This is a genomic window from Amedibacillus sp. YH-ame6 (genome assembly GCF_053848845.1).
The window spans coordinates 57,672-115,342 of the sequence record NZ_JBSPEZ010000007.1 but is presented as its reverse complement, the minus strand read 5'-3'; the positions used below and the strand labels follow the sequence as shown (position 1 = coordinate 115,342).

The following is a 57,671-nucleotide window of genomic DNA, read 5'->3' as shown; positions in this document are numbered from 1 at the left end:
TCTTGCAAGTTCCTTTGTCTTAAATAACATTGGTATGGTATCATCCATAATCAAGTGATGTGAACTTCCTTCCCCAAAACGTGTATCGATTCCAGAAAACCATCGGTTGGTTTTGGTACTTCGAATAGCGTACATGATCATTCCTCCTATGTTCATGATTGCCATTCTTTTCCATCTTATGCATTAGAATTGAATTTTTGAGTGTAACACCTTACCAATAATCTGTATACGATTGGCTTGCATATCTTCTTCACTAAAAACTTTAGGTTCATACACAGGATTGGTCGCCATAAGGATTAAGGAATGTTCTTTCTTAATCACTTTCTTAATCGTGACTTCACTTTGATCTAATAAAACCACCGCAATATCCCCATTATCCACATCTTGACAAGTCTTCACATATACCAAGTCCCCATCATTGATACGAGATCCATTCATAGAATCACCTTGTACTTTTAAATAATAGTCCCCTTGTGAAGCCTCTTTCTTTGTGACTTCTTCATATCCTAACAAATTCTCATTGGCAAATAAATCATACCCAGCTTTCACATATCCTAAAATAGGTTTCACTTGTCCATTAAGAAAAGTAAACACATCAATTCCAAATAACTCCGATAGCTTTTCTAATTTAGAATCTGGTATATTTTTCGATTCTCCGGATTCCCATCGTTTTACTGTAGACTTCGCGACACCTACGACATCTCCAATGGCTTCTAAACTCATTCCATTTATTTTGCGATAATAGGTAATTAGTTCACTAAGGTTCATAACATATCCTCCAGTACTATATGGTTAGTTTATCACAGATATGAATGTTGTCAATAATGGAACGATCATTTTTTACAAAATGGAAAATAATTCAAATGTTCCAAAAACTATTGAAATATGGAACAAAAGTATTATAATAAATCCAGAGGTGAACGACATGGGCGAACGAGTTATTTTGCATTGTGATATCAATCATTGTTATGCGCAAATTGAAGAGATGAAATTTCCACAGTTACGAGATGTACCCATGGCAGTTGGAGGACATGAAGAAGAACGGCATGGAATTATATTGGCAAAAAATGATGAAGCAAAAAAATTTCATATTACAACAGGAGAATCCTTGCGGGAAGCCTATGCGAAATGTCCACATCTTCGCATTGTTCACCCAGATTATGAAGAATACATTTATTACACAGATAGAGTGAAAGATATCTATCATGAATATAGTGATAAGGTGGAATCTTATGGATTGGATGAGGCATGGGTTGATGTAAGTGAGTCTCTTCCTTTATTTGGCTCTGGGTATGAAATCGCAAAACTTATTCAAACAAGGGTTTATCAAGAAATTGGGTTAACAATTTCCATTGGTGTTAGCTTTAATAAAATATTCGCAAAGCTAGGTTCTGATATGGATAAGCATATGGGGTTAACAGAAATCACAAAAGAAAACTATAAAGAAAAGGTTTGGGGTTTATCTGTTGGAGAACTCTTTTATGTAGGAAGAGCCACAAAGAAAAAGTTACAATATTATTCTATTGAGACAATTGGACAACTTGCCCAATTGCCACTAGGGTGGATGAAGGATCATTTCGGGAAAATGGGGGAATGGATTTGGTGGTTTGCGAATGGAGAAGATGTATCTGAAGTAGCACTCTCTAACCACAAGGAACAAGTAAAATCAGTAGGTAACGCAGTTACTTCTCCTAAGGATGTTTGTACATTTGAAGAGGCAAAACTAGTGTATTATGTCTTGGTAGAATCCATCGCCTCACGATTGAAAGAACAGGAACTAGCAGGGAATATTATTAGTATATCTTTGCGTAGTAAGGAGCTTATTACTTTTCATAGACAAAGAAAGATAGCACAAGCAACCAACTTAGCAAATGAAATCATGCCGCATGTGATAGAACTTCTACAAGAAAATTACACCTTTCAAGTACCTCTTCGAACCATTGGGGTATCCATTAGTGGAATCGAAAAGGATAGTGCTTATCGACAAATGAATTTCTTTGTGAGTGAAGAAGAACGCCATAAACAAAAATGTTTGGAAGAAACCATTGATGGAATACGTTTGAAATTTGGATTCTCTAAGGCAAAACGATGTGCCATGTTGTTGGATAAAAAGCTAACGAATTTTAATCCTAAAGAAGATCACATTGTATATCCAGTTTCCTTTTTCTAGGAGGTCATTATGAAATTATATAAACGTTATGTAAGTGTATATCAGAAGGTGGATAAAGAAGGTGGAATTACACCAATTTCTATCGTATGGGAAGATGGAAGAGAGTACGCTATTGATCGCATTATAGATGTAAAAAGAGCAGTATCAGAAGTAGGAGGATGTGGGATTTTATATCGTTGTCGTATCGCGGGGAATATTCGCAATCTATATTATGAAAGAACAAGGTGGTTTATGGAAAGTACAAAACCATAAACATGTTTGTCCAACTTCGTCGAAATGTTTTTCATAAAACAACCCATCTATGAAATATCCAGAAATAAAATGGTTATACTAACAAAAGCGACATTGGAAAAACATATACTGAGGAATGATAAGGATGGTGATGATATGAAGTATCGCATGAATAAACAAGTGAGCGCAATCATGGATTGTGCAAAACAAGAAGCCAAAGACATGGGAAACAACTATATCGGCAGTGAACACTTACTGCTAGCGATATTAAAAGATAGCAGCACGCCTTTATCCAAAATGTTATCTTCACAAGGGATGTACTACTTTCAATTGAAAGAGGATCTTATGGTGTTGTTTGGATTAAAGGATCAAAATGTAGAAGAAATACAAGTCACGCAAGTAGTGGATAGTATTTTAGAAAGTGCTATGATGAAAGCAAATCAAAAACAAACGAAGCAAATGGATGTGGAATGTTTGTCTTTGGCTTTGTTGCATACGACAAGCTGTGTGGCAACAGAAATCCTTCATCGTTATGATATTGATGAAGATATCTTACTGATGCAATTGGAGAATGGCTCTATGCATGAACTTGATAAATTAGGAGAACTACGTAATTTAAATGTATGTGGTAGTAATGTAGATATTGTAGGAAGAGATGATGAATTGAATTTCATGATCTCTATTTTATCGCGCAAGGATAAAGCAAATCCCTTGTTAATTGGAGAACCAGGAGTTGGAAAAACAGCATTAGTAGAAAAATTAGCAGGTATGATTCAACAAGGAAAAGTACCTTCTTTAGCAAATGCAATCTTATATGAATTGCATTTGAACTCTTTGGTAGCTGGCACAAAGTATCGTGGAGATTTTGAAGAGAAGCTTCAAAATATTATCAAGCTATTACAAAAATATCCTAATGTCATCTTATTTATCGATGAGATTCATCAGATGATAGGAGCAGGAAAATCTGAAGGTTCCATCGATGTATCAAGTGTTTTGAAACCTTATCTTGCAAGAGGTATTATCAAATGTATTGGCGCTACAACGATTGAAGAGTATGAGAAATACATTGAAAAAGATCGGGCATTGGAACGTCGTTTTCAAGTGATTACAATCAAAGAGCCTAGCAAAGAAGAAACTGTAGAAATGTTAAAGGCAAAAATAAAAGAATATGAAGAGTTCCATTTGGTACAGATACCAAAGGATATGATATCGACAATTGTACAATATTGTGAATATTATATTCCTGCACGAAAATTCCCAGACAAAGCCATTGATGTTTTAGATTTGGCTTGTGTGGGAGCGAAACGTTCTCATAAACAATTCATAGATGAAGAGATTGTGAAAGATGTTATTGAAAAATTAACTGCGATACCTATCGCATCTCGAAATCGTTTGGATGAATTAAGACATCAATTAGAAAAGAATATGGTAGGACAAAGGGATGTTATACGAAAGGTAATTCATCAATTGGAATGGATTGAACAAGGAGTCATATCGAACCGACCTTTAGGAGTGTGGCTTTTCCTGGGAAATCATGGGGTAGGTAAGAATACATTGATTGATATATTCAATCATAACTATCTAAACCAAGGAGATGTTGTGCTGTTTGATATGGCATCATTTGAAAAGAATATTGAACACAATTTATCAAAGCTACGTAGAAATCCATATACCATCATATCCATTACCAACTTACACATGGCTAATGAGGGAATGTTACAGTTTTTAAGACAGTCGATTCAAAAAGGATATATTGAACGAGATATTTATAAAATTGATTTACGTCATTCCATTATGATTATGCAAGGAGATTTCCCGATATCCAAACATAACTCTTTACGATTTGATGAAGAAACTCGTCCATATGAACAAATAGAAAGGGCTCTTGGAAAATCGTTTGTGGAGATCTTTGATGAAATTTTCATGTTTCGTGATTTAGAACCTAAAGAGAAAGTATCGGTTGTACAAGGCATGTTGAAGAAATGGAATAAAACAATGGAAGAGACTGCCATCATGGAAGCAATTGAAACAAGTCCAACATTGGAAGCCGCAACGAAGAAGTTAAAACAGAAAATAGTAAAGGCTTAATTAAAATGAAATTTACGAGGAGTCCTGATAAGGGCTTCTTGTTGTTTTATGGAAATCTTTTATTCAGTGATACATAAAGGTTAATCTGAGATATAATAGTATGAGATAAAGAGAGGGAATTGGTATGAGTGAAAAAGATAATTTAATAGCGATAATGGATGCTATACATACTACAGAAATGGGAGAAGAGCGTATCAAGAGAAACTTAGGTGTTTGTGTTGAGGATGTTGTTTCATGGTGTAAACAACAAATAAGCAAGGAGTCTTGTGACGTCGTTAGAAAAGGTAAGAATTGGTATGCGACTTTAGGAGAGTATGTTTTTACGATCAATGTCCATAGTTATACCATTATAACTGCACATAAACATAAAAGATAACTCATATTGTACCTCAAGAAGTGAAAGTACATAAATTGGTAGTGAATGATCAAATGATAGATGATTTACTACTTTTTTTGTAGATTCAAATAATTTATTCTATGAAAAATATAGAACCATTGATTGAACAATAAAATCAAGATACACATTTTTTATCATTCTAAATCCATACTAAGTTTGCATATGTATATCAAATAGACTTTTAAGTGAAACTGCATGCATTCGAAAGTCATGAATGTTTCCAATGGGCATTTCTATGGGTTTGTGGTACAATTGGAAAAGAAAGTGTGGTGGTAAATATGCATCCAGAACCCAAACAAACATCATTGAATCAAACACAAGAGGATCATTTACCACCGTCGATGTGCTAGATCCTCCTATTAAAGGAGAGACCATATGAAGAGAATAGTTACAAAAGAAGAATTGCTTGATTTGTTTTTGCATGGAAGCGCGCAAGATATTAAGGACACCATTGATACCATACATCCTGCAGATATCTTGGACCTTTTGCATGCGCATAAAGAAGATGCGGATAAGATTTTAGGTCGTTTGCCAGATGATGTTTTAGCAGATGTAGTCGAAGAAGAAGATGACGAAGATAAGTATGAATTATTGAAACAACTATCGGATGCTCGTCAAAAAAATATATTGGATGAAATGTCGAGTGATGAAATCACAGATTTGATTGGAGAATTAGAAGAAGACGAAGTTGCAGAAGTCCTTGAAAAAATGGACTATGAAGATCAGTTGGATGTTCGAAAATTGATGAGTTTTGAGCCTGAAAGTGCCGGCGGTATCATGACAACAGAGTTCATCAAAATATTCGCAAAAAATACAGTAAAAGAAACGTTAAATTATTTACAGAAAAATACCGATCGAGAGACAAGCTATTATCTATATGTTGTGGATAACACAGATGTATTGAAGGGTGTTGTTTCTCTGCGTGATATTGTTACAAGTTCTTTTGATACACCAATGATGGAAATTACCAATCCCAATGTTATCACCTTGCATTATAGTGAGGACCAGGAAGAAGTTGCTCATAAATTTGAAAAGTATGGGTTCATCTTAATGCCTGTTGTGGATGATGAAAATCATATGTTGGGAATTGTAGAATTCGATGATATCATCGATATCATTCAAGAAGAGAATACAGAAGATATTCACCATTTAGGTGGGGTTAATAAAGAAGAACGTGTAGATTCTACAACACAAGAATCCTTTAAAAGTCGTATTCCTTGGTTAATTGTAAATTTATTTACTGCTGTACTAGCAGCCGCAACGGTGAGTTTGTTTGAAAGTACCATTGCACAATATGTTGCGTTAGCTACCATTATGCCAATTATTACAGGTATGGGTGGTAATGCCGGAACACAAACATTGACCATTGTTGTTCGAGGGATTTCTTTGGGAGATTTGACCAAAGAGAATGCGATGAGAATTTTGTTTAAGGAGTTTGCGGTTGGAATTTTAAGTGGACTTGTGATCGGACTATTGGTTGCGGGAGGCGCATTGTTAATGGAGAGCAATCCAATCTTTGGAGCGGTTGCGGGTATTGCGATGTTACTCAATATGATATTAGCAAATCTTGCGGGTTATTTTATTCCAATTATCCTTGAAAAGTTCCATGTAGACCCTGCCTTAGCAAGTGCAGTGTTTGTAACTACAGTGACCGATGTTATGGGATTTTTCTTATTCTTAGGTTTAGCAACCATGGTGTTGCCATATATCATTTAGGAGGTGTATGAATGAAAGCACTTATTACAGGAGCAAGTAGTGGAATTGGCCGAGATATGGCGAAAGAGTTAGCGAAACGAGGATGTGATCTTGTGTTGGTCGCAAGACGTGGAGATCGTTTACAGAAATTGAAAGAAGAATTATCCGTTGAAGTCGATGTGATTGTTGCGGATTTAAGTAAGGAACAGCAGTGTCGTGCAGTATATGAACGAGTGAAATATGATGGTGTGGATATTTTAATCAATAATGCTGGATTTGGTGATTTTGGAGAATTTGATACAACCGATTTAGATAAAGAATTACAGATGATTCGCACCAATATAGAAGCGGTTCATATTCTAACTAAGTTATTTCTGAAGGATTTTGTGAAGAATGATAAAGGGATGATCTTGAATGTTGCTTCTTCTGCGGCATTTTTGCCTGGTCCTTTAATGGCGACTTATTACGCAACCAAAAGTTATGTATTGCGATTGAGTATGGGGATTCATAAAGAACTTAAGAAAAAAGGTAGTATGGTTTCTATTTCTGTGTTATGTCCAGGACCTGTAAGAACGGAGTTTGATAAAATCGCGAACGTTAAGTTTATGATGCGCGGGAAAAAAAGCAAACGTGTTGCGAAAGATGCTTTAGAGGGTATGATGAACCGAAAACTTTTAATTATTCCAGGAGTTTTAATGAAGGCATCTTATTTTCTAACGAAGTTTATGCCGAATGAAGTGTTGATGGAATGTAGTTATCATATACAACATCGTAAGAATAAATAAACAGGAACTGTAACGAACGTTACAATTCCTGTTTTTCAAGTTTAGATGTACAATGTGGACAACGAGTTGCCTCTATTGGAATTTCACTTTTACAAAATTCACATTGTTTTGTGGTTGGTGCTGCTTCTACAATGTCTTCCTTTTTCACACGGCTGGCAAGCGTGTTCATAGTTTTTACCATCGCAAAGATAACAAATGCCATGATTAAAAAGTTAATGACTTCTGTTAGGAAGGTACCATAATTTAAAGTGGATGCGCCTGCTTTTTGTGCTTCTGCAATGGTTGCGTAAGTATTTCCGTCAAGCGCAATAAACCAATTGGTAAAATTAATGCCACCAGTAATCATGGTGATAATAGGCATGATTACATCATTCACTAAAGAACTTATGATTTTTTGAAATGCCCCACCGATGATGACACCAACCGCTAAGTCAAGAACATTTCCACGCATGATAAACGTTTTAAATTCATTTAAAATATGTTTCATGATATCCCTCTTTTCTACGTCATTATTTTAACATAATTCTATCTAGGAATTACAATCTATGGTAAAATAAACTATATATACATTCTTTTATTACATATGAAGATATGGGGTGTTAATTTGAAAAAGAAAATATCAAAGAATATTCTTACCTTTATACTATTCATATCTATATCCGCAGTAGCAATTGTGGGAGGCTCTTTTTACTTCATTCATGGGACAAATGAAGATGTGAGTGCTTTAAATAAAAATTTTCTAAGTGAAATTGCTTCTCAAAATGCAAGTATTATGCAGAAAACAGTACAAATACATTTGGATAAGTTAGCTGCTATATCCAATGTGATTGGTAAGGAAGATGAATTCTCAATTGATTTTGCGATTGATATATTACAATCAGAAAGTTCTCGTTCTTCATTTAAACGTATGGGATACGCAGATTTACAAGGGAATGCGGTTACCACCGATGGACAAGAATTTAGTATTGCGAATAGGGAATACTTTAACAAAGCTATTCAAGGAAACGATAGTGTAAGTGATCGCCTAACAGATAAAGTAGGTGGGGCTTATATCAATGTGTATGCTGTTCCTTTTTATCAAAAAGGTGAAATAGCGGGAGTTATATTTGCGACCAATCGTAATGATGATTTTATTGAAATATTGAGTTCTAAGACATTTGGAGGAGAGGGATTCTCTTATGTTATTAAGAAGGATGGATCTCCGATTGCATACCCTAGTGATGTAAATGATTCATCATCTGATTTAACAGATTTATTTGATGAAATTGATGCTTCACAAGATGGAAAAGAAAAGGTTAGTGCCATCAAAGAACAGATGAAGCATGATGAAGAAGGATTTGTTTCTTATACATGGAATGATGTAGAGCGTCTTGGTGCATACTGTAAAATAGGAATTGAGGATTGGTATGCAGTTACCTTGGTACCTAAAGCAGTTATTACTAGATATACCGACCGTATTGTAATAAGAAATATAGGAATCGTTGTGTTAACTGCGATTACATTTATTCTATTACTCATATTCATTATTTTACAGAATCGTAAGAGTCAAAAAAATCTTATGAAGATTGCATATGAAGATGAATTGACGGGTTGTTCGAATCTTAATGCATTTAAGTATATTGCGCAACGTTTATTGAATGAACGCAAAACTATTTCGTATATCTGTGTGAAGTTTGATATTGAAAACTTTAAGTTTATCAATGATCGTTTGGGGTTTCATACAGGAGATGCCGTATTAAAAAATATTTCTGATGTATTACATGAAATTTTGGATATGAATAAAGAAGCATATGCACGTATTAGTGCAGATGAATTTATTGTGATGATGCAAGATAAACATGAGAATTTTCTAGCGGAGATTCGTCAAAAATTCGTAGATAACTTTAATCGATTGATGGGCTCTGATTTTGATCATTTGATACGTTTCCATTCAGGTGTTTATATTGTAGATAGCGAAGAAAAAGATATTTTCAGTATCTATGAAAAAGTAAATTATGCTCATCGTCAATCAAAAAGCTTAGTGGCAAATAGTGATATTGTTGAGTTTTATTATGATGACGCAGTACGAGTGGAGGCAAAACGGAGAATTGAAATCAAAGACTCTATGGCAAAAGCATTCGACCATGAAGAATTTGAAGTGCACATACAACCGAAGTATCGTTTGAAGGATGAGCTTATTTCTGGAGGAGAAGCGCTCGTTCGTTGGCGTCAAAAAGATGGAAGCCTATTATTTCCAGGATCCTTTATACCATTATTTGAAGAGAATGGTTTTATCATCAAGCTAGATTTATATATGTTTGAACATGTATGTAAAATCATTCAAAGCTGGATTTCACAAGATTTACCACTCGTATGCATATCTGTGAACTTTTCAAGATTACACTTGTACAATGCGAACTTTATAGGAGATTTAGTTGATATCGCAAATCGATATCAAGTCCCAAGAGAGTACATCGAATTGGAATTAACGGAAACTATCTTCTTTGAAAATGAAGGTTTATTAGTAGATGTTCTTACGAAGGCTCATGATGCGGGATTTAGTGTATCCATGGATGACTTTGGAAGTGGATATTCATCACTTGGTTTACTAAAAAATATTGATGTCGATGTAATTAAAGTTGATCGTAATTTCTTTGTGGATGATATTTACAAAGAACGTACAAAAATTGTTGTGGAAAATGTTATGGAAATGGCGAAAAAACTAGGTATTCATACATTGGCGGAAGGAATCGAGAAAAAAGAACATATCGATATGTTAAAGGATTTCGGATGTGATTATGTGCAAGGGTATTATTATGCAAAACCAATGCCAGTGAGTGAGTTTGAAGAACGTTTGAAACAAGAAATAGGAAAGGGTGGAAACGCATGAAGTATAGTGCATTGATAGTTGCGGCAGGTAGTGGAAGCCGTATGGGTCTTGGATATAATAAACTTTTGTATACCTTTGATAGTGGAGAAACCATTATTGAAAAAACGGTATCAATCTTCTTAAAAGATGCACAGTGTACACAAATCGTGCTAGTGATAAGTGAAGAAGATAGGGAAGTATTTAAGAAACTATTTCCTCAGGAAGACATCGTCTTTACCATTGGTGGAGATACACGTCAAGAATCTGTATATAACGGTTTAAAGGAAGTTAAAGAAGAACATGTTATGATTCATGATGGTGCGCGTCCTTGGTTATCACAAGAGTGTATGAATCGTATTTTGGATGAACTTTCTATACACAAAGCATGTTTGTTAATGGTTCCTGTAAAAGATACCATTAAGGAAGTAGTGAATGGGAAAGTGGTTCAAACGTTTGAAAGAAGCAATCTTAGACAAGCACAAACACCACAAGCATTTGAAACCAAGCTCATTATAGAGAGCTATGAAAAAGCAATGCGAGAAGGTGTTGTTGCGAGTGATGATGCACAAGTTGTGGAACTTTGTAGTGATGAAATTGTACATGAAGTAGAAGGAAGTTATGAGAATTTAAAAGTAACGACCATAGAAGATATTCGTTCATAGAAAAACTCTGCGCTGGCAGAGTTTTTTGTATGTAGGAGTGTTTGCTTATCGTTCGATACGTGATAATGCATTTAGTGTAACTGTTTTTACACCCGCATCTTGTATCGCCAATAATTCTTCTTCATCCGCTAGTACATCTGTGATTAAGTAATCAAACGATTGGATGTTACCACTGATAAAGCTGTGTTCATTTTTTATCTTTGTATGATCGGCTAATATAAACGTTTCACCAAGACAACGGTTGATCATCATTTCATTGATGGCCACTTCTTGTAAGATTGCGGTTGTCATTCCAGAATGTAATGAAAACCCACTGCATCCTAAAAATGCTTTTGTGGCAGAAACACGATTCAAGTTGTTAAGTGCTAAATCACCAACCATACTTTCTTTAGGATTACGTAGTTCTCCACCAGTTAAGCAAATACTTAACAAAGGGTCATGATCCATAAAGATCGCTTTTCCATTATTGGTAATAACGGTGACTCGTTTATTCTTGATATAAGGAATGATTAATAAAGCAGTAGAACTTGTGTTGATAAAAATAGTATCACCATCCTGTACGTATTGTGCCGCATATTTTGCGATGGCATGTTTGTACAATTCGTTAGACATTGTTGGATCATCGATATTAACAAAGCTTTGAATTAGCTTTGCGCCTCCATAGAAACGTTCGACTGCACCTTTTTCTTCCCAATATTGTAAGTCTCTACGTATGGTTAAGGCGGATACATGTAATTGTTGTGCAAGGTCATCCACAAGGGCTTTTCCTTTGGATTGAATCTCTCTCATAATCGTATCCCTACGTTCATCTACGATGGCTTTGTTCATTTTCATAATAACACCTCAAATCTTCTCTAGTAGTTTAAGCGCTTCTTTTTTATAGGTTAGTTGATTACTTAATTGTAAAACTTTTTCTAGCATTTGGCGAGCATTTTTATGATCTTCTACTGCGATATATGCGCGTGCATATTCTAAATAGAACTGTGATAGTTCTCGATGATTAAAGTTTTGGGTATGTACATCATGAAAACAATGAAGACTTTTCTTATAATCTTTTGTGCTTAAATAGTAGAGTGCGTCAATGAATTCCCAACTATATAAAGGATTCACTTTTGTACCTTTTATTTTCGCGCCACGAACTTTGATCACTTCTTGGTAATATTTTTTCACTTGTGTACGATTTCCTTTTCGATAATTTGATAAGAAGTATGTATAATTACGAATCAATAAATAATCAAGGGAAGAACGAAACATGTTGTCATGATCTTCTAGTATAGATAAGCAGGTGTCTGGTTGGTTGATATCTTGATAGTATAAGGTATCAAAGATATATAGAGGATTCTTATAATTTTTAAGAATGTCTTTTTTCTTTAATAGATTATAATAATGTCTTGCTTTTGCATGATCGCATTCCATCGTTAAGGAAGCTATCATATGTTGATATAAATATCGTAGATATTCTGCCCATAAGGCAGCTCCCATAAAAAATAGTAACAATATCAAATAGGCAACCTTGCCTTCAGCTGAAGGCTCAAGAACTAATTTGTATAATGTATATACTGTAAATATAATATAAATGGCATACATAATGTATTTGCGAGCTGGCTCGCTTAGGCGAAAACGATTAAGAAACTTCATAGTTATCACTCCTTTATATCGTCATTATATGATTGTTTAACTGTAATGTCAATATAAACATTCATATAAACAATCATATAATAAAATGACTATCGCTTACAAATGATTAAATATTCATAAAATATGTAAATTGTTCATAAAATGCTATTGCCAATAGAACGTTTAATAATTATGATATAGGTGTACAAAGTGCTTGGCCAAATGCATGCATGTAAATAACGACAACAATGGAGGATAAAAACATATGAGTCAAATTGACAATATCACAAGAGAAAAATGGATACTAGGTGCTTTCCCAGAATGGGGTACTTGGTTAAATGAAGAAATCGATCAAGAAGTTGTAGAAAAAGGGACTTTCGCAATGTGGTGGATTGGTTGTACTGGGTTATGGATTAAAACAGAAAACAATACGAACATCTCTATCGATTTATGGTTTGGAAATGGAAAACGTTCAAAGAAAACAAAAGAAATGGATCAATTCCATCAAATGAGAAATATGACAGGTGGAAGAATGACACAACCAAACTTACGTGCAGCACCTATTGTGTACGATCCATTTGCGGTAACAAGCGTAGACGCTGTATTATCTACACATTATCACAACGATCATATTGATCCATATTATGCAGCAGCTGTTATGAAAAACTGTGAAGATAAAGTTCCATTTATTGGACCAGCAAAAAGTGTTGAAAAATGGTTGAGCTATGGTGTTCCAGCAGAACGTTGTATCACTGTAAAACCAGGGGATGTCATCAAAGTAAAAGATACAGAAATTATCGTAGTAGATAGTTTCGATCGTACTTGTTTAGTAACGAATGATGTCGATGTTCGCGGTGTATGCCCAACTGATATGGATGAAAAAGCAGTAAACTATATCATTAAGACACCAGCAGGAAGTGTTTACCATAGTGGTGATTCTCATTATTCCACATATTATGCAAAACATGGAAAAGATTATGATATTGATATTGCCTTAGGTTCTTATGGAGAAAACCCTGCAGGAAATCAAGATAAAATGACATCTGTAGATATCCTTCGTATGGCAGAAGCATTAAACTGTAAAGTTGTAATTCCATTCCATTATGATGTATGGACAAACTTCAAAGCAGATCCACAAGAAATCAACATGTTATATGAATACAAGAAAGATGTATTACAGTATCAATTTCACCCATTCATTTGGGATGTAGGAGGAAAGTATGTTTGGCCTACAGATAAAGACAAACGTCAATTCCATTATCGTAGAGGATTTGAAGATTGCTTTAGCGATGAACCAAACGTTCCATTCCGTTCTATTTTATAGGAGAATGATATGTTAAAGGAAATAATTGAAAAAGGACATTACACATTTGAACAACATTTTGATCATTGGGAAGATGCAATTCGAGCAAGTTATCAACCTTTATTAAAGGATGGTACGGTGGAGGACGAATACATCGATGCAGTCATTAAGTGTGTAAATACCTACGGTCCATATATTGTGATAGCACCAAATATTGCGATGCCACATTCAACCGAAGGGGCTGTTGGGTGCAATGGTACGGCAATTAGCTTTATGAAAGTTCATGACGAAGTAGATTTTGATCCAAGTGATCCAGATAAGAAAGCAAGACTCTTCTTCTCTTTAGCTGCGATTGATCATGAAAAACATATCGAAAATATTTCACAATTGATGGAAACATTAATGAATGAGGAGATAGTGGAAGCACTATTACAAGCAGAAACGAAAGAAGAGTTTATGAAAATTGCGGATGATTTCGAATCATAAGCAAAGAGAGGATATAATTTTATGGGAGCAATTTTAGACTTTATATTAGGCATATGGAGTTTCTTCGCAACAAACATCCTAACGCAACCAGCATATTTTATTGGATTAATGGTACTTGTTGGTTATATGTTGTTAAGAAAGCCACTATACGAAGCACTTGCAGGATTTATTAAAGCAACCGTTGGATACTTAATCTTATCCGTTGGTTCTGGAGGGTTAGTAAATAACTTCCGTCCTATCTTGGTTGGTTTAAAAGATAGATTTGATTTAGATGCTATGGTAATCGATCCATACTTTGGACAAAATGCGGTTACTTCTGGATTGGATGAAATGTTCAAACGAACATTCTCACAAGTAATGATCTTATTATTAGTTGCGTTCATTATGAACTTAATTCTAGTTCGTTTAAAGAAATGGACAAAACTACGTGCAGTATTTACAACAGGACATGTTCAAATGCAACAAGCATCCACAGCGTTCTGGTTAATTCTATTCTGTTTCCCTAGTATGGGAGATACACCAATTCTTATCGTTATGGGATTGATTTTAGGATTGTATTGGGCAGTTGGTTCTAACTTAACAGTTGAAATTACACAGGAACTTACCGAAGGTGGTGGATTCTGTATCGCCCATCAACAAATGTTTGGTATTGCGATTTTTGGAAAAATAGCAGAAAAGATGAAAACAAAATCATCAAGAAGATTAGATGATATTAAATTCCCAGGGTTCTTATCTATCTTTAATGAGAACATGGTAGCTACTTCTGTATTGATGTTTATCTTCTTCGGTGCCATCTTGATGGTACTAGGAAAAGATTATTTGGTAACTATGGAATTTATGAAAGCGACTGATAATTTCTTCTTCTACATTATGACAACATCACTAAACTTTGCAGTTTATTTAGCAATTCTGCAGTTGGGTGTACGTACCTTCGTTACGGAATTAACAAATTCTTTCCAAGGTATCTCTAGTACTTTCTTACCTGGTGCAGTTCCAGGAATCGATTGTGCAGCGGTCTTTGGATTTGGTAGTGCGAATGCAGTTACAGTAGGATTCTTAATGGGTGCTTTAGGACAGTTCTTAGCCATTATGGTATTGTTACTGATGAAATCACCAACACTTGTTATTGCAGGGTTTGTGCCAGTCTTCTTCGATAACGCCGTAATTGCGACATATGCAGATAATCGAGGCGGTATTAAAGCGGCAGTTATTCTACCATTCATTTCTGGTTTGATCCAAGTATTTGGATCTGCGTTGATTGCTGGATGGGTTGGACTTGCGGCATACGGAGGATACCTAGGTATGTTTGACTGGGCAACTGTATGGCCAATGTTTACAGTCATTATGAAATTTGCAGGATACTTCGGTATTGCAATCGTTATCTTGATTCTACTTGCAATTCCACAGATTCAATATCGTAAACATCCAGATACATACTTCTTAATCGCAGAAGATTACGAAGAATACTTAAAGAAAATGGAAGCACAAAAGGCAACGAGTGCCTAGCATAGAGGAGATCATAATATGGCAGGAAAATTAAAAATAATGGTTTGTTGTGGCAATGGAGCTGGAACAAGCATGATGATAAAATTGAACGTCGATAAGGTTGTGAAAAAGATGGGTCTTGAAGTACAAGATATCCATCACTGCGCAATCTCAGAGGGTAAATCGGCAGCAGGACAATATGACATTGTATTATGCTCAAAGAACTTTGTACCAATGTTTGAAGATGCACAGAAAAAAGGCACAAAGATTGTAGGGCTAAAAAATGTAATGTCCGCAAAAGAAATCGAAGAAGGGCTGACAGCAGCACTTGAAAAATAAGTAAAAGCTGCCAAGCGCAGCTTTTCTTTTACCCAATCGTAAGAGGAAAGGAATGTAATATGAATATCGAAAAACGTACATTGGCTGAAATAAAACGTTGTTATTGTGCGAGTAGTTTGCCAATCAATCATACAAATCATATCGTCTTCGCAAGTGAAGACCCTAATGTTGGATGTAAGATGTTTGCTCTCGATACACTAACCTATGAAGAGACAATTTGGAAAGAAGCTGGAGGATGTATGTCCATTATAGCGATTCCAGGAAAAGAAAATGAATTTCTTGCAGTACAAGAGTTTTATTTAAAAGTATCCCCATCTTTAGCAAAGATTGTATGGGGAAAATATGGCAAGGATGGCTTTGAAATTAAAGATGTACTAGCTATGCCATATATTCATAGATTTGATATTTATCATGCAAATGGTGTGAATTATTTCATTGGCGCAACCATTGCGACTTCTAAAGAGAGTAAAGATGATTGGAGTGTACCAGGTAGAATTTATGTAGCACAATTACCAGAAGACTTATCCAAAGGGATTGAAGTAGAAGTATTGGTAGATGGTTTATATCGCAATCATGGGTATTGGAAAGATATGGATGAAAACTGTGGTTATTTTGGAAGTGATCAAGGGATTTTAAAAGTCATGCCTCCAAAAGAACTTGGTGGACAATGGCGTGTTGAGAGTGTATTACAAGGAGAAATCGGAGAGATTGCAACAGTGGATATTGATGGAGATGGAAACAAAGAAATCATGACCATTGAACCATTCCATGGAAATACAATCAAAATTTATAAGAAAGTAAATGGTAAATATACTCCAGTGTATACATATGAGAATGAAATTGATTTTGCACATACCTTAGTAGGTGGAACATTAGGTGGAACACCAACCTTTATTGCGGGTGTACGTCGATGTGATGCGGAATTGTTTTATGTGCAATACAAAGATGGGAAATATGTTAGCACGTGTATTGAAAAGGGTGTTGGCCCTGCCAATATCGCTTTAATCAATGAAGAACATCGAGATGTTATCGTTGCGGCTAATCATACAAAAAATGAGGCAGCGGTATACATCGTTACGAAGGAGGGCTAATATGTTAGAAGAACTAAAAAAACAAGTGTTTGAAGCAAACTTATTATTGCCGAAATATGGATTGATTACATTTACTTGGGGAAATGTCTCTGGAATCGACAGAGAAAAGGGAATCGTTGCGATCAAACCAAGTGGTGTGGAATACGATCATATGAGTGTAGAAGATATTGTCTTATGTGATTTGGATGGAAACGTAGTAGAAGGAAAACTAAAACCTAGCAGTGATTTAATGACACATCTTGCGTTCTATAAAAATTTTCCAAACATCAAAGGAGCCGTACATACACATTCACGTTGGGCTACTTCATTCGCACAAGCAGGAAAAGCAATTCCAGCGCTTGGTACTACACAAGCAGATTATTTCTATGGGGATATTCCTTGTACACGTTGCATGAGTCCTTTGGAAATACAAGGTGAGTATGAACTAGAAACAGGAAATGTCATTGTGGAGACATTTCAAAGTAAGAATATCAATCCCGATGAAATGCCAGGGGTGTTAGTTCATAGTCATGGACCATTCTCATGGGGAAAAGATCCTTTTGATGCAGTGCATAATGCAGTCGTAATGGAAGAGTGTGCAGCTATGGCATTTGCTTCTTTACAACTTCAAAAGGATGACAACAAACATATGCAACAAGAATTATTGGATAAACACTTTAAGCGTAAACATGGGCCAGGTGCATATTATGGACAGGGATGATAAGATTTACGCGTTAGGGCAATATGAAAAATCAATGCCAAGTGATCTCACATGGTTAGAAAAACTAACGTTATGCAAAGAGTTTGGGTTTGACTATTTAGAAATGAGCATCGATGAAACAGATGAAAAATTAGCGCGTTTAGATTACACAAAGAAACAGCGTGAAGAAATCTTAGACGCAATGTCTTTGAGTGGTGTTCGTATTCAGTCTATGTGTTTGAGTGGGCATCGTAAATATCCATTAGGACATCCTGATGTAGCTATGCAAAAGAAGGCTCTTGAAATCATGGAGAAAGCTGTTCAATTAGCATGCGACTTAGGAATACGTATCATACAATTAGCAGGATATGATGTATATTATGAAGAAGGAACTACACAAACAAGAGAAATCTTCATAGAAAATCTTGCGAAAGCTGTATATATGGCGGCAGAAAAAGGTGTTCTTTTAGGATTTGAAACCATGGAAACACCCTTTATGGATACGGTTGAAAAAAGTATGTACTATGTAGAAGCATTAAACTCACCATATTTAGGCGTTTATCCAGATATAGGGAATCTGAAAAATGCTAGTTTATTATATGGTGTAAGTGTTGATGAGGATATTGAAAAAGGGGCTGGGCATATCGTTGCCTCCCATCTGAAAGAAACCATTCCAAATCATTATCGTGAGATTACATTTGGTACAGGACATAGTGAATACACAAGTAATATAGAGGTTTTAAAACAAATGGGCGTTAGAATGTTTGTAGGCGAATTTTGGTATACTGGAAACAAAGATTGGAAAGAAGTTTGTAAACATAGCGCGTCTTTCTTAAGAGATAAATTAGACGCTGTATTTTATGGATAAAAAAGAAGTGAACGTTCACAATATACGTTGTATTGTCGCAGATATGGACGGTACATTATTGAACGATGAAAAGCAATTGGATAATGGCATTAGGGATGTGATTACGCAATTGAAAGAAAAAGGAATCGTGTTTACGCTAGCATCTGGAAGAAATGTACAAATTATGAAGTCATTTATTCAAGAGCTACAAATTGATTTTGCTTATATTGTGAACAACGGAGCTTGTATTTATCGTGGTGATGAATGCTTGTTTGAACAGACAATGGAAGAAGAGGACATGGCGAAAGCATTGTCCATTTACGAAAGTGAGTCAATCTCTTATGTTGCCTATACCTCAGAAGCAATTTATGTACATGGTGCACAAGAACCTTTAGAATTGTTTTTAAACCGATTAAAGGGAAAATCAACACTACGCTATGATTGTGCTGGCGTAGAGATTGCCAAACATCATGTCTTTAAGGTTGTTGCGGTAAATGAAAATCCTTCACAGATGAAACGTGTACAAGCACGCATTCATGCGACTTGCGAAAGCTTACAATGTTTAAGGAGTGAAGATGAAATCTACACAATTACACATAAAGACACAAGCAAAGGGATCGCATTAAAACGCATTATGGAAGATGCAGGTATTGATCTAAAAGATGTACTTGTATTTGGGGATAACTTTAATGATGTATCGATGTTTCAAGTTGCGGGAATTGCAGTTGCTATGGAGAATGCCCAAAACGATGTGTTACAACATGCGGATATGATTGCCCTTGACAATAATCATCAAGGTGTCAGTCGTTTTATTAAAGAACATATACTGAAATAAAAAATGGGATACTTTGCGTATTCCATTTTTACATATATTTTTTTAACCATGTTCCTTTTCTATAGTATAGAAACAACCATAAGGAACTTGCAAACCATGTAATAGGCCACCCCATAAATACAACATTGATATTATGGAAGATAGGTACAGATGTTAAAATCCATAACATTCTCAATCCACACCAACACGTTACCATAACAATCATCGGTATGGTAGTAACACCAGCCCCACGAATGATTCCATTGAAGGAATGTGAAACAGCTAGGAAGATATAGAATGGAGCCAATATATACATCATACGTAATCCATAATTGATAACACGTGCATCATTAGAGAAGATGGATAAGACGTATGGTCCAAGAATCAGTAACAAGGCACTAATTATAACCGTTGTAATAACACTCATAATAATCCCAGTCTTTGCGCCTTTTTTTACACGATCAAATTTCTTAGCACCGATGTTTTGCCCTGTAAAGGTTGTAAATGCCATAGAGAAACTCATAACAGGAAGGATGGCAAAGCCATCTATTTTTGTATAAGAGCCACATCCCGCCATCGCAAGAGACCCAAATGCATTAATATTGCTTTGTACGATAACATTTGAAAACGATACAATCGCATTTTGTATACCACTTGGTAATCCAATGCGTATAATCTCAACCATCATATCTTTATGACATTTAATATCTTTCAATCGTAATTGATAATCTTGTTTTGTTCTACATAATAAGATCACCACAAGTACTGCACTTATGGTTTGGGAAATCAACGTTGCCCAAGCAGCACCTTCAATTCCCATATGGAAGTAAACAACAAATACAATATCTAATATGACGTTGGTAACTGAGGAGATGATTAAGAAATATAAGGGATTCTTAGAATCACCCACAGCTCGTAAAATACCACTTCCCATGTTATATATCATCACAGACAATACTCCTAAAAAGTATATCCTTAAATATAGTACAGAATTTGCCATAACATCACTTGGTGTTCCAACCCACTCTAAAATATAGGGGGAAAGAAATACACCGATAACAGTTAAAGCTAGTCCAGATATGATCGTTAAACTCATAGACGTATGGACGGCATCTTGTACCATATCTTTATTACGAGCACCGAAGTATCTGGAAATGATAACTCCCGCTCCCACACTAATACCCATAAAGAAGCTTACGAGCAAGTTAATAATAGGGGCACTAGATCCTACTGCCGCAAGGGCATGGGCTCCTAGGTTTTGTCCAACAACGATGGAATCCACCGCATTGTACATCTGTTGAAAAAGGTTTCCCAATAACAATGGTACGGAAAACAACAACAATTCTTTCCAAATGACTCCCTCAGTCATCAGCCCTCTGTTTTTCTTTAACGCTTGTTCCTTCAATTCAATCACCTTAATTCTTGTTTATAATTATAGCGCGATTTAAAAGGAAAAGAAATGATTACCTGAAAAGAATGCATATTAGTTCCTACATTTGACTAAGGTATTTGTTATAATGTGTATAATAGTGAAAGAAAGGATGTATTTGTATGGAACATTTCATCAATATACATAAGGAATTATGTATTGGGTGTGCAGCTTGTGTAAAAGATTGTCCACAAGCCAATATAGAAATAAAAGAACAGTGTGCTATTATTGTAGATCAAGATTGTATGAAGTCGGGAGTTTGACAGCTAAAATTCAAATAAATTTGTATATAGCCTATAAGCAAAGGCTTTTTTTGTATAAATTTTGTCAAATTTGTTGTAATTATATATCGTAATATATTGTAATATGTAACGATATATGGTATAATAGAGTTAGGTGATAATTGTGCGTGTAACTACTTCTAAATCTAAAAACTCTGAGTCCTTCTATATTAACTATGCTTTTATTGATAAAAATGGGAAAAGCACTTCTAAAACATTTAAAAAACTTGGCACTTTGGCTGAGCTCTCCACTATGCTTAACACTGATCGTGATGGTGTTATGTTATGGGCGAAAGAGCAAGCTCTTATTGCCACTGAAATCTATAAGAAAGAAAATGAGACTATTTCTGTTCCTTTCGCACCCAATAAAACCATCGAAAAAGATATTCAAAGAAATTATAATTGTGGTTACCTTTTCCTTCAATCTATCTATTCTGACCTTCGCTTTGACAATATCATTCGCAATATCAAAGTACGCCATGATTTTGATTATAATTTAGATTCCATTCTATCCGATTTAATTTATTCTCGTATTCTTCATCCATCCAGTAAGAAAAGTTCTTATTCATTTGCACAATCTCTTCTTGAACAGCCTAAATATCAATTACATGACGTATATCGTGCTTTATCGATTTTAGCGGAAGAATCTGATTATATTCAATCGGAGGTATATCGTAATAGTAATTTTATTCATAAGCGTAATACTAAAGTCCTTTATTACGATTGTACAAACTATTATTTTGAAATTGAACAAGAGGATGGCGATAAAAAATACGGTAAGAGCAAGGAAAATCGTCCAAACCCTATCATAGGTATGGGACTGTTTATGGATGCGGATGGGTTCCCTCTCGCCTTTGACCTTCACCCTGGTAATCAAAACGAGCAGACAACTTTAAGACCACTCGAGCAGAACGTAATTCGCGATTTTGACTGTTCAGAATTTGTTTACTGCTCAGATAGTGGATTAGCATCTAAAAACAATAAGCTTTTTAATAGCACTGGTGGAAGATCATTCGTCATAACGCAATCCTTAAAGAAACTTAAACAAAGCGATCGAGAAATAGCGCTTAACCCAACGCAATATAGGAAAATTGGTAGCAACAAGTTCATCGATTTAAGGGATCTAGATGAAAGTGATCCAGAAATACATGAATCTATTTATTACAAAGAGATTCCTTTGGATTCGAAAATCACAAATGAAACATTAATCGTTACATACTCTCCTAAGTATAAAGCGTATCAAGCAAAAATTAGAGAAGGACAAATTGAAAGAGCCAAAGCAATGGTGGAAACAAAAGGAAAGCTGAAAAAGACACATCGTAATCCTAATGACCCAGCAAGATTCGTTACTAGTACCTCTACAACAGCTTACGGTGAAGTGGCTGATATTGAATATAAAACATTAAATCAGGAAGCCATTGATAAAGAAGCCATGTATGATGGATTTTATGGTGTCACCACAAACTTAGATAGTGACATAGCAGAAATCATCGCAATCAATAAACGTAGGTGGCAAATCGAAGAATGTTTTAGAATTATGAAAACAGACTTTGAAGCAAGACCAGTATACTTACAGAGAGAAGACAGAATCAAAGCCCACTTCTTAATCTGTTTCTTGTCTCTACTTATTTATAGATTATTAGAATCAAAATTAGAGAATAAATATACAGTAGAACGAACATTAAATACATTAAGAGAAATGAATTTATGTTCAGTAGAGGGATATGGTTATATTCCTACATATAAAAGAACGGATTTAACAGATAAATTACACGATATATTTGATTTCCATACAGATACACAAATTATCAAAAAAGCTAAGATGAGAAATATTATTCGTAAGACAAAAGAAAGATAAAATATTACTATATATCGCTGCATAACAGAAAACCTCAAAATATCCTTTAAACAAGGCATTATTTGAGGTTTTTTTGTCTTCTAGCTGTCAAAGATGGGATTATAGCGCGATTTAAAAGGAAAAGAAATGATTACCTGAAAAGAATGCATATTAGTTCCTACATTTGACTAAGGTATTTGTTATAATGTGTATAATAGTGAAAGAAAGGATGTATTTGTATGGAACATTTCATCAATATACATAAGGAATTATGTATTGGGTGTGCAGCTTGTGTAAAAGATTGTCCACAAGCCAATATAGAAATAAAAGAACAGTGTGCTATTATTGTAGATCAAGATTGTATGAAGTGTGGGCACTGTGTGTCTATATGTCCAAAGAATGCAGTAGAAATAGAAGGCTTTGATCTAAGTCAAATCGTAGAACGCAATGCACAACCTCCACTAGAAAGGGATGTGCTACTGCATGCCATAAAAAGTAGAAGAAGTATACGACAGTTTAAGAAGAAAAAAATCGATGAACAAGTACTGAACTATATCATTGAAGCAGGGAGGTTTACACCCACTGCCAAGAATGCGCAGGGTGTATCTTATATTATCGTACAAAACGAGATTCAAGAAGTAGAGGCACTTGCTGTAAAACTACTACGTAAATTATGGCCATTTGCTTCCTTATATAGTAAGAGCGCAAAACATATGACACCTGATGCACATTTTTTCTTTAAACAAGCACCAGTCGCCATACTTGTAGTTGCAAAAGGAAGCTTTAAGAAAGTGGATGGTTCTTTAGCTGCTTCCAATATGGCATGGATGGCGGAAGCTCAAGGACTTGGTGTATTGTATAGTGGATTTTTTACGATCGCAAGTAATATGTCATTCGTTTTGCGAAAGAAATTGGGACTACAACGAAAAGAAAAAGTGATTATGACCTTAGTTTTAGGAGAATCAAATGTAAACTATCCTAGAAGTGCGCCTAAAAAGCCTGCTAAGGTACGTTATTTATAGGGGATATGAATTTCATTTCTTTGAAACTAAGAATGGAAATTATATGTCTTTGTTTCAAACTATACGATGAGTAGTCATGGAGGGAAAACTATTTCATAGAATAATCATGGATCTAGTAGATAATTGAATTGTATTAAAAATGTAAAGAAATAAAATTTCACAAATGAGAAATTTAAAGAAAATATTATAATCGTCTTAGATCGTTTTTAGTAAAGGTAGAAGATAACTGGGAGGACAACATGGATTTTGGCAATTTTTTGATAGATAGTATCCAAATGAAATATGATGAACAAAGATGTAATGAATATCCTTTTAATGTTCCACTGATTAAAAATTTCAGAAATCTTGAATTTAGAAAAAGGGTTACTATTTTATTGGGTGAAAACGGTATTGGAAAATCTACACTATTAGAAGCTTTGGCGGTAAATCGAGGATTCAATTCAGAGGGTGGTGGACGAGACTATAACTTTATGACATATGATGAAACTTTTATGCTTAGTGATTATTTGACAGTTCATAGAACACCTGAAAAAATGAAAACTGGTTTCTTTTTAAGAACTGAAACGATGTATAACCTCAATACTAAATTATTTGAATACTATGAAGATGAGGTAATAAAGGTGAATAATCATTTACATTCACATGGTGAAAGTATTTTAGAAGTGATTAAGATGTATTTCCAAGAAGATGGATTTTACATAATGGATGAACCCGAGTCTGCCTTGTCTCCTTCATCATTATTTGCACTTATTAACATAATACATGAATTAAGTGAAGCAAAGAACTGTCAGTTTTTAATAGCGACTCATTCACCTATTTTAGCTGGGTATCCTTTGGCTGATTTAATCGAGGTAGATGAAGATGGTATAATGAATAGGATAAAATACGAAGAAAGTAATTTATATCTTTTATATAGTAGATATATTAAAGATAAGGCATTTAGATCGAGTCTCTATGTTAACGATAACATAGAGGAGTGACGTTGGTTGAAAATTTAAAATAGCTTTATATTATGAATTTACTTTATTGCTAATGTTATAGAGAAAAACTCTTTAACTTCGAATCTCAATTCCAGATTAAATAGATATTATTGATTACTTGTTTATTTGAATATGGGTGCGCGAAAGTAAATTGCTTTCGTTCGATAGAATCAATTTTATCTATCTTTATCTTACGTTATTTATAGGGAATATCAGGAGAAACCACGAAATGAAAAAAAATCTTTACAAGTAGACAAGTGCAGTGATATAATCTATAAACGGGTAGATTTTCTACTCCCCGCTCTATGTAGACATAGGGCCATAGACCAAGAGGAGGTGTACAGTATGAAAAAATATGAAATTATGTACATCGTGAACGCATCTTTAGATGATGCAAGTCGCACAAGTGTGATGGATGGTTTACACAAAATCCTAACTGACCGTGATGGTTCAATTGATAAAATTGATGACATGGGTGTGAAAGAGTTCGCGTATGAAATTAATGACATGAACAAAGGTTATTACGTTGTTATTAACGTAACAGCTAACAACGAAGGAATTGCAGAATTCGAACGTTTAGCTCGTATTAACCAGAACGTTGTTCGTTATATGATTATCAAAACAGAAGCAGAAAAATAAGTTTAGGAAGGAAGAAAGACTATGATCAATCGTGTTGTATTAGTTGGAAGAATGACGAAAGATCCAGTATTGCGTAAAACCGCATCTGGTGCGAGCGTAGTATCATTTACGGTTGCATGCGATCGTCGTGTGAAAACAGAAGGACAGCCAACAGCTGACTTCATCAATACCGTTGCTTGGAATAAAACAGCAGATATCGTTGCACAATATACTCATAAAGGTTCTTTAGTTGGCGTAGAAGGTAGAATCCAGACACGTAGCTATGATGACCAAAGTGGAAAACGTGTGTATATCACAGAAGTGGTAGCCGATTCTGTTCAGTTCTTAGAATCTAAGAATGCTTCCGCAGGAAATGCAAATGCATATGTTCCTGAAGACACATTCAATCAGAGCCAAGGATACCAAAGCGATGACAGTGCTTCACAGTCTTACTCCAGTGATTTTGCGAGCAGCGATACATTAGATATCGCCAGCGATGATTTACCATTCTAAATGGTAGAAAGGAGATTTTACAATGGCATTTAAAAAACAACGTATGGGACGTAAAAAAGTATGTTACTTTACGAAAAATAAAATTGAAACAATCGACTACAAAGATATTGAATTATTGAAAAGATTTATTTCCGCAAATGGAAAAATCATTCCAAGACGTGTTACAGGAACACGTGCGAAATATCAACGTATGTTAGCTACTGCGATCAAACGTGCTCGTCAGATGGCTTTATTGCCTTACGTAAGCGAATAATCGTGATAACCTCCATCTGTAACCAGGTGGAGGTTTTTGTATAAGAAAGGAGATGTTTATATGAATCAACAAACTAGAAGAATCACGGAAGGAGCTATGATGGTAGCTTTGGTTGGTGTGATGTTATTTGTAAATCGACAATTTGCGAATATGATGGAATTCTTTCTGTATTGGATCTTAACATTTCCTATTCTTATCTATACAGCAAAGTATGGAATAAAATCAGGAATTACAACAGCGGTTTGTATGTTGTTGTTGAGTTTGATGATTTCATCACCAACCACTATATTTTATCTATTTTGTTGTATTGTTGTGGGGCTTGTATATGGAGAGGGAAATCGTAGACAATGGAAGAATGGAGTTCTTCTAATATGGAGTGGGATAGTTACCTTTGTATCCTATATTATTACGACGATGATATTGGCAAGCATCTTTGGATATAATCCGAAAGAAGATATGGAAATGGTACGCATGTTACTAGAGTTTTTACATGTGAATTTAGGAAGTGTTTCCTTAGCTCAAATCATTCCAATGATTGTACTTTTGAGTGCTGTATTGATGAGCGTTCTTCAGACCATTTGTATACATTTAATCTCAAAGATATTAATGACACGTTTGAAAATAGAAACCTTACCAATGAAGTCCATGTTTGATATCCATGTTTCAAAAGTATGGGGAATCATAATTATTATCATTTGGGTGCTATTTTTAGGTAGAAATGTGCTAAAATTAAACCAAGAACTTTCTACTTTGATAGTTGCGTTATTTCTATGTGCATTTGTATTTGCGATAGGATATGGAGCACTTACTTGTATGATGAAAGCCATTGTGATGAAGAAGCGAGGAATTGTTTTTTTGATTATGATTGGAATCTTTATTCGATACGTACAGGATGGAATCGCAATTGTTGGAATATTAGATATGCTGTTTTCTTTAAGAGAACGGATGAAACGAGGTGTCATACGTGGATAAGTTAGAGAATTTTAAGATTCAGGTTGCGATTATTGTGCTTGCGGAAATTGCGGCTGTCGTAGTTATGTATATGGCAAATATAGAAGGAGTCAAGATTTCACCGATGGTTATCCTTCTACTTTTCAATATCCTAATTTTTATTTGGATTATTACCAAATATGAAAAAGATAAAATGCAGAGATATGTAGATATCTCTAGAATTCTTGGACATGATGCAAAAGATGCATTGATGTTTGGAGAGATTGGAATCATTACGTATGATGAACAATATAATGTTACTTGGGTAAATGATTTTATCATGCAAAGAAAGATTGATATCGTTGGGAAGAAAGTTACTTCCTGGATTACAGATATATCCAATTTGTTTCAAGGGGATGTAGATGTTATTTCAGCGAAAAGTGAAGAGTATGTGTATGAAATTACACGTAAAGAGAATGCACAGGTGTTGTATATACGTGATGTAACGCAACTTGCTAATTTGAAAGAACAATATGAACAAGATGGTGTCGTGGCTGGTTTGATTCAGTTAGACAACTATATGGAAATACAACAATATGAAGATGAGAGTACTATGGCAACCATTAACATGCAACTTCGTCAGCCAGTTATTGAATGGGCAGGACGTTATGGTATGTTTATTCGTCGTTTAAGAAGTGATCGATTCTTAGTAATCTTCAATGAATCTATCTATGAAGATGTAGTAAAGGATAAGTTTGATATTTTGAATACGATTCGTAAAAATGCAGAAGAGATTGATGTACAAATTACCTTGAGTATGTCCTTTGCGCGTGGTACGGATGATTTCCAGTTGCTAGATGATATGGTCAATGATTTATTAGAGTTGGCTCAAAGTCGTGGTGGAGATCAGGTTGCTGTGAAGAAGTATGGCGAAAGTGTGAAGTATTATGGTGGAAGTAGTGAGTCACGTGAGAAACGTAGTAAAGTACGTGTGCGTGTCATGTCTCAGGCAATCAAAGAAGCCATTTCAGAAGTCAACCGTGTATTTGTGGTAGGACATCAGACGATGGACTTTGACTGTATGGGAAGTGCTTTATGTATGTCTCGTTTAGCATATGCTTATGGTAAAGAATGTTATGTAGTGAGTAAGAGCGGTGGTATTGAACCACAACTACAAGAAGCATTGGATGGATATGGAGAAAAGATTACCTTACGCCATAACTTTATAAGTGATGAAGAAGCAAGTAAAATGATGGAAGAGACGGATTTATTGATTGCGGTGGATCATCATAATCCTAAACAATCAGGAGCTCCACTTACTTTAAGTGAAGCAAACCGTGTCATCGTAATTGACCATCATCGAAGAAGTGAAGATTTTATCACCAATCCTTTATTGGTATATGTGGAATCAAGTGCTAGTTCGGCTTGTGAATTGGTAACTGAATTCTTACCATACCAAAGCAATAAAGTAGATATAAGTGAAGAAGAAGCAACGTTGATGTATGTAGGTATCCTTGTGGATACCAATCGTTTCAAAATGCGTACGGGAAGTCGTACATTTGAATCTGCAGCTTATTTGAAAAACTTAGGTGTAGATCCAATTATCGCTGAGAATATGTTGAAAGAAGATTTCGATGATTTTGAAGCGAAGACGGCAATTATGAAATACGCTAGAAGGTATAACAACGGATTGATTATAGCGGCAGTAAGTGGAAATGAACGATGTAATCGTACCCTGATGTCGCAGGCTGCGGATACCCTGTTAAGTATTAAAGATGTAGAAGCAAGCTTTGTCATCTCTGCTTTAAAAGAAGGTAGCATTGCGGTGTCTGCACGTAGTAAAGGAACGATCAATGTACAAGTTATTATGGAAAAGATGCATGGTGGAGGACACTTTAGTGCCGCCGCTTTACAACGTGAAAATACAACCGTGATGGAAGTAGAGAATGAATTAAAAGAAAAGATACGCGAATATTTAGACGAAATAAAGGAGGATTCAAACAATGAAAGTAATCTTGTTAAGTGATGTTAAAAAAGTAGGTAAAAAAGGGGATATCGTAGATGTATCTGATGGATACGCAAGAAATTTCCTTTTGAATAAAAATCTTGGAGTATTAGCAACCAAGAAAAGTATGGAAATCTTAGATGAAGAAAATGCACAACATGCAGCAGAAGAAAAACAAAAAGAAGTAGATGCACAAGCATTAAAAACAAAATTAGAATCAATTACCCTAGAATTCCATGTAAAAGCAGGAGATGGTGGACGTGTGTTTGGCGGAGTATCCACAAAACAAATCGTGGAACAACTTCGTGAAAAACATGGTCTTAAAGTAGATAAACGTAAAGTTATTGATACAGGAACGATTGCCTCTTTAGGGTATAGCAATGTAAAAATCGATTTATATAAAGGTAAGGTTATTGGTGTTATTAAAGTTCACGTCATTGGATAGGAGAGATTGGTATGAGTAGAGAATTACCACATAGTAATGAAGCAGAACAATCTATATTAGGTGCGATGATGATTTATCCCAATGTTGCCTCTATCGTTTATGATCAAGGACTTGGGGCAAAGGATTTCTATTTAGATATTCATCAACGGATATTTAGTGCTATGATGGATATTGGAGAATCTGGAAAACCAGTGGATGTGACAACCCTTGTATCACGTTTACAAGATACAGAACAGTTGAATTTAGTTGGTGGTGCAGATTACATTATCAAACTAAGTGATACTGCTATATCTAGTGCAAATAGCACATATTATATAGAGATTATAAAGAGTCGTGCACATTTACGACATTTAATAGAAACAGCAGAATTGATTGCGGAAGATGGATTTGATACAGCAAGTGATTTAGATGAAGTTATGGATAAGGCAGAACGTGAAATATTAAAAGTCACAAGAAGCCGTAGAGCAACAGATTTCAAATCTAGTCGTGATGTATTATCTACTGTTATGCAAGAATTGATTAAACTACGTAGTAGTGATAATCATGTAACAGGTATTAAAACAGGATACAATGATTTAGATAGAATTACCAACGGTTTTCAACGTGGTGATTTGATCATCTTAGCAGCTCGTCCAGCCATGGGGAAAACCGCATTCGCGCTAAACTTAGCGCTGAATGCAAGCTTCTACAACCCAGGCGCGATTGCTATATTTTCTCTAGAAATGCCTGCGGAGGCATTGATGAAACGTATTTTAAGTGCGAAGTCCTCCGTGCAATCCAATAAGTTAAGAAGTGGAAATATTGATGATAATGAATTTAATAAATTGAATGAGTCTGCCAATGAATTGATGGCGACCAAACTGTTTGTGGATGATAGTTCCAATATCAAAATTAGTGAAGTGTTCTCAAAATGTCGTAAGCTTCGTTCGGAGCATGGACTTGATTTAGTTGTCATTGACTACTTACAGTTGATTAGTGGTAGTGGCAAAGGCGGTGGAGATAATCGTCAACAGGAAATCTCTGAAATCTCTCGTTCTTTAAAAGGACTTGCCAGAGAGATGGAGTGTCCTGTAATCGCCTTATCTCAGCTATCTCGTTCGGTAGAAAGTAGACCAGATAAGCATCCAATGTTATCGGATTTACGTGAATCTGGAGCGATCGAGCAGGATGCCGATATTGTTATGTTCTTGTACCGTGATGAGTATTACAACAAAGAAGAAACACCAGAAGAAAATGCAACGGATAAAACCGATGTAGATATCGCAAAACATCGTAATGGGGCAACAGGTAGAATAGAACTGGCATTCCAGAAATCTATTTCAGCCTTCTTTAACATTGCTCGTGGCGATTATTAGAAAGGATTGTAATACATGAAGTTTGCTCTTTTGGCGAGTGGATCTGCTGGCAACTGTTGCGTCATTAAACATAACGATAGCAGCATTGTCATCGATTGTGGCTCAACAAAAAAATATTTAATGGAATGTTTTGGGCGCATGGAATACGATCCAGCAAGTGCGGATGCGATTCTCATTACCCATACGCATAGTGATCATGTGGCACAAATGAAAACATTTGAACATATTCCAACCTATGCAACACAAGAAATAAAAACTAAGAATTTGAAGAATATAGAACCCTTTGAGGAATTTGATATCCAAGACTTTCATATCACCGTGTTGCCATTGAGTCATGACTGTGAAGGAACCGTTGGCTATATCATTGAAGCAGAAGGTGAGAAAATGGTCTATGTTACAGATACTGGTTATGTAAAAGATGAAGTAAAGCAGCGCATAGTAAATGCGGATTACTACATATTTGAAAGCAATCATGATATTGAAATGCTCATGCAAACCAATCGTCCTGTGTATTTAAAACAGCGGATCATTGGAGATACAGGCCATCTTTGTAATGAAGATTGTGCAAATATTATAACGGATGCCATGGGTGAAAATACCAAAGAGATTATCCTAGCTCATATTTCAAGAGAAGGAAATACAAGGGATTTAGCTCTAGAGGCATTGGAAAAACAACTTGCTAAAAAGAAGATTGATGCGGAAAATATCGTACGATATCCTGCAGAACAATTTGGCATGTATGTAGGTGGAAATAAAAAGTAGAACGAATTGGATTTTTCCAAACTGTTCTACTTTCTTTTCTTATTTCGAAAATGCTGCCGCAAACCATGTTGCCAAGAAGATAAATAATGCGATTACACATATATCAATAACAAGAGGAATGATTAGGCGTTCCTTTTTACAGAGTTGAATTGTTTGCATAAAGGATTGCTTTGTCCAATTGAAGTTTTTATAAAGTGTAAGGGCGAATAAGATTGCTGCAGGGTAATTGAACATGATAAGTTGTGCGAACGCATAGATTGTACTACGCAATTTGAATTGTGCAATGTTTGCAGGGGATGTGATTTCATCAAGTGCTTTACGAGTACGTAACCACATGAAGAAGTTCATGAAGCAAATAAAGAATCCTGCCGTTAAAATCGGAGTTTTCACGATCAATTCTTGATATCCAAGATTTGTTTGCATCATGAGCAAGAAGATGAAAACCATATATAGTACAGGGAATATAAGGCACATGAAACGCGCGAATTTATAAAATTTGAAATTCTTATTTTTAAAATACATATCTACTTTATTTGGTTTCATTGTGATAATCCCCTTTCAATGGGTCATTCAAGTACTCACAGCCTTCTAAAACGAAGAAGCCATTTTCTACGATTGGAGTAATTGTACCATCATAATGATGCGCACGCAAGGATTGAATTTCATCATATGGGATGGTTAAATCGTAGTGTATACCTGTATAAGCTTTGGTTACATCTTCATGACGTGCGATACTAAATTCATTATCTTTCGCAACTAATTCTTTTCCTGAATGAACAGAATAGATGCTGTTGTCTTCAGACCAAGCAAAGCACGTATCTCCGATTGCCATATGGGGACCTAGTTTTTCAAATATGAGGGTGTGTAATTTATATAAGATTCCATTTTCCTTCGCTTTTACATAGGCAAAGGTATTGGTACCAAGGGCAAATTCTCCCATAGGTAGAGTGTCGCGATGATGAAAGATGACATCCTGTATCAATTCATCATTTTTCTTAGGGTCATCGAAGTTTTGACAACTTGCTTTTTTTACGAAGCCGTCTTCAAATTCCATACGAATATCTTCAAATGCAATTTTAGAAATACGTGCTTTACGAATATGTAATAAACCATTCGTTCCAAGTAATTGAGGACTCGTGAATACTTCTCCTATGGGAATATTGATATCGGCTCCACAGTTGGAGAAGTTGCTTTGATGTACAGGGTCTTTAAGTTTTGGTAGTTTTACTTTAATGTAAGTTTCATTCTTATTAGAACCTATTATTTCCACAAAGTCACTTTGATCAAATACATCGATTAAGAGTTCTTGGATAGCTTCATGTTTTGTTGGGTCCATAAGATTGATTTCCATAACATCTTGGAATATCTTTTCATAGTTATCCTCACAGATTTCACGGGTTGGATACGCCATTCCCGTAAAGCTTATTTCTCCTTTAGGAACGTATGTTTCAAAGATGATTTTTGTATCCATTTCATATTGTTTGACCAATTTGTTTTGTAGCTCATTCATATGAGCAGCGCTTTCTTTTGTTGTTGTGTCTAACTTGTTTTGACCAAAGGAAACCATGATAATATTTCCTAAGTACGTATGTAAGGCATCTGTATAGAGTTCGCATACTTCTTGATATGCACTTTTTTTATGTGACATATAAGCATCATCACAGAACAAAGCCTCTTCTTGGCGATGATCGAATAAGACTTGTGGGTCTATATCTTTGTACACTAGTTGGGCAATACATCCTTCTTGGTGATCTTCTTGTAGTAGCTTAAGAATAGTAGCTCCCACTTTTTCTAATCCTACGATTAAGACAACGCGTGAACAATCACGGTTTGTCTTTTTCTTATTTCTAACATGAAATCCTTTTTGATAAGCACGCACCATTTTTTCAGCTAATTGAAGAATTTCATGTTCCTCTTTCTTTTGTATCAGTTGTGCAAGTTCAACTTCAGCATTGCTAATATAAATTCCATAACGGAAGATGTAACGTAAATCTTCTAGGTCTACTTCCTGTAGTAGTTTTGTGGTGAAGTTGTTGGTTGTATAGTTTTGTTGGAAGTCTTGTGCTAATGTGTTATGTAAATCATTTTGTACGGCATCCTTTAAGAATTCAGTAGGATTATCAAAGATATGTTTTTTCATGATATCTACATAACGTACAATTTGTTCTATGTGTTTGATATTTCGTTGGAAGATAGAGGGCATCATCATTTGCACTTGATAATACAACCAAGTACAAATAGGCGCAAGTTCCTTAGGTAATAAACTAGCGGTATACGCAGGGTTTGCATAAGAAGTATCATAGCACTGTTGTACTTCTTGATACCAAGCATGATTATCTTGTAGTAGTTCTTCAAAGCTATGTTCCTTAAAGTAAGAATCCTGTAAGGTTTTAGAAAAAGATAATCGCTTTTCTAATTGGTTTGTTAATGAATCTAGATATGCTTGTATTGCGTTATTTTGTAGTTGCATAAGATGTCCTCACTTTCTATAAATGAAAAATCTCCTTACGGAGACCTTTCTTATTCCCAATCTATGATCTCTTTGATCTTTGTTGTAATTTGGATTACTTGTGTACCATATATGATCTGTAGAGATTTTTTACGTCGAACGATTCCAATTGCACTTAAGTTGGAAGTCCATTCTTCATCTGTTGCGCACTTTTCTACTTCTTTTAATTCTACACGTAAACGAGTGGCACAGTTGGTAATGTTTTCGATGTTTTCTTTACCACCAAGAGCTTCTAAGATACGTTGTGGTAAATCATCACTAATTTCAATTTTAACGAATTCATCAGATCCGATTTTTTCTGCTTCTTGTTTCTCTTTGTAATCTTTTTTAGAATATAATGCAAAGTCTTCTCTTCCATCACGACCTGGAGTTTTGATATCCCATTTTTCAATTGCCCATTTAAAGATGAAATAGAACACGATGAAGAAAATTGGAATCAAGAATACAAGTGGCCATGCATGTACTTTTTGTGGCTGTAGCAAGTTTGGAAATAAGTTTCTAAAGCTTGCGCCAATAATAGATACATTCAATGCTTCACATAGTACATACCCTAACGCTGTTAATGGTGCATATACTAAGAAGAACAATGCTGGTGCAACAAATAGGAAGGTATATTCAATTGGTTCTGTAATACCGATTGCAAATGCAGTTACAACAGCAGGAACTAAAATAGAAGCTGCTTTTTTTCTATTTTCCTTAAATGCTGTTTTATACATTGCATAGGTAATACCAGGTAAAGCACCAAAGTGAACTAAGATACGACCTGTTTCGAAGTTTCTTGTAATATATCCCATGGAATCAGGATCACCTAATTGCGCATACATAATGTTGGTAACACCTTGATATAGTTGTCCACCAATTTCCATTGTACCACCCATACTTGTATACTGTACAGGAATTAAGTGATGTAAACCAAATGGAAGTAACGCTTTATCTAAGAATCCAATAGCGAATGTTCCAAATAAACCAGAACCTGTTAACATATTTGTTCCAGAAGAAATTACGCTAGATAGAATTGGCCATCCGAAATACATGATGATACCAACTGGAATTGCAAATATAAACATCATGATGATAGCGAAACGTGGACCAGAGAAGAAAGACAGTGAAGGTCTTAACTTCTGTTGGTAGAAGCGATTGTGAATCACACTTGCCAAGAAAGCTGTGATATACGCTCCAAAGATAGAACTATCATATGTAAAGATTCCCAAGAATGTGGTATATAGAGCTGCCTTCATGGATGCATTATCCAAACTCATACCAGACGATACGAAGGCTTCTACGGTTGTTGTTTCAGGTGTGATACCGTTCACTGCAAATAAAGATGAAATTACTTGGTTCATAGCGATAAAGAATACAACAGCACCAAACGCTGCCCATCCTTTCTCACGTTTAGCTAGTGAGAATGTAATTGCGACTGTAAAGAACAGTGGCAAGAAACGCATAACCATAAACCCTAAATCATTAATAAGTTTAAAGAAACTGTGAATCAAATTTCCTTCAACTATAATTCCCCCAAGACCCAAAGCCTGCACATTATTGATATTGTAGAACGCGGAACCAATACCAATAAAGAACCCGGCAACAACCATTACTATGATTGGTGTCATCATCGCGCCGGCAAATACTTGTATTTTATCTTTCATTGTTACACTCCTTTTCTTAACTTTATTTTATCATGATGACAGAAAGTGCTAAGCATTGTAATTATTTAAAAGTTCCCTAACAATGTGGTAAAAATTAAACAATTAAAACGCTTTCATTGTAAGAATTATGAAGGATAACAATATTTTATCATACTACTCCAAAGATATATAGCTATCTCGTTTACAGAAAAAAAGGCATGCTTATTCAGCGCACCCACACCATATATAGAACCATAACGAAATTGATTATTTCATATGTGCATGTTTTGTATCAACTGCAGATGTAAATAGTTTATATGCCAGATAGGCAGGTATAGCCGCAACAACTAATCCGACAGCGGATAACAGTATATTCATCGTTTCCATAACTCACATCTCCTTTTTACATCTATATCATAACGTATAAGAAGTTAAGGTGCTGTTAACGAAATAAGGACCATGTTAATTTTACATAAATATTCCAATAAAAAATTCATGAGCATATCAAAAGACAAAGCGCTTACATTTGTGTTAGCCTAGAGTTACAAAGTGATATGTCATGTGAATTTAGCACACAATCAAACATATCCTGTAATGTATGAGGAGGAAAAGCGAATGAACTATGTAACAAGTAAACAACAAGAAGAAGTAAGAAGCATCGTACGCGAGTATGCCGAGAAGGAAATAAAACCAATTGCGTTTATGCTTGATCAGCAAAACGAATTTCCAGCAGAAGCAATCAAAAAACTTGCGAAGCTAAACATCATGGGACTCCCATTTCCAAAGGAATATGGTGGAGCAGGAAAAGATGTATTAAGCTATGCGATTGCGGTAGAGGAGTTAAGTAGAGTGGATGGAGGAACGGGTGTTATCTTATCTGCCCATGTATCTCTTGGAACTTGGCCAATCTTTAACTTTGGTACAGAAGAACAAAAGAAGAAATATTTGATTCCACTCGCAAAAGGAGAAAAGATTGGTGCCTTTGGGTTAACAGAACCCAATGCTGGTAGTGATGCCGGTGGTACAGAAACCACAGCAGAGCTAAAAGGTGACCATTACTTATTAAATGGAAATAAGATTTTTATTACGAATGCACCAGTTGCGGATACGTATGTAGTATTTGCTTTAACTACTCCAAATATCGGAGTGAAAGGAATTAGTGCATTTATCGTAGAAAAAGGATGGGAAGGTTTCACATTTGGAGATCACTATGACAAAATGGGAATTCGCTCATCATCCACAGCGGAACTTATCTTCAACGATGTAAAAGTACCTGTAGAGAATTTATTAGGAAAAGAAGGCGAAGGATTTAAAATCGCAATGGCTACTTTGGATGGTGGACGTATTGGGATTGCTTCACAAGCTTTGGGTATAGCACAAGGCGCCTATGAAAATGCCCTGGAATATGCAAAAGAACGTATTCAGTTTGGGAAACCCATTGCTCAACAACAAGTCATATCCTTTAAACTAGCAGATATGGCTACAAAACTACGCGCTGCACGTATGCTTATTTATAGTGCTGCGGAATTAAAAGAACACCATGAACCATACGGTATGGAATCCGCTATGGCAAAACAATATGCATCTGATGTATGTCTAGAAATTGTGAACGATGCTTTACAAATATTTGGAGGTAGTGGATATTTGAAAGGCATGGAAGTAGAACGTGCGTATCGTGATGCGAAAATTTGTACGATATATGAAGGAACCAATGAAATTCAAAGAGTGGTTATTGCGTCCCATATCATTGGAAAACAACCAAAGAATGCATCTGCAGCAGTAAAGAGTGCATCTACCGCAATTACCGGAACACGTAAGAAAATGATCTTTAAAGAAGGTAGTGCAGAAGAGAAAGTAGATAAACTAGTAAGTGCATTAAAGAGCGATGGGTATGATTTTACAGTAGGGATTTCATTGGATACACCAATCGTTGAAGCAGAAAGAGTGGTCAGTGCTGGTAAAGGAATTGGTTCTAAAGAGAATATGACACTGGTAGAAGAACTTGCCAAACAAGCAGGGGCAGCACTAGGCTCTAGTCGTCCTGTAGCGGAGACTTTAAAATATGTACCAATCGATCGTTACGTAGGAATGTCTGGTCAAAAATTTGCAGGAAACTTATATATTGCCTGTGGAATCTCAGGGGCAAGCCAACATTTAAAAGGGATCAAAGATGCCACAACCATTGTCGCCATCAATAAGAATGCGAATGCTGCTATCTTTAAGAATGCGGATTATGGAATTGTAGGAGACCTTATGGAAATCTTACCACTATTAAGCGCAGCGCTTGATGATGGAGAAGAAAAGAAACCGGCTCCCGCAATGATAAAGATGAAAAAACCATTCATTAAAAAAGAAGCACCATCCTACCCATTGCATATATGCAACGGATGTGGATATGAATACGACCCAACCATAGGTGATCCAGAAAACGATGTAGCACCAGGCACACCATTTGAACAATTAAGTGAAGACTGGGTTTGTCCAGAATGTGGCGAACTTAAAGACCAGTTTATAGAGAATTAGGAGGAGAACAATATGCAATGCGTAAGAAAAGTATGTGATGATTTATATTGGATTGGTGGAAGTGATCATAGATTAGCTTTATTTGAAAATATTCATCCAATTCCTAGAGGGGTCTCCTATAATTCCTATCTCTTAATGGATGAAAAAACAGTATTGTTTGATACAGTTGATTGGTCTATAGGAAGACAATTTATTGAAAACTTAGAATATGTATTAGATGGACGTGATTTAGATTATATGATTATCAATCATATGGAACCAGATCATTGTGCATCTATTGAAGAAGTAGTATTACGTTATCCAAATGTACAAGTAATCTCTACAGAAAAGGGATTCCTTCTTATGCGTCAATTTGGTTTTGATGTAGATGGGAAAGAAGACACCGTAAAAGAAGGAGATACAAGAACCTTTGGTAAACATACCATTACCTTTGTTGAAGCACCAATGGTACACTGGCCAGAAGCAATGGTAAGCTTTGACATTACCAATGGCGTATTGTTTTCCGCTGATGCCTTTGGTTCCTTTGGAGCCTTAGATGGAAAACTATTCAATGATGAAGTGAACTTTGAACGTGATTGGATTGATGACGCAAGAAGATACTATACCAATATCGTTGGTAAATATGGACCACATGTACAAGCATTACTAAAGAAAGCAGGTACTATTGATATTAAAATCATCTGTCCATTACATGGACCAGTATGGCGTAATAACATCGGATACCTATTAGATAAATACCAACATTGGAGTACGTATGAACCAGAAGAAAAAGGGGTTCTTATTGCCTATGCATCCATGTATGGAAATACAGAGAACGTTGCCAATGTGCTTGCGACAAAGCTAGTAGAAAAGGGCATGACGAATATTGCAATGTATGATGTATCCAATACCCATGTATCCCAACTTATATCAGAATCCTTCAAGTATAGCCACATTGTACTTGCGAGTGTAACGTACAATTTAGGAATCTATCCTGTAATGCATAATTTCTTAATGGATATGAAAGCTCTAAACTTACAAAAACGTACCATTGGAATCATAGAAAATGGTTCATGGGCACCAAAATCTGGTAGCCTAATGAAAGAGTGCTTAGAAGAAATGAAACAAATGAGTATTCTAAATGAAGAATTATCTTTTGTATCAAGTATGAGCAAAGCTAATACAAATGAAATGAATGCGTTAGTAGATGGTATCTTAGATTCTATGAAAGACTAACAACCAAAACACTTCACAATCGTGAGGTGTTTTTTCCATGTACGAAGTAAATCACGCATACATTAACTGTACTTCATTTCCTGTATGTGTGATAAATTCCTTACGTATTGATTAAGCAAGGAGTATACATGGTCGCAATCATTTAAAACCGATTGGAACACAAAACAATCCACATCATGAAACCTTCAAAACTTAAACAACTCCTTCTATCATTCCTTTTACATATCTACTATAATATGATAACTGCACGAACAGTTAGCGACACTTTTTATAAATCATGCTATAATAAAAACAGAAGAAAAAACATTATGTAGCAATTTTAGGGAGAAAGCTACACATCAAAAATAATTAAAACTAGGAGGGGTTCTATGATAACTCGACACTTATTCATATGCTTATGGGCAGCCATTCCGTTTTTTACATTTTTACTGACTTGCGCTAGTTTGTTAGAATCCAGATTCACAAAGAGAGTGACGATCCTTATCACCCTTGTTTTTTTAACTGGTATCATTTCTTTACAAGTAGGAGGCTACCTATATAGTAAGGAGATTATGCTTGTTTTAACGATGTTGCCATTGACTGCATATCTGCCTGTGATTATATGTGTTTATATCCTTTCTAAGTCAGGCTTTTATCAAACGTCTTCTATTTGGACAATTGCCATTTTAGTTTCAAGCAACTTAGAATTCTATCGAAAAGCTATGATTAAAGGTGTAGATAATTATGGTATGAATAGAGGCGTTGTAATAAGTGTTAGTTTGATTATGGGAGCCATTATATTGTTATGGATTGTAAATGTTTATATGCGAAAAGCATTTCAATCAAATGTACTACATAACGATACAAATTGGTTACCATTATGTTTTCCTACGATTATGATTTTCATAAGTGTTTCTTATTTTAAAAATACGCCTAATAATTCTATTGTTTGGTTGATTCTCTTTTTAACTGCATTATCTGTATTCTTTATTATATCTCGTGTATTGATATTAGCTCAAAGAACGTTACAGATGAAAGAAGATGAAAGAGTTATCGCACAACAATTAAAGATACAACGACAAGAATATGAATCTATTTGTAAGAAAGTAGAACAAGGAAGAAGCTATCGTCATGATATGCGTCATCATTTAATGGTATTGAATACATTAGCAAGTAATGAAAATAGTGAAGAGATAAAGCAATATATTGCTAGACTTGATGAACATATGAAAGAAAGTGAACTTGTTCGATATTGTGAGAATAAAACAGTGAATGCAGTGCTATCTTCTTATATATCACAAGCAAAAGAACTAGGTTACAATGTGCAATCAAATGTATTGATTCCAAGTGAGATGTTATATGATGAAATGGATATTTGTATTATTTTAGCAAATGCTCTTGAGAATGCGATTCATGCAATACAAGAAACAAATTCACCAGAAGCAAGTATCCAATTAAAAGCAGTCCTAGAAGATGAAAAGAAATTTATAATCGTAGTTAAAAACACGTATGATAAAACATACACATTTGATAAAGAAGGGCTTCCTATTGTAGAAGCACGTGCAGGTCATGGAATCGGCCTAAGAAGTATTAAATCAATTACGGAGAAATATCAAGGAATATTACAGGGAGCTTGTACAGATGGAAGCTTCCAGTTAAAGGTAATGTTATTTGAAGAAAAAATACCAGCATTAAGCGTACCAGAAAAAATAAAGCGTACGAAGAAAGCATCTTCAGCAACCTTAGCATCCATGTTATTCTTATGTCTTGCGTTCGGTGGAGTAGGTGCAATATATGCAACAGATGGAGAAAACATATTTGGAAGTTTCCTTCAGGTGAGCAAAGCAGATTCTATAAGTGCTGGTTGGGGAGCAACACAAATACATATGGAAATACCAGAGGTGAAACGAATAGAAGATCCTAATTCTAAAATAGCAAACGCAAATGAACAAACAGCAGATACCCAAAAAGAAAGTACACAAAAAGTCACAACAGCTCCTTCTCAAACAATTTCTTGGGAAGACAACAAAAACAGTGGAGGGACCATTCCTCCAATCGTAGAGGTTGAAAAACCAACACCACCATCTCCAGAGAAACCAAAGGAACCAGTAACTCCAGTAACACCAGTAGTTCCTGATACTCCGGATGTAAGCGAAGGCGTTGATGAAATCAATCAGAAAATGGAAGCTTATGTAGAAACATTAAGAGAAAAGTATGTATGGTATGTCGCAAGAAAATATGAAGGTTATGTAGCAATGGATACAAAATACACAACCGTACGTAACGATGGAGAACTCCTTATCATACGTTTTGAATCAACATTAAATGTAGGAGGCTCCCAAAATATATTCCGTCATTTTATGTTAGATATGAAAACAGGAAATGTGATAGAACTTAAAGATTTATTTACAGGTAAGTATGAATATGTAAATGTCATTAGTGAAGAAATATTATCACAAATGAAAGCACAAGTAGATGCAGGTTTAGCTAATTATTTTATACCTGGTGATATGTGGCCAGAAAGTGATTGGTTCCAATATATTGCGAGAAATCAAGATTTTTATATCAATAATCAAAATCAATTAGTGATTATCTTTGAAGAATATGAAGTTGCGCCAGGAAGCGCTGGTTGTCCAGAATTTGTAATTCCTACAAGTGTTCTTACATCTATTCTATCCCAGCCAACCATATTAAAATAAAGAAAAGAAGGGGTGAACAGTTTTGATTCGTTTATGTATCTGTGAGGATAAAAAAGAAGATGTAAAGGAACTTAAAAAGCTTATTAAAGCATTTGGTAAACAACATCTAGAGTATCCTATAGAAATGAAAGTTTTTATGTCTCCATATGATGTACTAGAGTACATCCAAATCAATGGCGGATTTGATATCTACTTGTTAGATATCCTCATGCCAGGAATTGATGGAATAAATTTAGCAAGAAGTATTCGGGAAAGAAAAGAAACATCGGAAATTATATTTTTAACGATTTCAAGAGAATATGCACTTGATGCTTTCCAAGTAAAAGCAAGTAACTATTTAGTAAAACCTATCAATGCATCAGAGTTTGATGCAGAACTATTATCAAGTATACAAAAAGCACAACCAATAACTCGTCCCTCCATCGTTTTAAAAACAAAAGAAGGATTTACCAAGATTAATCTTCATGACGTTGTATTAATTGAAGGCTATAACCACAAACAAATATGTATCTTTTCCGATGGAAGAACTTTAGAAACAACCTATACATTAATTTCTCTCTATGATAAATTAAAAAACTTCCCGTTCTTCTTTATGCCTCATCGTTCCTTTATTATCCATTTAGATTACATAACAGCTATGACTACATCCCATGTAACTATTCTTGGAGGAAGGGTGATACCTATCTCAAGAAACAAGTACAACGATTTAAAAATAGCTTTATTAGAGTATGCTTCAAACAAAGAATAAAAGAAAATTCTAATAAAATCCTGTTGTTGACGAAGAGAATACTACATTTCACGTAGGAAATGAAAATTCTCTTTTTTTTCGTATATGATATAGGTAAGAATAGTTTGTCACAAATGTGATAGACGTAAATTAAGGAGAGAAAGGAATACCTATATGAAAAAGATTGGAAAGATTTTATTAGTATGTATATTGTTTTTAGGAGTCGTATCTTTTATGAAAGAGGATACTATAGAAGCTGCTGTTGGAGGAACATTTAAAGTAAAGATTGTGAATGTTTTATCTGATGGAACAAATCAAGAAATTGACTGTGAATTTAAAATAACAAAAGAAGCAACAGCAGATGAAAAAGGAGAAGTTTCGTTAGGGACAGGTGCTACCGCAATCAAATCTAATACACAAGGTAAGATTAAAATACCAAGTGAGGTAGTAAGTGATGATAAAGCATATATCGTTACAAGTATAGGACAAAATGCTTTTGCGTACTGTCGTACTCTAGCTGATATCGAATATGCTAACAATATTTCTATAGAGAGTATTGGGAATTATGCATTTCAAGAATGTACATCATTATCTAGTACGGGATTAAGTGGCAATACGAGTGTTAAAACTATAGGAATTAATGCATTTGCTAGATGCCAAAGTCTAACTAGCACTGGCTTAGAAAATAATGAAAGCATTAAAACCTTAGGGGCATATGCCTTCTATCGATGTATCAACTTAACGAGTACAGGACTAGAAAGTAATAAAGGAATTGAAACTTTAGAAAATTTAACATTTGCTGATTGTGATAATTTAACTGACACAGGATTAAGCAAAAATGAAAAAATAAAAACTATCAAGAATAGGGTGTTTGCTGAATGTGATGCCATAGAAAATACAGGCTTAGCAGAAAATAAAAGTATCAAAAATATAGGAGAGAGCGTATTTGAAAGTTGCTTTTCATTAACAAGTACAGGTTTAGCAACTAATGAAAATGTTGAAAGTATTGGAGGCTACACATTTAAAAATTGCACCAGTTTAGAATATACAGAGTTAGATACCAATAAGGGATTAACTGATTTAGGTTATAGTGCATTTGAAGGTTGTACATCTCTGCTAAGTACTGGTTTAGAAAGTAACAACAACTTAGAAGAATTGAAAGACAATATATTCAATGGTTGTACAAAATTAACACGTACAGGGCTAGAAACCAATACAAGTATCAAAACTTTAGGCAATGCAGTATTTCGTGATTGTACTTCCTTAGAAAGTACAGGATTAGATAACAACTCCAGTGTTGAATTTGTTGGTTATTCTTCGTTTATGGGATGTTCTTCATTAACAAGTACAGGGCTAGAAAATAATACAAGTGTAAAAAATTTAGATTCTGTAGCATATTATGAAAATACCTTATTGATAAGAGCAGGTTTAGGTGTAAGCAGTAAGGTTGAAACTTTGGGTTATGGAGTATTCGGAGAATGTTCTAACCTAAAAGCATTTTATTTCATGGGGAGAACCATTCCTGATTTAGATAGTGATGTATTTCCAACAGATACAGTTTTATATTATCAAGTTGGTACCGATTCAACAGAAACGGATAAATTAATAGGCACAAAAAAACCATATGACGTACTGAATGTAGAGGCGGTTTCGACAAGTTTACAAGAAACTTATCAAGTGGGACAAGAATTTAAGCTAGATGGAGTAAAATTTAATGTTACACTTGGAGATACAAGTAGAGGAACGGATGTGAATTGTGATTTTGCTTTCCTTTATGACAATGATAAAGATAATTTTACATATACACCTGTAACACTTGTAAAAGGTGTTAATACAATTTCAGGTAAATATCAAGGAAAGGATTTTTCATTTGAGGTACATGCAGGTCCTTTGGAATTTGATGTAACAGTAAAGAATGGGACAACTGATAAAGTGAAATATGAAGTAGGAGAGACTGTCACAATTACTGCGAACGCTCCAGAGAGTGGTAAAACATTTAAGAACTGGAAAGTAGAAAGTGGTGGAGTTACATTAGCGGATGCAAATAAAAAACGACTACATTTGTAATGCCTAAAAGTGCAGTTATTGTGGAAGCGCAATATGAAACAGCAAGTGTTCCACCAGTTGTAGAAGAACCAGAGATTATAATAGGTGCAGGGTTTACATATCAAATCAATAAGAATAGAGATATGGAAGTCACTTGTAGTGGGAAATTAGAAGACTTGGTGGAAGTGTATGTGGATGGAGTTATTTTACATAAAGATCATTATACATTGAGATCAGGAAGTACAATCATAACGTTAAAGGCAAGCTATTTGAATACGTTAACGGTTGGGAAGCATACGTTGAAGCTACAATATAAAGGGGATGTATCTGCGGAAACATACTTCTTGATAGCAAGTAAAAATGCAGAAAAAGAACCAGGAAATGATATTGAAGAAGTAGAGAAGGAAGAGGGAACAAAAACGCCATCTACTGGAGATAGAACTATGGTTGGCTTGTGGATGATGAGTATGTTATGTACTGGAGGGTATATTGTGTACCGTTATAAGAAGAAACATGATAACATAGAAGAATCGTAATAGATAATTCTGTTATTGACGAAGAGAATACTACATTTCACGTAGGAAATGAAAATTCTCTTTTTTTTCGTATATTATATAGGTAAGAATAGTTTGTCACAAATGTGATAGACGTAATTTAAGGAGAGAAAGGAATACCTATATGAAGAAGATTGGAAAGATTTTATTAGTATGTATATTGTTTCTAGGGATGGTATCTTTTGTAAGAGAGGATACTGTAGAAGCGGCTGTGGATGAATCATTTACAGCAAAGATAAAAAATACTACACCTGAAGGAGTGAATCAAGAGATTGATTGTTACTTTCAAATTATCAAAGAAGCAACAGATAGTGAAAAAGGAGAAGTAACGATAGGTGCAGGAGGTTCTGCTATAAAAACCGATACAAGTGGCAATATCGAGTTTCCAAACGAAATTGTAAATGATGGAAAATTATACAATATCACAATGATTGGGTATAATGCGTTTTTTAATTGTATATCGCTAAAAAATGTGACTTTTGAAAATCCAGCAATTATCACCAAAATAGAGGATTATGCATTTTATGGATGTTATTCATTAGAAAGTACAGGAATAGAAAATTATATTAATCTTGAAAGTATAGGGGAATATGCATTTAAAGACTGTACCTCTTTGACAAGTACTGGTTTGGAACGAAACAATCTAATCAAAAGTATTAAGGATAGCACATTTGCTGGATGTACCTCATTAACAAGTACAGGGTTAGATGACAATACAAGTGTTGAGAACATAGAAGGATATGTATTCTATGGATGTACTTCATTAACAAGTACAGGGTTAGATGACAATACAAGTGTTGAGAACATAGAAGGATATGCATTCTATGGATGTACTTCTTTAGAAAGCACAGGATTAGAAAGCAATACAAGTGTTAAAAACATAGGAGAATATGCATTTCATGGTTGTAGTTCTTTAGAAAGCACAGGACTGGAAACAAATACCACTGTAGAAACTCTAGGAGATTTTGTTTTTTGGAAATGTGTTTCATTAACAAAAACAGGCTTAGAGGGCAATAATGCACTGAGGAAAGTAGGAATAGGTCTCTTTGCTGGATGCACATCATTGTCTAATACAGGTTTAGAGTCAAACAACACGGTTACAGAGTTAGGTATGGGAGCATTTTATGGTTGTACTTCGCTGACGAATACAGGGTTAGAAAAGAATGCAACTGTCAAAACGTTGGGGGAGATGGTATTTGGCGGTTGTTTAGGATTAACAACCACAGGATTAAGTAAAAATACATCCGTTGAAAGCATAGGAGATGTAGCATTCGCTGATTGTGCAAATTTAACTGCATTCTATTTTGTAAAGGATAGTATTCCTACTTTTGGAACCGATGTTTTTCCAGATACAACTACTTTATACTATTATAGTGGAATGAGCGCTGATGAAGTCAATAAATTACGTGAGCCAAGAAAAGCATATGAAATGATAGAAGTAGGTGTGGACAGTGATAGTTTACGTGATGATTATATAGCAGGAGAAGAGTTTACATTAGAGGATGTTAATTTTAATGTAACTTATGGAGATACAGCTTTAGGAGAAGATGTAAGTTTTGGAGGTTCAGTGCTTTATGATGATGATATTGATAACTTTACATTTACTCAAATGATACTTGTAAAAGGTGTTAATACAATTGCAGGTAAATATCGAGGTATGGATTTTTCATTTGAAGTGAATGCTGTTGCTTCTAGTTATGATGTAACAGTAAAGAATGGGACAACTGATAAACTGAAATATGAAGTAGGGGAAACAGTTACCATCACTGCGAACGCTCCAGAGAGTGGAAAGACATTTAAGAACTGGAAAGTAGAAAGTGGTGGAGTTACATTAGTGGATGCGAATAAAAAGTCGACTACATTTGTAATGCCTAAAAGTGCAGTTATTGTGGAAGCGCAATATGAAACAGCAAGTGTTCCACCAGTTGTAGAAGAACCAGAAATTATAATTGGTGCAGGGTTTACGTATCAAATCAATAAGAATAGAGATATGGAAGTCACTTGTAGTGGAAAGCTAGAAGATTTAATGGAAGTATATGTGGATGGAGTTATTTTAAATAAAGATCATTATACATTGAGATCAGGAAGTACAATCATAACGTTAAAGGCAAGCTATTTGAATACGTTAACGGTTGGGAAGCATACGTTGAAGCTACAATATAAAGGGGATGTATCTGCGGAAACATACTTCTTGATTTCAAATAAAGATGCAGAAAAAGAACCAGGAAATGATATTGAAGAAGTAGAGAAGGAAGAGGGAACAAAAACGCCATCTACTGGAGATAGAACTATGGTTGGCTTGTGGATGATGAGTATGTTATGTACTGGAGGGTATATTGTGTACCATTATAAGAAGAAACATGGTAACATAGAAGAATTGTAATAGATAATTCTGTTATTGACGAAGAGAATACTACATTTCACGTAGGAAATGAAAATTCTCTTTTTTTTCGTATATGATATAGGTAAGAATAGTTTGTCACAAATGTGATAGATGTGGAGAAAGGGAGAAGGAGGTTTATTATGAAGAAAAAAAGAATAAGTGAAAAGGTGTTCTCGTTTATCATGGCAATTGCAATGATTGTGAACATGAATACTTACCCAGCGTATGCAAATGATACGCTTATGGACGTAAGAAATGATTGTCATCCGATACATGATGAGAACTGTGGGTACGTTGAAAGTGCAGAGGGGGTAGCTTGTTCACATCTAAATGAAGATGGTACATATTCATGTAATTCTGATGGAAAAGAGAATTACGTATGTCTTCATGAAGATGAGTGTGGGTATATAGAAATGGTGGAAGGTAAACCATGTGCGCATACATGTGAACCAAAGGAAGATGCACAAGAGAAAGAAGAGCCACAGAAGGTACAAGAACCACAAGAGGAAAAAGGAACACGCACAAGATCAGTTAGAACAACGATTTCGGATATAAATGATTTAAATACAGCGATTTCTAATAGTAGTGGGACGAAAGAAAATCCTGCTGAAATCGTAATCGATTCTGCTGGAATAAGTGTTACGAAAGTGATTGCAATTTCTGGAAAGCATGTGAAACTTACTGGAGGAACCTTAACTAGGGGTTCTAGTTACACAGGGAACTTGATTGAAGTTACAAATGAGGGTAGTTTAATATTGGAAAACATCACTCTTGATGGGAATTATGTAAGTAGTGTTAAAAATCTAGTATTTGTGGAAAACTCTACACTAACTACAAATACAGGTGCAGTTCTACAAAATAACAAAGAAAGTGCGGTTAAAATCTGGAACAAAACTACTTATACTTCATTCATAATGAATGATGGTATAATTCAAAATAATGAAGCAGATACTGGCGCTGCGGTTTACTTAACGAATGCGAATAGTATGCTTTTTCAAATGAACGGAGGAATCATTCAAAATAACATTGCGAAAACACAAGGTAGTGCAATATTTGAAGGTGGGTATGGTATTCCTACGATGGAAATAAAAGGAGGGGAAATCAAAAAAAATAAAGGTGGTTCATCCTATGGTACGATTTATTCTAACTCAAATCTAATTATATCTGGTGGAAAGATATTTGATAATGAAACTACTGGTGTTGGTGGTGGAGTTTATAAAGCACAAGGAACTTTTACTATGACTGGTGGAACAATATCTGATAATAGAGATAAAGGACATAATACGAACAATGAAAAAACAGCGGATAATGTTATCATGCAAAAAGGAACCTTTAGCGTAGGTGGTTCTGCGAGTATACCTGCTGGATTAACTCTCAATAGCAGAGTTGTATTTCATATAAAATCTGCATTAACAGGTAGTTTTGGGCTATTTAAATATCCTGATTCTTCCAATCTTGCTAATAAAATAGGAGATGTTATTGCTAGTGGCTCTGACTATACTTTAACAAAAGAAGATATTCGCAAATTCACTTATAAAAATGGACAATTTGAGTTTGTGTTGGATGCGGTAGAAAATAAAATGAAACTGGCAAAACCTGCTGGTGATCCATCGATTGATATTTCAAATAACGATGATTGGCGTATTTATGCAAATGGGTCATGGTTAATCTTAAAAGAAGATGCTACAAGTACAGATTTTACTGAAATTTATATAGATAAAAATAAAAATGGTATCCTTGATAGTACAGATAAACTCTGGTTAATACCAGGCTTGACGAGTGGATCACAAGGGTATTATTTGAAGGATTTTTCTATATATGCGGGAACTGCAGATGAAGAATTATTGTTAGATACTAAAATCACGATGTTGGGTGGTAGAGTACAAAACTTATTTGGTGGTAGCGAAACAAGCGCTATCATAGGAGATACAAGTATTGTTATTTCTGGTGGCTTGGTGTCTTCTGTCTATGGAGGAAGTGATTTAGGTGCTATCACTGGAAATACATATGTAACAGTTACAGGTGGTAAGGTAAATTACTTATATGGTGGCAGTTATACTGGCGAAATTACTGGAGATTTAAATTTGAATTTTTCTGGTGGAGATGTTGGTATAGTGTATGGAGGTAGTAGAAATGGGGAAATCATAGGAAATACAAAAATAAAATTAGAAGAAGGTAGTACACTTGAATCCCTATATGGTGGAAGTTATAATGGCTTATTAACAGGTGATACTTCTGTTGAATTAGCAGGTGGTATTGTTACCACTAGAATCATTGCTGGTGGAAGTCTTGAGGAAGCGATTGTGGATGGAAATACAAGCGTCACCATCACTGGTGGAGAAGTATCCTCACATATTTATGGCGGTGGTGGCTTTCCAGCTGTGAAGGGAAATACGAACATATCCATTACAGGTGGTATAGTAAAAGGCAATGTATATGGAGGAGGTAATGAAAAAACTGCTCCTGTCGAAGGGAATTCAATGATTTCTATTACAGGTGGTAATGTATTAGCCAATGTATATGGCGGCGGTAGAATTGAAGCGGCGAATCCTATGGGAACAAAAACAGTTTCTATTGGGGAGAGTGCAAAAATTGGTTCCCCTCATGATACATACGCCTATGGTATTTTTATGAATTGTGGCAATCGTACAAATGGTGTAGATAACTTTGTGGTCGAAAAGGAGTTAAATAGTGATGCGAGTATTTATGTTACAATAGTCGAAACATATGCAGCAAAAGATACACCAAAAGTGATTGCCACAAATGTGAAAGAGGAAGATTTTAGTAAATTTGTTCCTATTGGTTCAGGATATGTAAATTCAAGATTATACTATGATGAGAGTGATCAAAGCATTAAGTTGGATAGAACGAAATTTGTGGTAAAGTTCTCTACAAATTATGGAAGTAAAGTTGAAGAGGTTACTGTTTCAAAAGGTGAAAAGTTATTTTCGCCACAGAATCCAACAAAAGACGGTTTTGAATTTGGTGGTTGGTATAAAGACGATACATTAGAAAATGCATGGGATTTTGATACTGATGTAGTAAACGAAGATATGAAACTATATGCAAAATGGGAGACTCCTGTACTCTTACCTTCTAAAGAAACCGTGGTAGATACTGTGACTGGTATCGTTGCGGAATATGTAGATGGTAAAAAGTTTGATTCCGACATTGTTTTAAAAGTTATTGTGAAACCTCAAAACGAAATGAACAAACTTGAAGAGAATGTAAAAAAAGTTGTATCTGGTTCAAGCATTGTTGGACTGTATGATGTGTTGTTATTGAAAGATGGCATCGAAATACAACCAAGTGGAGACATAAGAATACGCATTCCTATGAATGATGCTATGAAGAGAGTAAAAGATATTAAAGTAGTTTATATTGATGATGATGGTAATGTTACTGTTATTCCAAGTATTGTGAAGGATGGGTATATTGAGTTTATAACTGATCATTTTAGTTACTATGGAGTAATAGGGAAATTTGATGTTATTGGTCCTGTGGAAGAAGAAAAGAAACCTGAAGAGGGTAATAAAAAACCAATAGGACCAACAGGAACTATTGGTACAGGCGATCAAACGATGTTGCAACAATACTTTATGGTTGCGGTAATAAGTGCTGGTGTAGTGTTTATGGTTAGACAAAGAAACTTAGCATATGTTGATATTGAAACACCAGATTGTTTTAAAGGATTTAGAAATAAAATAAGATTTGGTAGATTCTTATTTTCACAAGCAGTAAAAGAAATAAAAAATCGAACGTATTTCAAATAAGAGAAAAAAGAGGGAAACCATCAAATAATCCTGCAATTGGCGAAGAGAATGGTACATTTCACGCAAGAAATGAAAATTCTCTTTTTTTTCGTTTATTATATAGATAAGAGGAGTCTGTCACAAATGTGATAGATATAAAGGAAAGGGTAAGGAAATGACAATTAGAAAAAATGTAATTAAGAAATTGTGTTTATTTGTATTTGCCATAGCCATGGTGTTGTCCAATATACCGCTGAAAAAAGGCTATGCTTCTGGAGGTGAAGTTTGGGTTAATGGTGTGAACATTGTTACTGCGGTGAATCAAACAGTACAGTGTGGAGAGGGAACGGCAACTTATAACGCAACCACGAACACTTTAACACTTAACAATGCGAAGATTACTGAGGTCAATGATATAAAACATGCTATAGAGAATAGAATTAATAGTGATTTTACAATAGTATTAAACGGACAAAACAATATTGAAATAGAAAGGTATACTGGTGTCTTCTCAGTAGCGAATGCGAATATGACATTCATGGGTGAAGGAAGTTTGAATATTGTAGCTGCACAAAGTATATCAAATATGAAGGACATCATATTCGATGGCGTTACAATTACAGCAGCGACACAAGCAGATGGTTCCATCGCAACTAGTGGAAATGTAATGGTAAAAAATGGTTCAGACATTACATGTAGCGGTACTTATTTTGGTATAAACGCTTTAGGTAATTTGACAATATCAGACAGTGAAGTTGAAGCAAAGGCAACAGGGACAAGAATGAATGCATTTAGTATAACTGGTCCGATTACAATAGATAAAGAATCGAATGTAACTGTGGAAAGTGACGCTGTTGCGATATATAGTACTCAGGATATAACTATCAAGGATAGTTATGTTAACGCCAGTACTAAATCAGACTATAGTATATGGACAAAGGCTGCGCTTTCTATAAAGGGATATGCAGAGGTAATTGCAAAGGGTGCTGAAGGAATAGGTAGCATTGGAGCAAAGAGCACATTTGTAATTGAACCTACACTTAATGAACGTGTTGAAGTTTATAAGGGTTCTAATGAAGAGAATGTTGTTGCTGTGGAGGGTTCTCCATTTGCAACAAGTACAGATTTAAAAGCTTTAGGAGCAGGAAGTGTTGCATATTTCCATAGTAAAAAACATGAACATACTGCAGTAAATTCATGGTCAAAAAATGAAACAAGCCACTGGCATGAATGTGCTATGGATGATGGAGCAAAAGTCAATCTTGGCGATCATTCATGGGATGAAGGTATTGTCACAACACCTGCTACAATCACACAAGAAGGCACCATGAAGTATACTTGTAGTGTTTGTGGACAAATAAAAAATGAAGTGATAGCTAAGATTCCTTCAAAAGATATCCTAGAAAATACAAATACAGGTACAAAGGCAGAGTATGTGGATGGCACAGAGTTTGATTCTAGTCTTATCTTGAGTGTTGTATCTAAACCACAAAACGAGATTGATAACATTAAAAAGAACGTATCAGAAGTTGCTCCAGGTACAAGTGTCGTAGGACTTTATGATATTAAACTTTTAAAAGATGGAATTGCTATTCAACCTGATGGAAGTCTGAAAATCAGCATACTTCTTAATGATGAAATGAAATCTATGAAAGAATTGAAAATTATTTATGTAGACAATAATGGAAATGTATCTATAATACCAAGTGAAGTTAAAGATGGATACATAGAGTTTGTAACAGATCATTTTAGTTATTATGGAGTAATCGGTAAAGTAAGTCCAATTGCACCTGTTGTTAAAGAACCTACAAAACCATCTATCAATACTGGTGATAATACAGCTTTCCAACAATATCTAATGGTTGCGGTAATTAGTGCTGGTGTAGTGTATATGGCTAGACAAAGAAAATTGGCATTTGCTGATATCGAAACATTAGATTGTTTTAAAGGATTTAGAAATAAAGTAAGATTTGGTAGATTCTTATTTTCACAAGCAGTAAAAGAAATAAAAAATCGCACTTATTTTAAATAGATATAATGATAAAACTGAAGTGTGTTAGCTTGTATAGTGACATCTTCAGTTTTTTTATACATAATGAAAGGGGATGAGAGGTTTTGTGAAAACATGGTATAATACTTGCGTATAGATACATGTGGGAATAGGAGTTCTTATGATAAAAATAGTAGCGGTTGGAAAATTAAAGGAAAAAGCTTTGCGTATGCAGATTGAGGAATATGAGAAACGTCTTCGTCCTTTTACAAAGCTTGAAATTATAGAAGTGAGTGATGAGAATGCTCCACAGACGAATAGTGAAGCACAAAATGAGCAGGTGAAGGAGAAAGAGGGGGAACGAATTTTATCGAAGATAAAAGAAAATGAATACGTGATCTTGTTGGATTTGTGGGGAGATATGTTAAATAGTGAGGCGTTTGCGAAGAAGATAGCAAACGTGCAAACGTATGAGAGTAGTAATTTGACATTTGTAATTGCGGGTTCTTTGGGACCTGGTAAGGTTGTATATGAACGATGTAATTATCGTTGGAAGTTATCGGATTTAACGTTTACGCATCAAATGACAAGGGTGTTGGTGTTGGAACAAATTTATCGTGCGTTTATGATTCAAAATAATAATCCATATCATAAATAGAGCATAGAATGAGGTGTAGGGTATGAAGGTAGAAGAGTTTACGTGGTTAAAGGAAAGTAGTTATGTAGTACGTGAGGGTGGATTGGAACTAGAGGCTACGCCAAAGTCTGATTATTTTGTGAATCCGGAAACAGAGGAAGCGACTTTGAGTGCTCCATTTCTGTATCATGAGGTGGAAGGGGATTTTGTGTTTCGTGCGAAGGTGAGCCATGGGTTTACATCGGTGTATGATGCTTGTGTATTATTGGCGTATGATCATGAGAGGTTATGGGCGAAGGCTTGTTTCGAGTTATCAGATTTAGGTACACATAATGTAGTGAGTGTGATGACTGATGGGGTAAGTGATGATGCCAACAATGTATGTGTTGAGGGAAATGAGGTATGGCTTCAATTGGCTCGCAAGGGGTCTTTGTTTGCGGTACATTATTCTTTGGATGGGGAGAGGTTTCTGATGGCTCGATTGACGCGTTTGCCTATGAGGGAGTGTATTAAGGTTGGGTTAGAGGCACAATCTCCAATAGGGGAAGGTGGCAAACGTGTGTTTGAGGATATCGTGTTGGAGTGTAGAACACTGGATGATATACGAGATGGAAACTTCTGAATGAAACAATTTTCAGTAAATTTTCAAAATAACTTACATTTATGTATTGACTTACGATAGAAATAGGTGTAAATTATAAGAAACCAATGACGGAGAGATAAAACATGATATGCGCTAATAGAGAGTTGCGAATTGCTGGAAACGCGACAGAGATGCAGTCTTGTAAATGGACTCCTAAGGGCAAGGGGAAAAGCGAATGCTTAGTATCCAAGACGTATGCTTACGTTATAAAGCTAGGAATGTGTATGCATTTCGAATGAGAGGATCTCTTCAAATAGGAAAAGATCAAATCAGGTGGTACCGCAGATGAATTTATTCGCATCTGTCCTGTAGTCAATTGACTTATGGACGGGTGCTTTTTTTATATAAAGGAGGTGGTCATTGTGTTAAAGAACACAGAGGAATGGCGATGGCAAAAGCATAGGGTGTATTTCAAAACAAACATGAATCATGTGAACACAATGAGTGAAGGAGAGAAAGAACATGAAAAAATTTATTAAAATGATGGCAGTATGTGTATTAGGAATGAGTGTTATGGCAGGGTGTGGCAGTGAAGATAAAAAGGAAGATAAGATTCCAGTAGTTTCGGTAGCACAGATTGTGGAGCATAAATCTTTGAATACAATTCGTGATAGCTTTAAGGAAGAAATGAAAGAGTTAGGGTATGTAGATGGAGAAAATATTAAGTTATCCTTTAAGGATGCTGGTGGACAATCCAATACACTAGATTCAATCATGTCTACGTTTGCCGGAAATAAGAGTGATGTCATTGTGGCAATTGCGACACCGACTGCAATGTCTGCGGCTAAATATAGCAAGGATATTCCAATTGTTTTCTCTGCTGTATCAGATCCAGTTGGGGCTGGCTTGATGAAAGATTTAAATAAACCTGAGAATAATATCACGGGTACAAGTGATGAGATTCAGGTGGATCAAATCCTTGATTTGGCGTTGAAAGTGAATCCAGATTTAAAAACACTTGGGTTTATTTACAATACAAGTGAAGCGAACTCAGTTTCTAATCTTGAAAAAGCGAAGAAGTTCTGTAAGGAACACAACATTACTTTAAAAGAAGGCAGTGGGGCGAATATTACTGAGATTCAAAGTGCAGTGAGTGTGTTAACAGAAGAATGCGATGCAATCTTTGCGCCAAATGATAACACCGTAGCAAGTTCTATGAGTGCATTGGTAAATGAAGCAAATAAGAAAAAAGTTCCAGTATATACAGGTGCAGATTCTATGGTAAGTGATGGTGGATTTGCGAGCGTTGGAATTGATTATACAAATTTAGGAAAAGAAACAGCGAAAATGGTAGATGCGATTTTAAAGGGGAAAGATGTAAAAGATTTACCAGTAAAAGTGTTTAAGACAGATTTGAATATTTATGTGAATGAGAAAACAATGAAAGAGTTAGGGATTACATTACCAGAGGATGTCGCAAAAAGTGAAAATCTTGTGAAGATGTAATTGTAGAGAGAGGATGAGCATACATGGCATTTAGTACCATACAAACAGCGGTTTTATTAGGACTGATTTTCGCAATCATGTCCCTTGGGGTTTTTATTTCATTTAAGATTTTGAATATTCCGGATTTAACAATTGATGGAAGCTTTACGACAGGGTGTGCAGTATCTGCCGTGTTCGCTTCTCAAGGACATCCATTTTTAGGACTGCTGTTTGCGATGGTGTGTGGAGGATTGGCTGGTATTGTTACGGGTGTTTTACAAACCAAATGTAAAGTACAGGCGATCTTGGCAGGGATTTTGACCATGACTGCTCTTTACTCAATCAATCTTAAAATATTAGGTGGTATGCCAAACGTTTCTTTGTTTGGAAAGGAAACAATTTTTACACCATTTGAGAATATATTGGGAGAATATACGAATTTAATTATTGTGGGTATAATTTTAATGGTATTGATTTTGGTGTTGTATGTGTTCTTGAAGACACAGTTGGGGATGAGTTTACGTGCTACGGGTGACAATGAGGCTATGGTAAGGGCATCTTCCATTAATTCAGATACAATGAAGATTATGGGGATTGCGATTGCGAATGCTCTTGTGGCTCTTGGAGGGGCAGTGTTTGCCCAAAATCAAGGGTTTGCGGATGTGAGTGGTGGTATTGGTATGATGGTGGTTGGATTGGCTTCTATCATCGTAGGAGAAGCGTTTATACGTCGTAGGACAATGGCGTTTCAATTTCTTGCGGTAATTATAGGTGCGATTGTCTATCGTTTTATATTAACGGTGGCGTTGCAGTTGGGAATTGCGTCTAGTGATATGAACTTATTCTCTGCAGCGTTAGTTGCGTTGGCTATTTCATTGCCGTATTTGAAGAATAAAAGGAGGAAACATCATGCTTGATTTAAAAGATTTATGTGTAACGTTTCATCCTGGAACGGTAGATGAAAGAGTTGCGTTAGATCATGTTTCCTTCCATGTGG

Annotated in this window: 51 protein-coding genes (2 of these 51 cut by a window edge); 42 read left to right on the top strand and 9 right to left on the bottom strand. The window is 35.3% G+C overall.

What is annotated here, in order from left to right; translation table 11 throughout:
• Together ACWG0P_RS06955 and ACWG0P_RS06950 are read right to left on the bottom strand one after the other, a co-directional pair.
• On the bottom strand, nt 1-135 hold the 5' portion of the coding sequence (locus ACWG0P_RS06955; RefSeq protein WP_455790681.1) for a hypothetical protein. Its footprint begins 123 nt before the window's first position; the window shows 135 of its 258 coding nt (coding positions 1-135); its start codon is at nt 133-135; its stop codon lies beyond the left edge, outside the window.
• Between the two features lie 48 nt (nt 136-183).
• Nucleotides 184-768, bottom strand: a complete 585-nt coding sequence (locus ACWG0P_RS06950) for a LexA family protein (protein ID WP_455801093.1) — start codon at nt 766-768, stop codon at nt 184-186.
• Nucleotides 769-847: 79 nt separating this feature from the next.
• Between ACWG0P_RS06950 and ACWG0P_RS06945 the strand changes: the two genes are divergently transcribed.
• The 6 genes from ACWG0P_RS06945 (at nt 848) to ACWG0P_RS06920 (ending at nt 7,366) form a co-directional block, all read left to right on the top strand.
• The gene (locus ACWG0P_RS06945) at nt 848-2,170 is read left to right on the top strand and encodes a DNA polymerase Y family protein (RefSeq protein WP_455801092.1); all 1,323 of its coding nucleotides are present in this window, start codon (nt 848-850) and stop codon (nt 2,168-2,170) included.
• A gap of 9 nt (nt 2,171-2,179) precedes the next feature.
• Nucleotides 2,180-2,422 carry a hypothetical protein gene (locus tag ACWG0P_RS06940; RefSeq protein ID WP_455790685.1) on the top strand — a complete coding sequence of 81 codons (243 nt, stop codon included), beginning with the start codon at nt 2,180-2,182 and terminating at the stop codon, nt 2,420-2,422.
• Nucleotides 2,423-2,491: 69 nt separating this feature from the next.
• Nucleotides 2,492-4,489: an AAA family ATPase gene (locus ACWG0P_RS06935; RefSeq protein WP_455801091.1), complete on the top strand. Its 1,998-nt coding sequence runs from the start codon at nt 2,492-2,494 to the stop codon at nt 4,487-4,489.
• Nucleotides 4,490-4,613: 124 nt separating this feature from the next.
• Nucleotides 4,614-4,865: a DUF3781 domain-containing protein gene (locus tag ACWG0P_RS06930; RefSeq protein ID WP_455801090.1), complete on the top strand. Its 252-nt coding sequence runs from the start codon at nt 4,614-4,616 to the stop codon at nt 4,863-4,865.
• Nucleotides 4,866-5,261: 396 nt separating this feature from the next.
• Entirely contained in the window at nt 5,262-6,602 is a 1,341-nt protein-coding gene (gene mgtE, locus ACWG0P_RS06925) for a magnesium transporter (protein WP_455790691.1), read from the top strand.
• Nucleotides 6,603-6,613: 11 nt separating this feature from the next.
• Entirely contained in the window at nt 6,614-7,366 is a 753-nt protein-coding gene (locus ACWG0P_RS06920; RefSeq protein WP_455801089.1) for an SDR family NAD(P)-dependent oxidoreductase, read from the top strand.
• Nucleotides 7,367-7,385: 19 nt separating this feature from the next.
• Here the strand turns inward: ACWG0P_RS06920 and mscL are convergent, their stop codons facing one another.
• The gene (mscL, locus tag ACWG0P_RS06915; protein WP_455801088.1) at nt 7,386-7,853 is read right to left on the bottom strand and encodes a large conductance mechanosensitive channel protein MscL; all 468 of its coding nucleotides are present in this window, start codon (nt 7,851-7,853) and stop codon (nt 7,386-7,388) included.
• Between the two features lie 117 nt (nt 7,854-7,970).
• Here mscL and ACWG0P_RS06910 point away from each other — a divergent pair, with 117 nt between their 5' ends.
• Nucleotides 7,971-10,235, top strand: a complete 2,265-nt coding sequence (locus tag ACWG0P_RS06910; RefSeq protein ID WP_455801087.1) for a bifunctional diguanylate cyclase/phosphodiesterase — start codon at nt 7,971-7,973, stop codon at nt 10,233-10,235.
• A complete protein-coding gene (gene ispD / locus ACWG0P_RS06905; protein ID WP_455801086.1) occupies nt 10,232-10,876 on the top strand; it encodes a 2-C-methyl-D-erythritol 4-phosphate cytidylyltransferase in 645 nt (214 codons plus the stop codon). The genes ACWG0P_RS06910 and ispD overlap by 4 nt, the downstream gene beginning before the upstream one ends.
• Before the next feature lie 45 nt (nt 10,877-10,921).
• Here ispD and ACWG0P_RS06900 read toward each other — a convergent pair whose 3' ends face one another.
• Together ACWG0P_RS06900 and ACWG0P_RS06895 are read right to left on the bottom strand one after the other, a co-directional pair.
• Entirely contained in the window at nt 10,922-11,710 is a 789-nt protein-coding gene (locus ACWG0P_RS06900) for a DeoR/GlpR family DNA-binding transcription regulator (protein ID WP_455790699.1), read from the bottom strand.
• A 9-nt stretch (nt 11,711-11,719) separates the two neighbouring features.
• Nucleotides 11,720-12,514, bottom strand: a complete 795-nt coding sequence (locus tag ACWG0P_RS06895; protein WP_455801085.1) for a hypothetical protein — start codon at nt 12,512-12,514, stop codon at nt 11,720-11,722.
• Nucleotides 12,515-12,758: 244 nt separating this feature from the next.
• On the opposite strand from ACWG0P_RS06895, the gene ulaG reads away from it, so the two are divergent.
• Genes ulaG through ACWG0P_RS06855 form a run of 8 tightly spaced genes read left to right on the top strand, consistent with a single transcriptional unit; the run spans nt 12,759 to nt 19,558 of the window.
• Nucleotides 12,759-13,817 (top strand): L-ascorbate 6-phosphate lactonase, encoded by a 1,059-nt coding sequence (ulaG, locus tag ACWG0P_RS06890; protein WP_455790701.1) that lies wholly within the window; start codon nt 12,759-12,761, stop codon nt 13,815-13,817.
• Between the two features lie 9 nt (nt 13,818-13,826).
• Nucleotides 13,827-14,282: a PTS sugar transporter subunit IIA gene (locus ACWG0P_RS06885; protein WP_455790702.1), complete on the top strand. Its 456-nt coding sequence runs from the start codon at nt 13,827-13,829 to the stop codon at nt 14,280-14,282.
• A gap of 21 nt (nt 14,283-14,303) precedes the next feature.
• Complete coding sequence (locus ACWG0P_RS06880; RefSeq protein WP_455790703.1) at nt 14,304-15,788, top strand: PTS ascorbate transporter subunit IIC; 1,485 nt, start codon at nt 14,304-14,306, stop codon at nt 15,786-15,788.
• An 18-nt stretch (nt 15,789-15,806) separates the two neighbouring features.
• Nucleotides 15,807-16,106 carry a PTS sugar transporter subunit IIB gene (locus ACWG0P_RS06875; protein ID WP_455790705.1) on the top strand — a complete coding sequence of 100 codons (300 nt, stop codon included), beginning with the start codon at nt 15,807-15,809 and terminating at the stop codon, nt 16,104-16,106.
• Between the two features lie 59 nt (nt 16,107-16,165).
• On the top strand, nt 16,166-17,197 hold the full coding sequence (locus ACWG0P_RS06870; RefSeq protein WP_455801084.1) for a hypothetical protein: 1,032 nt from the start codon (nt 16,166-16,168) through the stop codon (nt 17,195-17,197).
• 1 nt (nt 17,198) lies between these two features.
• Complete coding sequence (locus ACWG0P_RS06865; protein ID WP_455801083.1) at nt 17,199-17,897, top strand: L-ribulose-5-phosphate 4-epimerase; 699 nt, start codon at nt 17,199-17,201, stop codon at nt 17,895-17,897.
• Nucleotides 17,884-18,744 carry an L-ribulose-5-phosphate 3-epimerase gene (locus ACWG0P_RS06860; RefSeq protein ID WP_455801082.1) on the top strand — a complete coding sequence of 287 codons (861 nt, stop codon included), beginning with the start codon at nt 17,884-17,886 and terminating at the stop codon, nt 18,742-18,744. Before ACWG0P_RS06865 ends, ACWG0P_RS06860 begins: the two co-directional genes overlap by 14 nt.
• Complete coding sequence (locus ACWG0P_RS06855; RefSeq protein WP_455801081.1) at nt 18,737-19,558, top strand: Cof-type HAD-IIB family hydrolase; 822 nt, start codon at nt 18,737-18,739, stop codon at nt 19,556-19,558. Before ACWG0P_RS06860 ends, ACWG0P_RS06855 begins: the two co-directional genes overlap by 8 nt.
• Before the next feature lie 28 nt (nt 19,559-19,586).
• Here ACWG0P_RS06855 and ACWG0P_RS06850 read toward each other — a convergent pair whose 3' ends face one another.
• On the bottom strand, nt 19,587-20,906 hold the full coding sequence (locus ACWG0P_RS06850) for an MATE family efflux transporter (protein WP_455790805.1): 1,320 nt from the start codon (nt 20,904-20,906) through the stop codon (nt 19,587-19,589).
• Nucleotides 20,907-21,088: 182 nt separating this feature from the next.
• On the opposite strand from ACWG0P_RS06850, the gene ACWG0P_RS06845 reads away from it, so the two are divergent.
• The 12 genes from ACWG0P_RS06845 to ACWG0P_RS06790 all read left to right on the top strand — a co-directional run bounded on the left by ACWG0P_RS06845 (nt 21,089) and on the right by ACWG0P_RS06790 (nt 31,967).
• On the top strand, nt 21,089-21,229 hold the full coding sequence (locus tag ACWG0P_RS06845) for a 4Fe-4S binding protein (protein WP_455801080.1): 141 nt from the start codon (nt 21,089-21,091) through the stop codon (nt 21,227-21,229).
• Nucleotides 21,230-21,371: 142 nt separating this feature from the next.
• Nucleotides 21,372-23,105 (top strand): IS1634 family transposase, encoded by a 1,734-nt coding sequence (locus tag ACWG0P_RS06840; protein WP_455801079.1) that lies wholly within the window; start codon nt 21,372-21,374, stop codon nt 23,103-23,105.
• 218 nt (nt 23,106-23,323) lie between these two features.
• Nucleotides 23,324-24,106 (top strand): nitroreductase family protein, encoded by a 783-nt coding sequence (locus ACWG0P_RS06835; protein ID WP_455801078.1) that lies wholly within the window; start codon nt 23,324-23,326, stop codon nt 24,104-24,106.
• A 239-nt stretch (nt 24,107-24,345) separates the two neighbouring features.
• Complete coding sequence (locus tag ACWG0P_RS06830; RefSeq protein ID WP_455801077.1) at nt 24,346-25,086, top strand: AAA family ATPase; 741 nt, start codon at nt 24,346-24,348, stop codon at nt 25,084-25,086.
• Nucleotides 25,087-25,431: 345 nt separating this feature from the next.
• Nucleotides 25,432-25,725 (top strand): 30S ribosomal protein S6, encoded by a 294-nt coding sequence (gene rpsF / locus ACWG0P_RS06825; RefSeq protein ID WP_455790716.1) that lies wholly within the window; start codon nt 25,432-25,434, stop codon nt 25,723-25,725.
• Nucleotides 25,726-25,746: 21 nt separating this feature from the next.
• The gene (gene ssb, locus ACWG0P_RS06820) at nt 25,747-26,217 is read left to right on the top strand and encodes a single-stranded DNA-binding protein (RefSeq protein ID WP_455801076.1); all 471 of its coding nucleotides are present in this window, start codon (nt 25,747-25,749) and stop codon (nt 26,215-26,217) included.
• A 22-nt stretch (nt 26,218-26,239) separates the two neighbouring features.
• Complete coding sequence (gene rpsR, locus ACWG0P_RS06815) at nt 26,240-26,470, top strand: 30S ribosomal protein S18 (RefSeq protein WP_455790720.1); 231 nt, start codon at nt 26,240-26,242, stop codon at nt 26,468-26,470.
• Nucleotides 26,471-26,530: 60 nt separating this feature from the next.
• Nucleotides 26,531-27,442, top strand: a complete 912-nt coding sequence (locus ACWG0P_RS06810) for a DUF2232 domain-containing protein (RefSeq protein WP_455801075.1) — start codon at nt 26,531-26,533, stop codon at nt 27,440-27,442.
• Nucleotides 27,435-29,426, top strand: coding sequence for a GGDEF domain-containing protein (locus ACWG0P_RS06805; protein WP_455801074.1), 1,992 nt, complete (start codon nt 27,435-27,437; stop codon nt 29,424-29,426). The genes ACWG0P_RS06810 and ACWG0P_RS06805 overlap by 8 nt, the downstream gene beginning before the upstream one ends.
• Nucleotides 29,404-29,850 carry a 50S ribosomal protein L9 gene (gene rplI / locus ACWG0P_RS06800; protein ID WP_455790740.1) on the top strand — a complete coding sequence of 149 codons (447 nt, stop codon included), beginning with the start codon at nt 29,404-29,406 and terminating at the stop codon, nt 29,848-29,850. The genes ACWG0P_RS06805 and rplI overlap by 23 nt, the downstream gene beginning before the upstream one ends.
• A gap of 11 nt (nt 29,851-29,861) precedes the next feature.
• A complete protein-coding gene (dnaB, locus tag ACWG0P_RS06795) occupies nt 29,862-31,205 on the top strand; it encodes a replicative DNA helicase (RefSeq protein ID WP_455790741.1) in 1,344 nt (447 codons plus the stop codon).
• A 15-nt stretch (nt 31,206-31,220) separates the two neighbouring features.
• Nucleotides 31,221-31,967, top strand: a complete 747-nt coding sequence (locus tag ACWG0P_RS06790) for an MBL fold metallo-hydrolase (RefSeq protein ID WP_455790743.1) — start codon at nt 31,221-31,223, stop codon at nt 31,965-31,967.
• Nucleotides 31,968-32,006: 39 nt separating this feature from the next.
• Here the strand turns inward: ACWG0P_RS06790 and ACWG0P_RS06785 are convergent, their stop codons facing one another.
• From ACWG0P_RS06785 to ACWG0P_RS06775, 3 genes are all read right to left on the bottom strand, one after another.
• Entirely contained in the window at nt 32,007-32,393 is a 387-nt protein-coding gene (locus ACWG0P_RS06785; RefSeq protein ID WP_455801073.1) for a hypothetical protein, read from the bottom strand.
• 103 nt (nt 32,394-32,496) lie between these two features.
• Nucleotides 32,497-34,437, bottom strand: a complete 1,941-nt coding sequence (locus tag ACWG0P_RS06780) for an aminopeptidase (RefSeq protein ID WP_455801072.1) — start codon at nt 34,435-34,437, stop codon at nt 32,497-32,499.
• Between the two features lie 50 nt (nt 34,438-34,487).
• Nucleotides 34,488-36,122 (bottom strand): PTS transporter subunit EIIC, encoded by a 1,635-nt coding sequence (locus ACWG0P_RS06775; RefSeq protein WP_455801071.1) that lies wholly within the window; start codon nt 36,120-36,122, stop codon nt 34,488-34,490.
• Nucleotides 36,123-36,716: 594 nt separating this feature from the next.
• Between ACWG0P_RS06775 and ACWG0P_RS06770 the strand changes: the two genes are divergently transcribed.
• The 14 genes from ACWG0P_RS06770 to ACWG0P_RS06705 form a co-directional block, all read left to right on the top strand.
• Complete coding sequence (locus ACWG0P_RS06770) at nt 36,717-38,624, top strand: acyl-CoA dehydrogenase family protein (RefSeq protein WP_455801070.1); 1,908 nt, start codon at nt 36,717-36,719, stop codon at nt 38,622-38,624.
• 12 nt (nt 38,625-38,636) lie between these two features.
• On the top strand, nt 38,637-39,839 hold the full coding sequence (locus ACWG0P_RS06765) for an FprA family A-type flavoprotein (protein ID WP_455801069.1): 1,203 nt from the start codon (nt 38,637-38,639) through the stop codon (nt 39,837-39,839).
• A 368-nt stretch (nt 39,840-40,207) separates the two neighbouring features.
• Nucleotides 40,208-42,517 carry a DUF3298 domain-containing protein gene (locus tag ACWG0P_RS06760; RefSeq protein ID WP_455801068.1) on the top strand — a complete coding sequence of 770 codons (2,310 nt, stop codon included), beginning with the start codon at nt 40,208-40,210 and terminating at the stop codon, nt 42,515-42,517.
• Between the two features lie 22 nt (nt 42,518-42,539).
• The gene (locus ACWG0P_RS06755) at nt 42,540-43,265 is read left to right on the top strand and encodes a LytR/AlgR family response regulator transcription factor (protein WP_455801067.1); all 726 of its coding nucleotides are present in this window, start codon (nt 42,540-42,542) and stop codon (nt 43,263-43,265) included.
• Between the two features lie 153 nt (nt 43,266-43,418).
• Entirely contained in the window at nt 43,419-45,311 is a 1,893-nt protein-coding gene (locus ACWG0P_RS06750) for a leucine-rich repeat protein (protein ID WP_455801066.1), read from the top strand.
• Nucleotides 45,311-45,826, top strand: a complete 516-nt coding sequence (locus ACWG0P_RS06745; protein WP_455801065.1) for a hypothetical protein — start codon at nt 45,311-45,313, stop codon at nt 45,824-45,826. Before ACWG0P_RS06750 ends, ACWG0P_RS06745 begins: the two co-directional genes overlap by 1 nt.
• Before the next feature lie 142 nt (nt 45,827-45,968).
• Complete coding sequence (locus tag ACWG0P_RS06740; RefSeq protein WP_455801064.1) at nt 45,969-48,227, top strand: leucine-rich repeat protein; 2,259 nt, start codon at nt 45,969-45,971, stop codon at nt 48,225-48,227.
• Between the two features lie 140 nt (nt 48,228-48,367).
• On the top strand, nt 48,368-52,000 hold the full coding sequence (locus ACWG0P_RS06735) for an InlB B-repeat-containing protein (RefSeq protein WP_455801063.1): 3,633 nt from the start codon (nt 48,368-48,370) through the stop codon (nt 51,998-52,000).
• 154 nt (nt 52,001-52,154) lie between these two features.
• A complete protein-coding gene (locus ACWG0P_RS06730) occupies nt 52,155-54,011 on the top strand; it encodes a hypothetical protein (protein WP_455801062.1) in 1,857 nt (618 codons plus the stop codon).
• Between the two features lie 139 nt (nt 54,012-54,150).
• Nucleotides 54,151-54,627, top strand: a complete 477-nt coding sequence (rlmH, locus tag ACWG0P_RS06725; RefSeq protein ID WP_455801061.1) for a 23S rRNA (pseudouridine(1915)-N(3))-methyltransferase RlmH — start codon at nt 54,151-54,153, stop codon at nt 54,625-54,627.
• A 22-nt stretch (nt 54,628-54,649) separates the two neighbouring features.
• Nucleotides 54,650-55,228 carry a DUF1349 domain-containing protein gene (locus tag ACWG0P_RS06720; protein ID WP_455801060.1) on the top strand — a complete coding sequence of 193 codons (579 nt, stop codon included), beginning with the start codon at nt 54,650-54,652 and terminating at the stop codon, nt 55,226-55,228.
• Between the two features lie 483 nt (nt 55,229-55,711).
• Complete coding sequence (locus tag ACWG0P_RS06715) at nt 55,712-56,695, top strand: ABC transporter substrate binding protein (protein ID WP_455801059.1); 984 nt, start codon at nt 55,712-55,714, stop codon at nt 56,693-56,695.
• Nucleotides 56,696-56,718: 23 nt separating this feature from the next.
• Nucleotides 56,719-57,591 (top strand): ABC transporter permease, encoded by an 873-nt coding sequence (locus tag ACWG0P_RS06710; protein WP_455801058.1) that lies wholly within the window; start codon nt 56,719-56,721, stop codon nt 57,589-57,591.
• Nucleotides 57,584-57,671, top strand: the beginning of a protein-coding gene (locus tag ACWG0P_RS06705) for an ABC transporter ATP-binding protein (protein ID WP_455801057.1). 668 nt of this gene lie beyond the right edge of the window; only the first 88 of its 756 coding nucleotides appear in the window; the start codon lies at nt 57,584-57,586; its stop codon lies off the right edge, out of view. Before ACWG0P_RS06710 ends, ACWG0P_RS06705 begins: the two co-directional genes overlap by 8 nt.

Excerpts from the sequence above, each read along its gene's own strand:
- ACWG0P_RS06950 (WP_455801093.1), bottom strand. The coding sequence starts at position 768 with ATGAACCTTAGTGAACTAATTACCTATTATCGCAAAATAAATGGAATG.
- ACWG0P_RS06945 (WP_455801092.1), top strand. The coding sequence starts at position 848 with ATGGAAAATAATTCAAATGTTCCAAAAACTATTGAAATATGGAACAAA.
- ACWG0P_RS06940 (WP_455790685.1), top strand. The coding sequence starts at position 2,180 with ATGAAATTATATAAACGTTATGTAAGTGTATATCAGAAGGTGGATAAA.
- ACWG0P_RS06935 (WP_455801091.1), top strand. The coding sequence starts at position 2,492 with ATGGTTATACTAACAAAAGCGACATTGGAAAAACATATACTGAGGAAT.
- ACWG0P_RS06930 (WP_455801090.1), top strand. The coding sequence starts at position 4,614 with ATGAGTGAAAAAGATAATTTAATAGCGATAATGGATGCTATACATACT.
- mgtE (WP_455790691.1), top strand. The coding sequence starts at position 5,262 with ATGAAGAGAATAGTTACAAAAGAAGAATTGCTTGATTTGTTTTTGCAT.
- ACWG0P_RS06920 (WP_455801089.1), top strand. The coding sequence starts at position 6,614 with ATGAAAGCACTTATTACAGGAGCAAGTAGTGGAATTGGCCGAGATATG.
- mscL (WP_455801088.1), bottom strand. The coding sequence starts at position 7,853 with ATGAAACATATTTTAAATGAATTTAAAACGTTTATCATGCGTGGAAAT.
- ispD (WP_455801086.1), top strand. The coding sequence starts at position 10,232 with ATGAAGTATAGTGCATTGATAGTTGCGGCAGGTAGTGGAAGCCGTATG.
- ACWG0P_RS06900 (WP_455790699.1), bottom strand. The coding sequence starts at position 11,710 with ATGAAAATGAACAAAGCCATCGTAGATGAACGTAGGGATACGATTATG.
- ACWG0P_RS06895 (WP_455801085.1), bottom strand. The coding sequence starts at position 12,514 with ATGAAGTTTCTTAATCGTTTTCGCCTAAGCGAGCCAGCTCGCAAATAC.
- ulaG (WP_455790701.1), top strand. The coding sequence starts at position 12,759 with ATGAGTCAAATTGACAATATCACAAGAGAAAAATGGATACTAGGTGCT.
- ACWG0P_RS06885 (WP_455790702.1), top strand. The coding sequence starts at position 13,827 with ATGTTAAAGGAAATAATTGAAAAAGGACATTACACATTTGAACAACAT.
- ACWG0P_RS06880 (WP_455790703.1), top strand. The coding sequence starts at position 14,304 with ATGGGAGCAATTTTAGACTTTATATTAGGCATATGGAGTTTCTTCGCA.
- ACWG0P_RS06875 (WP_455790705.1), top strand. The coding sequence starts at position 15,807 with ATGGCAGGAAAATTAAAAATAATGGTTTGTTGTGGCAATGGAGCTGGA.
- ACWG0P_RS06870 (WP_455801084.1), top strand. The coding sequence starts at position 16,166 with ATGAATATCGAAAAACGTACATTGGCTGAAATAAAACGTTGTTATTGT.
- ACWG0P_RS06865 (WP_455801083.1), top strand. The coding sequence starts at position 17,199 with ATGTTAGAAGAACTAAAAAAACAAGTGTTTGAAGCAAACTTATTATTG.
- ACWG0P_RS06860 (WP_455801082.1), top strand. The coding sequence starts at position 17,884 with ATGGACAGGGATGATAAGATTTACGCGTTAGGGCAATATGAAAAATCA.
- ACWG0P_RS06855 (WP_455801081.1), top strand. The coding sequence starts at position 18,737 with ATGGATAAAAAAGAAGTGAACGTTCACAATATACGTTGTATTGTCGCA.
- ACWG0P_RS06850 (WP_455790805.1), bottom strand. The coding sequence starts at position 20,906 with ATGACTGAGGGAGTCATTTGGAAAGAATTGTTGTTGTTTTCCGTACCA.
- ACWG0P_RS06845 (WP_455801080.1), top strand. The coding sequence starts at position 21,089 with ATGGAACATTTCATCAATATACATAAGGAATTATGTATTGGGTGTGCA.
- ACWG0P_RS06835 (WP_455801078.1), top strand. The coding sequence starts at position 23,324 with ATGGAACATTTCATCAATATACATAAGGAATTATGTATTGGGTGTGCA.
- ACWG0P_RS06830 (WP_455801077.1), top strand. The coding sequence starts at position 24,346 with ATGGATTTTGGCAATTTTTTGATAGATAGTATCCAAATGAAATATGAT.
- rpsF (WP_455790716.1), top strand. The coding sequence starts at position 25,432 with ATGAAAAAATATGAAATTATGTACATCGTGAACGCATCTTTAGATGAT.
- ssb (WP_455801076.1), top strand. The coding sequence starts at position 25,747 with ATGATCAATCGTGTTGTATTAGTTGGAAGAATGACGAAAGATCCAGTA.
- rpsR (WP_455790720.1), top strand. The coding sequence starts at position 26,240 with ATGGCATTTAAAAAACAACGTATGGGACGTAAAAAAGTATGTTACTTT.
- ACWG0P_RS06810 (WP_455801075.1), top strand. The coding sequence starts at position 26,531 with ATGAATCAACAAACTAGAAGAATCACGGAAGGAGCTATGATGGTAGCT.
- rplI (WP_455790740.1), top strand. The coding sequence starts at position 29,404 with ATGAAAGTAATCTTGTTAAGTGATGTTAAAAAAGTAGGTAAAAAAGGG.
- dnaB (WP_455790741.1), top strand. The coding sequence starts at position 29,862 with ATGAGTAGAGAATTACCACATAGTAATGAAGCAGAACAATCTATATTA.
- ACWG0P_RS06790 (WP_455790743.1), top strand. The coding sequence starts at position 31,221 with ATGAAGTTTGCTCTTTTGGCGAGTGGATCTGCTGGCAACTGTTGCGTC.
- ACWG0P_RS06785 (WP_455801073.1), bottom strand. The coding sequence starts at position 32,393 with ATGATGCAAACAAATCTTGGATATCAAGAATTGATCGTGAAAACTCCG.
- ACWG0P_RS06780 (WP_455801072.1), bottom strand. The coding sequence starts at position 34,437 with ATGCAACTACAAAATAACGCAATACAAGCATATCTAGATTCATTAACA.
- ACWG0P_RS06775 (WP_455801071.1), bottom strand. The coding sequence starts at position 36,122 with ATGAAAGATAAAATACAAGTATTTGCCGGCGCGATGATGACACCAATC.
- ACWG0P_RS06770 (WP_455801070.1), top strand. The coding sequence starts at position 36,717 with ATGAACTATGTAACAAGTAAACAACAAGAAGAAGTAAGAAGCATCGTA.
- ACWG0P_RS06765 (WP_455801069.1), top strand. The coding sequence starts at position 38,637 with ATGCAATGCGTAAGAAAAGTATGTGATGATTTATATTGGATTGGTGGA.
- ACWG0P_RS06760 (WP_455801068.1), top strand. The coding sequence starts at position 40,208 with ATGATAACTCGACACTTATTCATATGCTTATGGGCAGCCATTCCGTTT.
- ACWG0P_RS06750 (WP_455801066.1), top strand. The coding sequence starts at position 43,419 with ATGAAAAAGATTGGAAAGATTTTATTAGTATGTATATTGTTTTTAGGA.
- ACWG0P_RS06745 (WP_455801065.1), top strand. The coding sequence starts at position 45,311 with ATGCCTAAAAGTGCAGTTATTGTGGAAGCGCAATATGAAACAGCAAGT.
- ACWG0P_RS06740 (WP_455801064.1), top strand. The coding sequence starts at position 45,969 with ATGAAGAAGATTGGAAAGATTTTATTAGTATGTATATTGTTTCTAGGG.
- ACWG0P_RS06735 (WP_455801063.1), top strand. The coding sequence starts at position 48,368 with ATGAAGAAAAAAAGAATAAGTGAAAAGGTGTTCTCGTTTATCATGGCA.
- ACWG0P_RS06730 (WP_455801062.1), top strand. The coding sequence starts at position 52,155 with ATGACAATTAGAAAAAATGTAATTAAGAAATTGTGTTTATTTGTATTT.
- rlmH (WP_455801061.1), top strand. The coding sequence starts at position 54,151 with ATGATAAAAATAGTAGCGGTTGGAAAATTAAAGGAAAAAGCTTTGCGT.
- ACWG0P_RS06720 (WP_455801060.1), top strand. The coding sequence starts at position 54,650 with ATGAAGGTAGAAGAGTTTACGTGGTTAAAGGAAAGTAGTTATGTAGTA.
- ACWG0P_RS06715 (WP_455801059.1), top strand. The coding sequence starts at position 55,712 with ATGAAAAAATTTATTAAAATGATGGCAGTATGTGTATTAGGAATGAGT.
- ACWG0P_RS06710 (WP_455801058.1), top strand. The coding sequence starts at position 56,719 with ATGGCATTTAGTACCATACAAACAGCGGTTTTATTAGGACTGATTTTC.